A 57,671-nucleotide genomic window follows, 5' to 3' on the forward strand; every position below is an offset into this window, starting at 1 on the left:
TAACACGATTTTTATCGCCGGCGGGGCAACAGCAGGCGCAGTCGTCGGCGGTGCCCTCGGAAGTGTGTTAGGCCCTGTTGGCACAGTCATCGGCGGTACGATTGGTTCCGCTGTAGGCGGTTTGGTTGGGGAGAAAATTGCCAAATTCACATCAGGTTTCGCTGAGAAAGCAGCCATAAAGCTAAAAGAACCGATTCATGCTGTCGTTGATACAGCCAAGCAAGGCTTGGAAGCTGCCGGCAAGGTCGTAGAATCAGTGAATGACGGCATAGATGCAGCCAATAAAACAATTCATAAAGGAATGGCCAAAGCAAAGAAAACGGCGGACTCGCTTATACACGGCGCAACCCATTTCCTTAAAGGCAAACTTTCATTCGGATAGGAGAATAAATCATGAATCAGTTTACGATCAGCTTAGAAGAGCTCATATTTTGTTTTTACAGCGAAGGCTTTTTTGAACAGGGCATGTCACTGAAACAAGCCTACTTCCCTGACATTGAAGATGAGCAGCTCGGTTTTTTATTTGAAGCAGCCTGCCGTTCGCTTTTGGCGAAGGATGCTGTTGAATACCGGAATCATCAATACAGGTTAAAAGACGAGTACTGCCCGTTTATCCACGTATTAAATGACGCGGACTATACAGTAAAGCTTTCCAAGTTTGACGAACAAGGCAGTGAACGGAATGTTTCCTGCCACGTTTCTAAATTTGGCACCTACTCCCATGAACTTCTTTTTGATGAGCAAGTACATAGCATAAAAAAAATAGAATCAAGTGACGGATTGCTTACAAAAACAGCTGAGTTTTTCAATATAATAGATACCGGGGATAAAAGCGAATCTATCCTGACTTTGACATCAAATGAATTTGAAATACTTCTGGAAGGTGCTTCCGAGACTCCCTCCTATCTGAAGGAAATCCTTGAAAAGCACGACTATCAGGAGGACATTACCCGGTTTATAAATGATTTGGCATTGCGTAAAGGAAAGCTGGATACACTGATGCGCCTGTCTTACGATAAAGATAACGCGCCGGAAGTGGATGACATGGCTTTTATCCTGCCCGGCACCCGCCATACTTGGCTTGTTACGGGTATCACGCAAAATGAATTTTCTGTCATAACAGCAAGTGTAGATATAATAAAAGATATGCTTTTTGTTAAAGAGCGATAAAGGAGAAAAACAATTGAAGAACAATGAAGTCATTCAAGTGAAAAGCAGAATGTTTTTCAGAATCTGGCTGTTTCTCGCAACTGGAGGCGCTGTGATTGCAGGCGTATGGCTGGTGTCAGAAGCCATTACGTTCGAATCCAAATACGCTCTGCTTTATTTAGGAGGCGGATTGATGGCCATTGTCTATGGCTTGATCACATTTTCTTTGGTTTTACCAGCGTTCACAAGCCGAGGAAATGTTATTTTTCGCATCAAACAAGGGCCTGATGGAAAGATTTTCACAAAAAAACGCAGCGTGCCTTTTACTGAAATCAAGCGCATTTATATGGGGCGCCATCAATACAGTTTGAAAGGGATTTTCTTTGAGGATATTATCATTGAGAAGAATGACGGCAAGATCGTTCGCATTCCGACTTGGAACATCATAGCTAATCCATTATTTTTCGAAGCGGTTGAACGCTATATGCTGCCCCATATGACGGAAGAGGCGAAAAACAATTGGATCAGCCAATTTACGGAGATTCAGCGCAGTGTGTATTTGAAGGAATTTGAAGAGAATCCGAAGCTTTAACGCGTCTCTCTCCTTTATAATGAAATACAACTGCAGTTTGAGGGGTGCGCGTGATGCTGATGACCATTCTTTTATTTCTAGCGGCGGGACTTGCTGAAATTGGCGGGGGCTATTTGATTTGGCTGTGGCTGAGAGAAGCGAAGCCCGTCGGGTACGGGGTAGCCGGGGCGCTGATATTGATTGTGTACGGCATTCTCCCGACGTTTCAATCCTTCCCTTCCTTCGGCCGTGTATACGCCGCTTATGGAGGGGTGTTCATCGTACTAGCTGTCTTTTGGGGGTGGCTTGTCGATCGGAAAACTCCAGATCTGTATGACTGGATCGGCGCACTGATTTGTCTGATTGGCGTTTGTGTGATCCTATTTGCGCCGCGAGCATAACAAAAATGGCCTGCTTATGAAAGCGGGCCATTTTTGTTTAATCTTCTTTTAAGTTGTTCAGCAGCACTTCATGCTCCTGCTGCGGTTCATCCAGCGGATAAATTCTTGCTGTTCCGGTTTCTTCATTCACATGCTGAATGTAAATGGGCACTCCGTTATAAGTTACTTTCTTCATATCCGGTGATTCCACGATTTCTTTTGCTCTCTGTATATTCATCTCAACACCCTCCTTCACACATAACGTTTCCACTTCTTGAAAGAAGTATGCTTTATGATCCAGCGGTCATATTAAATTTTTTCAATCGTTTGTAGAAAGTGCTGCGCGGAATGCCGCTGATTTTTGCGGCTTGGGAGACGTTTCCTTTTGTTGTTTCAAGCGCATTGATGAGGATATCTTTTTGAATTTGCTCTCGGAGGTTCAGCGCCTTTGTTTCAGCCCGCTCTTCTTTTACGGGGTTGATCGGCAAGCCCGACGCTTCGAGCAATAAGGAAAGCGGCTCGTCACTCAGCCGTCCGTCCGGAAATCTGATGGAAAGGCGTTCAAAAACATTAAACAGCTCGCGGATATTCCCCGGCCATTTCCATTGCATCAGCACGTCCAAAAAGCCTGGCGGAAGTTCTCCCGGCCATCCATTTTTCTGTGTGTAGTACGCAAAGAGGTCCTCAATATCTTCAAGACGGTTCCGCAGAGGAGGAAGCTGAATCGGGTAGACATGAAGGCGGTAAAACAGGTCCTCTCTGATTTTTCCGTTTTCTGCGAGTTCGCGCAAATCACAATGTGTGGCAGCAATCACTCTGATATCAACTGGAATTTCCTTTGTCCCGCCAATCGGTGTAATCTTGCGTTCCTGAAGCACCCGTAAAAGCGCTACCTGCATCGAGTGGGAAATTTCTCCGATTTCATCTAGAAATAAGGTGCCATGATTCGCTTTTTGGAAGGCGCCTTTGTAGCCATTTCGTTTCGCTCCCGTAAAAGCGCCTTCTGCATAGCCGAACAGCTCGCTTTCGATTAAATCCGACGGGATCGCTCCGCAATTCACAGCTACAAACGGCCCGTGCTTACGGTCGCTGTTTTCATGAAGCGCGCGGGCCGCGACTTCCTTCCCCGTGCCAGTTTCACCCGACAGACAAACTGTCGCATCTGCCGCGGCCGCTCGTTCGAGGCTTTTGAGCATGGCTTGCGATTGCCTGCTTTGTCCAAGGACTCCATTAAATCGAAAGGCCGGTTTTTTCTTTTGTTCCGATAAATAAAAACAAGTGCCGCTGTCCCCCATAGTGACCGCTTTTTCGATCGTAAAACCCCTTTCCTTCAACTCATAAAGATGCCGGCCTTGCCAATCCGGTATTGACGTTTGTATCGGTAGGCTTGCGCCGATGATGTGCTGTTTGGCATTGCAAAGCACGATCGGCACACGGGACGATGCCCTATCGGCAAAGCGGCTGAGCAGTTCAAGCTCTTTCTCCCTGCTTTTGGCTGCCAATTCTCGTTCCGCGGCATAAGCAATCGCCGTGGCAATGCCTAGCATATTTGGGTATGTGTGCGCTGCCGGGCAAGAGATATCAATCACCCCCGCAAGACTGCCGTCCTCATAATGAATCGGTGCTGCTGAGCAATTCCAGTGATGGGAGGCGACAGAATAATGCTCTGAACCTTGAATGACAACCGGCTCGCTAATGTGAAGCGCCGTTCCGATTGCATTTGTGCCAACCGCCGTTTCCGTCCAGCACGCGCCTTCGATAAAGTTAATGCGTTTGGCTTCATGGAGCGCTCGGCGATGGCCGTCAAGCGCCAGCACCACGCCGTCCGCATCAATTAATAGCGCCATCATTTCCATTTCTTTTATTGCAGGCAGCAGTTTTTCCAGGTAAGGCATTGCGGTCGACAGAAAGAATGAATGTTTGTTTGACTGCTGATCCAGCTCCGTTTGCTGCAAAACCTTCGGGCCTTTTTCCAAATAGGGGTTAACCTCAGCCTTTCTGCAGCGATGCCAGGACTCGGCTATCCTTTTTCTTATTCGGGCTTCGTCCAGCACGCCGTCCTTCACAAAACGTCTCCAGGTTTGCAAATCGTTCGGGATCGAATTCATTCCTTGATCGTTCCTCCCTTACACGCCGTTTTCATCTATTGTAGGGGAAAAGTGAAGCGCTTTCAACAATAAAAAAGCCGGCGCATTCGCCAGCTTTTCTTGTTATGCATGCACCGCAAGCCCAATTGTGCTTAACAATGCTTCGTGCAGCGTTTCCGAGAGTGTCGGATGAGCCGCGATAAAATGCTCTGCCATATCCGCTGTCATTTCACCGTTCATGATGGCAGCCGCCTGGCCGATGAGCTCGGTCACATCCGGTCCGATCATTGAGACTCCGACGATTTCACTGAACTCCGGCTCAACCACGATTTTGACCTTTCCTTCTGCTTGGTGTTTGATGAGCGCTTTCCCGTTTGCGGAAAAAGGAAATTCACCAATCTGTACATCTCCGTAAACGTGTCTCGCCTGTTTTTCTGTCAATCCGATACAAGCAATTTCTGGGGATGTATAAATACATCGGGGCACATTTTTTTCGTTCATTTTGACGTCCCGTCCCGAAGCGTGTGAAGCTGCGATGATCCCTTCATGGAAAGCGGCATGAGCCAGCTGAATGCCACCGATCGCGTCCCCGCATGCGTAGATATGAGGCACATTGGTCTGCATCTGCTCATTTACGAGAATACCTTTTTTGGAAAAATCAATTCCCGCCTGCTCAAGCTGTAATCCATCCAGACGAGGTTTTCTTCCAATCGCCACTAGTACATAATCGGCCTTCGTCTTAAACTCACGCTGCCCGCTTTTCCATATCGCCGTTTTGGCTGCTGGATCAACACGCTCTAACCGGGAGGAGGTATGAACTTCAACTCCGTCTTCCTCAAGCTTTTCCTGAAAGTGACGGGCGATATCCTCATCCTCTGCCGGAATCAGCTGGCCGGCTGTTTCAATGATCGTCACCTTCGTTCCAAGTCTGGCGAACAATCCGGCATACTCGCAGCCGATCACACCGCCTCCGACAATCACAAGCGAAGCGGGAATGTCTGAAAGGGCGAGTGCGTCTTTGCTGTCAATCACCCATTCGCCGTCAAACGGGGCAAAGGGCAGCTCGATCGGCTCTGATCCGGTTGCAATCAATATTTGTTCCGCCTCTCTGATTTCTTTTCCGTTCTCCCCTTTGATCAAGAGCTTCTTGTCAGAAAGAAAGGAAGCCTCTCCCTTTACGACCTGTATTTGATTTTTCTTCATTAAGTACTGTACGCCTTGGACAAGCTGGCTGACAACCTGCTGTTTCCTGCTCTGCATCTTGTTCCAATCAACCGAGATTGCACCAGGCGGAAGTTCAATTCCAAAGCGCCCGGCATGTTTGATTTTATCAAGTACGTTTGCGCTTTCTAACAAAGACTTCGTCGGAATGCAGCCTTCATTCAGACAGGTTCCTCCAAGTGAGCCTTTGTCAATGAGCAGCACCTTTTTCCCCTGCTGTGCCGCTGAGACTGCAGCGGCATAGCCTGCTGGTCCCCCTCCGATAATGGCTAGTGTCATGTCGTTTTCACCTGCTTTTCCTATAAAATTAATGCTGCCGGTTCTTCCAAATATGTTTTAATCGCCTTCAGAAAGGCAGCGGCCGGAGCGCCGTCACAGACTCTGTGATCAAATGTCAGGCTGAGCGGCAGGATCGTGCTTCTGACAATTTCCTCTCCTAGATACACCGGCGTGTCATAGCTTGCTCCGATGCCGAGTATGCCTGTTTCCGGCGGATTTAATATCGGCGTGAAATGCTCCACTCCAAAAGCGCCAAGGTTTGTAATGGAGAAGGTTGAGCCTTGCAGTTCTTCGCTTCCCGCCCGTCCCTCGCGTGCTTTTTTAGCATTTTCCGAAATGGATTGAGCCAGTTCAATCAGCGATTTCTTTTCAGCATGGCGGATCACAGGGACAACCAACCCTTTTTCAAGAGCAACAGCCATTCCAAGATGAACATGAGGATGTGTGATAATGCGCTCATTTTTGTAGAAGCTGTTCAGCATAGGATGTGATTGGAGAGCGAGCACCGCAGCTCTTGAGACAAAATGAGTCATCGTTAATTTCGTGCCGTGCCGTTCCTCTGCTGTCGGCGAAAGCTGTTTTTGAAGCGCTGCCAGCTTAGTGATATCAGCCTTCATTGTAATCGTCAGCTGGGCGCTGTTTGCCAAGCTTTCCTGCATTCTGGACGCGATCACTTTTCTCATGCCTGTAACCGGCGTTTCCTGCGCCTTTTGGTCGGAAACTGGCTCAGCCTGTTCTCTTTTTTGTTCAGAAAGCGCCTTTGTGACATCATCTTTCACGATTCGTCCGCCCGGTCCCGTGCCCTTCAGATTTTTCAGGTCTAACCCTGCTTTTTCCGCTATTTTTCTGGCGACTGGAGAGATTTTCAGTCTATCTTTTTTAGTGTTTGCGGGTTTGTTTTCATGTTTAGGAGGCTGGGGATCTGCTTGCCTGCTTGCTTCAGCGGCTGGCTCTTCCGTTTCTTCCTGCACCGATTCATCGGCATCCCCGATGTAGCAGATGGCCGTACCGGGCGGAACCTCTTCCCCTTCTTTCACCTTGATATCAATGAGCGTGCCCTTTTCTGGCGCCTCAATTTCCATTTCAATTTTCTCCGACTGAATGCTGGCAATGCTTTCTCCTTTTTCAACCGGATCTCCCACTTTTTTGTTCCAAATTGATACTTCTCCTTGTTTCATGGCCATTCCCAACTTTGGCATCACTACTTTGACCGCCATATGTGTCCCCCCTTTAATTCACTGCCGGCTCGCCAAGCAATTCAAGCGTGACGCTGACGATTTTATCTGGTGTCGGCAAATATTGATCTTCAAGCACTGGCGAAAACGGCACAGGTGTGTGCGGCGCTGTAATCCGCTTAATCGGCGCATCTAGCAGATCAAAGCCTTTGTCAGCTACAATCGCTGCAATATCTGTCGCTATGCTGCATCGCGGGTTGGCTTCGTCAACGATGATCAGCCGGTTTGTTTTTTCTAACGATGTGAAAATCGCGTCCTCATCCAGAGGAGACAGACTACGGGGATCGATTACCTCGGCTTCGATGCCTTTTTCTGATAATTGTGCTGCCGCTTCGAGTGCGGTATTGACCTGCTTGCCGATCGCAAACAGCGTGATGTCGCTGCCCTCGCGTTTGATGTCCGCTTTTCCAAGCGGGATTGTATAATACTCTTCCGGCACTTCGCCTTTCATGTTGTAGGACGTTTTGTCTTCAAAGAAGAACACCGGATCGTTGTCTTCGATTGCCGCAAGCAGCAGGCCTTTGGCGTCATACGGATTCGATGGAACAACCGTCTTCAGCCCCGGAATGCTTGTGAAAAGGCCGTACAGCGCCTGGGAGTGCTGTGCCGCAGCCCGGAAACCCGCTCCGTATGTGGTACGGACGGTAATTGGCACTTGCGCTTTTCCGCCGAACATATAGCGGAATTTTGCCCCTTGGTTGATGACCTGGTCAAAGCACGTGCCGATGAAGTCGTTAAACATCAGCTCCGCAATCGGTCTCAGCCCTGTTGATGCCGCAGCCATAGCGGCGCCCATATAGCCCGCTTCAGATATAGGCGTATCCAGTACCCTGCTCCGTCCAAATTCCTGAACGAGCCCTTTGGTGACGCCTAATACGCCGCCCCATGCTTCATCGTCCTGCAAATGATCGACTGCCGCTCCTCCGGCTACATCCTCACCGATCAACAGCACATTTTCGTCCCTTCTCATCGCAAGTTTCATCGCCTCGTTGATCGCGTCTGACATGCTTATGACTCTTGCCATCTTACATTCCTCCTTTTTCATATGAGACATATACATCTGTCAGCAGCTCTGATTCTTTCGGATATGGGCTGTCTTGGCTGAAGGAGACTGCTTTTTCAATTGCTTCATTCACGCTTTGTTCAATGTCTGCCAGTTTTTTTGCATCCGTCTCGTTTAACAGATAGTTTTTAAAGCCTTGTATAGCATCCTTTTCTTCAAGGTGCTCAGCTCTTTCATCCTTTGTTTTATAGGTTTGGGCATCTCCTTCGAAATGGCCGTAGTTTCGGTAGGTCATGCATTCAATTAAAGACGGGCCTCCGCCGTTTCTTGCTCGTTCAATTGCTTCCTCCGCTGCCTGGTAAACTGCTAAAATATCTTTTCCGTCCACGGTTACTCCCGGCATGTTATAGGCAACTGCCCGATCAGCGATTGAATCACAGGCTGACGCGTACTCAAATGTCGTGGCTTCGCCGTAGCCATTGTTTTCAGCTATAAACACAACTGGAAGGTTCCATACAGCCGCTAAGTTGAGGCCTTCATGGAAGGTTCCTTGGTTATTTGCTCCGTCTCCGAAAAAGCAAACGCTTACATTTTTAGTCTGTTTATATTTAGCCGTGAGCGCTGACCCGCATGCGAGCGTAAACCCGCCCCCGACGATTCCATTTGCCCCCAACATGCCTTTATCGAGATCAGCAATGTGCATCGATCCGCCTTTGCCTTTACAAAGCCCGGTCGCTTTCCCGAAAATTTCAGCCATCATGCCGTTCAGATCACAGCCCTTGGCGATACAATGGCCATGCCCTCTGTGTGTGCTTGTAATGCTGTCGCCATCATCTAAGTGAGCGCACACGCCTACAGCTACCGCTTCTTCACCAGCATACAAATGGACGAATCCGGGAAGCACTCCCTCTGCGAACAGTTCATGCACTTTGTCCTCAAAGCCCCTGATTTCCAGCATCTTTTGGTACATCCACAGCGCTTTTTCCTCAGTTAATGACAAGCCTTCTCGTTTTAACAGTTCCATTGTGTGTGCCTCCTTCTATTTAGGGTTCACGATAATACATGCAAGAAGTGTGCCAATCTTTGGAGCCCGTAAAATCAGCCCTCTCGTCTTCACACCGGAGACAGTTTGAGACGGGTGTCTCGTTTTGTCTCATACTGATTCATTTGTATCATTTTACAGATGCAAAAAAGACCGGATATCACCCGGCCTTTGACAATGTTCGACGTATTTATTTCCTTGGAAATTTTTTTAACTTCCCAGTTCCTCTGCATCGTTTGACTGAATCGCTGCTTTGGAAAGATAATCAATTGAATATTTGACATATCCGATACCGCCGTCCCCGTCCTTCTGCATGCAGTCTATCGTGCCGTTTGAGTATGTATACCCCTTTGCATTAAGCGTTTTTCTGACCGTTTCCGCCATCTTTGCGGCATCTGTTTTTGATAACCCGCTGGCGTCTAACTGAATCGTCATGCTCATAGGCGCTTTTTCAGCCAGCTGTTTGTTCCATTTTGTATCTAATGTGAACTGTCCGTTTTCGACACTCAAAACCGCATCAGCTTTTATGACTTGCGGAACCGCTTTTTTCAGATCTGCTTCGATTGCCTTCGATGCTACTTCATTTACATGCTTTGCTACTGATTCGGTATACGCTTCTTCAATTCCATCGCACGTTACTTTAGGATGGAGAAATCCCTTGGTACACAGGGTAGCGATGAGATTGGGTGTTTGCTTGGAATACATATTCAGAGGTTTTAGCGTTATATATCCCCTTCGCGATCTTCATTTCTTTTTCAGGATAGGTTTGTTTCACATAAGAGACAAGCTTCTGCTCTGCGGCATTTTTCGAAGTCCGCTTCCGAATACCGCAATGGCAAGCAAGCCAAACACAAGTTTTTTCATGTTCACACTCTTTTCTTCATATGTACGTGCTACAGTTCATGCTTTTCTTCAACAGCCCGATTCAATGCTTGAAGCATGTAGCCAATGCCTTTGTACGATGACAGTGGCCAGCTGATATGCTGGTGCTCGCCGATGACGGCGTTTAGGACACTTCGATATTTTTTCCCGCCAAGCATGACAAGCTCTTCGATGTCGGAAAAGCCTTTTTCGCAAAATTGGCGGCGGAGCTCCTGTGATGTCATGATCTCCGCATGACCGGTGCCAAAGGTCACATCGTAATTTCCTGATACAATATCATCAGGGCGAAGAAAGCCATGCTTCGCCGACAATATCACCCACTCATCGAAAAATGCTTTCGCATACCGCTCGCACGCCTGATGAAACGGGCTCAGATAAGCGTCCACCGCCCTTACCGGCCCCGCATCAGGCTGGACATCCCAGATTTTTTTCTTGCCGCAGGGGATGATGCATAGTCGTTTCATTTTTCTCTACCCCCTATTTCTGTTTCATATAATAGTTGAAATAATAAGTTCCCCTGTTTCATTTTGAATATCCTGGGCAATTAGTTTCTCACATTATTGTGAAAGAGGCATTAGTTAAAATTCATTTTTATCTTTTCTCAAATCAGATGTAAGATCTCCTTTGATCATTGAATACATATATAAATCTTCAAATCTACCACAAGCAAATTCATAATGTCTCAGCAAGCCCTCTCTGCTAAAACCTTGTTTTTCTACCAGTTTTATCGATGGGATATTAGAGGGTTCTATAAGCGCTTCAATTCTTTCCAGCTGCAAGCAGTTATACCCATATTTGACGACAGCCTCTAATGCTTCACTTACGATGCCTTTTCTCCAGTAATCTTTGCGCAATTCATACCCAACCTCAGCTCGATAATGTTTTGCGATTCTATTAAGAAATCCACAACTTCCTATGACGATGCCAGCATCTTTAAGTGTAATGCCCCATCTGATCCCTGTACCTTTTTCATATATGGTTGAATACCATCTAATCTCTTCACAAACATCACTAGTTGTTTCAAAGGGGTCTAACCCCATCGGCTTAACAACATCTTGATCTGAAAGATATGTTAGCATATCTTTGGCATCTTCCAATTCTACTTCTCTTAACAATAATCTTTTTGTTTCAATTATAGGAAATTCTTTCATCAAACTCCCCCTTCATTGCAGCCGCACCAGCCCCTATTATTACCATGTATTTTATCTTATCCTTTTCGATAAAAAAAGATAGCAAGGAAAATTGTCCCTGCTATCTTGATTCTTACAATTTTTAATTCCGCTACTTAACAGCTTCTCGGCAGTCTTTGAATATCGATATTTCTCGTGATAAAAATTTGCAGGAAGAATCCGGTTCAATACTGCATTTACACCAGTTTAATGTCCCGCTTCGCTTTCACCTTGATTTGGAACACTTCTACTGTGGCTCCACCCCATCAAGATACCTTCTCTCAAATTCATCGAGCAATGCCCGCACTTCATCCGTTGACTTTGTGTTCATGCATTGATTTCTTAATTCACTTGCGCCTCGGAACCCGCGGAGGTAGATCTTGAAAAAGCGAGGAAGAGGCTTGTACGGACGCGCTTCTAATGCTGAATATTTATCATGAAGATCCAGATGCAGCCTTAAAAGATCAAGCAATTCCTTACTGCTATGCTCTTTCGGCTCCTTTTCAAAGGCAAATGGATTTGTAAAAATACCGCGTCCAATCATAATCCCGTCTACACCGTATTGTTCAGCGAGCTTTAAGCCCGTTTCCCGGTCAGGGATATCCCCATTGATCGTCAAAAGGGTATCCGGTGCCACCTCGTCACGAAGTTTCTTAATCTCCGGGATGAGTTCCCAATGCGCATCTACTTTGCTCATTTCTGCTCTTGTACGCAAATGAATAGAAAGATTGGCAATATCCTGTTTCAAAATGTGTGTCAGCCAGTCGCGCCATTCGTCTACATCTGTGTAGCCAAGTCTTGTCTTCACGCTTACAGGCAATCCCCCTGCTTTTGCAGCTTGTATTAATTCTGCTGCAACTTCAGGACGGCAAATAAGGCCGCTTCCCTTTCCGTTCCCCGCCACATTAGGCACAGGGCAGCCCATATTGATATCTAGACCCTTAAATCCTAGCTCCGCCATGCCAATACTCATTTGGCGAAAGTTCTCAGGCTTGTCTCCCCATATATGAGCCACCATTGGCTGTTCATCCTCCGTGAAGGTCAAACGGCCGCGTACACTATCCTTCCCATCGGGGTGGCAATAGCTCTCCGAGTTTGTAAACTCTGTAAAAAATACATCCGGCCTGCCTGCTTCACTTACTACATGCCGGAAAACTACATCCGTTACATCTTCCATTGGAGCCAGTACAAAAAAAGGCCGTGGTAATTCACGCCAGAAATTATCTATCGTCATTCCATTCAAATCCTTTCATTATGGGATACCAACCCAAACCTTTATCCCAAAATTAAAAAGCTGACCAATCTTCTTTTACACTTATAGCATGCTTAAGCACTTCTTATCAAACGAAAGTAAATTTTGAACATTTACATCTTTACTAATAACATATAAAAAGCGACTAGAAAAGCAGTTTGAGTCATAGGGTTAGGTACATAATCCAAGTTTCAGTGTATGTTCCTGCAAATTTTCTTTCAATAGCTTGATTGGGCTGCGCATGAAAAAGACCTGGAAATCGGAATTGTTTATTTTACCGAAATCCAGATCTGATTAGGAATTGTTTATTTTAGTTAGACGATTTCAATACAAGCTTCGCCACTGCTTCCACATGAGCCGTCTGCGGAAACATATCCATAGGCTGAATATATTCCACGCGATAGTCTTTCGACAGCGCCTGCAAATCCTTCGCAAGCGTGGATGGATTGCAGGAAACGTAGACAAAGCGTTTCGGTTTGACTTTTTTGATCGTGTCTAGGAACGTAGTGTCACAGCCGGTTCTTGGCGGGTCAACGATGACGACGTCCGGGCGGAAGCCTTCTTTCGTCCATTTCGGGAGCCAGTACTCGGCTGTTCCTGTTACGTACGTGGCGTTTGTCATACCGTGTTTTTTGGCATTTTTCTTGGCATCGTCAATTGATTCTTTGATGACGTCCATGCCGCGGACTTCCTTCGCTCCGTCCGCCACCCACATGCCGATGGTGCCGACGCCGCAATACGCGTCAACGACTTTTTCTTTCCCGGTCAGCTGCGCCGCTTTTTTCACTTCGTCATACAGCTTGACGGTTTGCTCCGGATTGAGCTGGAAGAAGGCGCGGGCGCTTAATTCAAAAGATACGTCGCCGAGCACTTCTTGAATCACGGTATGTCCGGCGAGGGGTTTTGATTTCTCACCGAAAATAACAGAGGTTTTCGCTCCGTTTACATTTTGAATAATGGATTTCACCTCAGGCAGGCGCTTTTGGATCGCTTTGACGATTTCTTCCTTGTGCGGAAGCGTATCTTTTGCTGTGACAAGCACGACCTGCACTTCGCCTGTTTCAAAGCCGACTCTCGTCACGATCGTGCGAACGTCGCCTTTTCGTTTTCTTTCATTATAAACAGACACATTGAAGTCCTCTAAAATACGGCGGACGATGCCTGTTGTTTTGTTGGTTGCCGGATGCTGGACGATGCAGTCTTTGATCGGCACGATATCATGAGAATCAAGGCCGTATAAGCCGGCAATGATGCTGCCGCTTTGTGAGCGTCCGATCTGGAATTGGCTTTTGTTACGGTAGTTCCATGGGTTGTCCATGCCGACCGTTTCTCTGATATCCATGTTTTCGACTTTGAACTTCGTATGGCGCTCCAGAGACTGGATGACGATGTCGCGCTTTTCCCGAAGCTGCTGGCTGTATGCAAGATGCTGAAGCTGACAGCCGCCGCACTGCTCGTAGACAGGGCAAGGCGGTGCTACCCGATGCTCCGAAGCCTTGCGAATGTTCTTGATCCGTCCCTCCGAAAACTTCGGCTGCACTTTCGTCGCTTGGACGACAACCTCTTCACCTGGAAGCGCGCCGGGCACGAATACGACTTTTTTCTTGAAATAGCCGACGCCTTCCCCGTTAATCCCGAGACGTTTAATCGTCAGCGGAAAGGTCTGTCCGACTTTCAATTCGACGGGCGCCTTTTTGTTTTGTTGGTTCACGTTGTTCTCTCCGTTTCTATATGAAGCTTTCTGCAAGTAACAGAAAGTGAAATGTTTTTTCACATCTTTCTAGTATAACACGTTTGCACGATTTCCTTCATTGTGAGACGAATTATTCTATACTTCTCCACAAATACAAAGACGCATAGCTTAAATAAGGCTCCCACTCCTTGCTCATCGCCAGCATGACGTCCTTTGCCGGCTTATCGTCCAGTTGAAAATGGCGTTTGATCGCGTTCTGGAGTCCGATATCAGCAAGCGGGAATAAATTAGGGCGTCCTAGTCCGAACATGAGGACGTTTTGCACGGTCCATGGGCCGATGCCTCTGATTTTGATCAGTTTCTTCATGATGTCTTCATCTGTCATTTGGGGCAGCTCTGACAAGTCGAGCGTGCCTTCGGCGATCATTCGCGACGTATCAATGGCGTATTCCGCTTTTCGCATGCTGAATTGCAAATCGCGCAGATCTTGATAATCCAGCGCCGCAATCGTTTCCGGCTTCGGATAGCACCACACCCCGTCCTTCTGCTCGCCGAACGTATGAACAAACCGTTCTGTCAAGGTGTACGCAAAAGATAGATTGAGCTGCTGGTGCACAATGCATTTCATGATACAGTTGTACACGCTGTAGTCCAATACAAGCGGCGTGCCTGCATGCTCTTCAAAAATCGCGGAAAGATTCGTTTTAGAGAAATGATCTAGGACATGCCGCAAATCATGTTCCCATTGAAAAATCCGCTTGATTTCCTTCATCATGTCTTCCTGCTCTGTTTCCCCGCTGACGAGAAACTCGGGCTCGTCCGCATCGCCTAAAGCCTGCACCTTCACTATACATACGTCACCGGTCTTATTTCTGATCGGCACTCTTATGTCCCGTGCTTTCAGATCAACTGCATTCAAAGGGTCTAACGCCAGCCTGTCGAGCACACGGTCAAAATGGTACGGCGGTGTGACCGATACTTTTTCTTTCCACATATGATCAGCCCTTTTTCCGTTTTTGTTCAGTATACCACGCCGCTGGAAACCGGCAGAAAACACTGTATACTTTTCTGAAAAAGGCCGCATGATATAATGGCAGGTGGAGGGTTGTTTATGATCAACATTACCGCTATCACAACACAGCATCAGCTTTTAAAAAATATACCGATCGAACGGGTTGAACAGCCGGATATTGCGTGGTACTGGGTTGATTTTTACGGCCCGGAGGAAACAGAAACCGCGTTATTGAGAGATTTTTTTCATTTTCATCCGCTTGCGATTGAAGATTGTTTTCAGCATATGCAGCGCCCGAAGCTTGACCATTACGACGGCTATCGCTTTTACGTGCTTCATGCGCTGAATCAGGAAACGCTTGAGACCGAAGAAGTCGATATCTTTCAGGGCGAAAAATTTGTCGTCACCTTTCATTTACACGAAACGCCCGGTATCGCCAAAGTCCGGGAGCGTTTATATGCTTCACCGGATCTGTTAAAAAAAGGGCCGGGGCATATTTCTTATATGATTATGGATCAGCTTGTTGATGAATATTTTCCTCTGGTGTACAAAATAGAAGACCGGCTGAATGAGATTGAAGACAGCCGCAGCCATAAAACGTACGGAACGCTGATGAGTGAGGTGTTTGAGCTCAGAACAGACCTATTGCATCTCAGGCGGACCATTATTCCGATGCGTGATTTGCTGTATCGGATTTTAAGTCTTGACCATTTGAAAGACCAGCGTGAAACAAAGGCATACTTCAGTGATATTTACGATCATTTATTAAAGCTTTCAGAAATTGTGGAATCTAACCGTGACATGACGTCCGATTTGCGTGACAGCTACGTGACACTGAATTCCAACCGCATGAATGCGATTATGATGACATTGACCATCGTGTCTACGATATTTATCCCGCTCACGTTTATCGCCGGCGTTTACGGCATGAACTTCGACAACATGCCGGAGCTTCACTGGGAATACGGATATTACGCCGTGCTTGGCCTGATGGCCGCCCTTGTGATCGGCATGCTGATATGGTTTGTACATAAAGGATGGTTCAACATCTTTAAATGAGGACAGCGTGAAGCTGTTCTTTTTATTTTGGTAAGCCGATTTCCAGCATATCCTGTTCGTTTTGTATATAATGAAAAAAATGTTCAGGGAGTGATCAGATTGAAAATCGCTGTGATCGGACTTGGCAATATGGGACAGCCCATTGCCCGAAACGTGCTACAAGCAGGCTATCGTTTGACAGTATACAATCGGACGAAAGAAAAGACGGAGGAATTTGCATCCCAAGGCGCCCAAGTGGCAGAAACGCCGCGCCAGGCGGCTGAGACCGCTGATATCGTCGTGACAATGCTTTCTGATGACAATTCTGTCAGCGCTGTGACATTCGGCAAAGATGGATTAATTGAAGGATTATCAGAGAATGGGATTCACATTTCGATGAGCACGATCAGTGTTGAGTTCTCAGAAAAGCTCGCGGCCGCCCATGCGGAAAAAGGACAATCCTTTATCGCCGCTCCTGTGCTGGGAAGACCAGATGCCGCAGCAAACGCAGCGCTTCGGATAATTGCGGCAGGACCCGCGGATGCAAAAAAAACAGCAAAGCCTCTGCTCGAAAGCTTGAGTCAGCAAGTGTTTGACGTCGGCGAAGAAAGCAAAACAGCAAACGCAGCGAAAATCAGCATCAATTTCCTGCTCGTATCCATGCTGGAGGCGTTATCTGAATCATTCCTGATGATGGAGAAATACGGATTAGAGCAAAAGCAATTTTTAGACATCGCCAACGCGCTTTTCAGCTCCCCTGTATATCAAAATTACGGAACGATCATGGCCGAGCAAAAATTTGAGCCGGCGGGCTTTAAAATGTCATTAGGCTTGAAGGACACCAATCTGGCGCTCGCCGCCGCGGAGCAGGTCTCCGTCAAGCTCCCTCTTGCCGAGCTGGCGAAGAGCCATTTTGAAAACGGTATTGAAAAAGGGCTTGGAGACCTAGATTGGGCCGCTTTAATAACATGCATAGAAAAATAGAAAGAAGCCTCTCCATTGCGGAGAGGCTTTCTTGTTTACAAAGACGGCAGCTTCATTTCTTTCTCAAACATCAAGTCATCAATGCTTTTAAAGGTATAGCCTTGTTTTTTCAGATCGGTAATCGCATCGTCCAGCGCCTCGGCATTGTCCTTAGAGACAGTGTGAAGCAGGTAAATCGCTCCCGGATGCGCCTGTTTGATCATGTGATCGTAAGCGTATTTTTTCCCTTTTTGATGATTGATTTTCCAGTCGACAAAAGCGACGGACCAGAAAACGGTTTGATAGCCCATGCGTTTCGTTTCTTTCAGCACGTATTCACTGAACACGCCGCGCGGCGGCCGTAAGTACAGATTGTCCTGCTTTCCCGTGATCTTATAAACCTCTTCGTTGACTGAATCGAGCTCGTCCTGAATTTGGTCAGCGGTTTTTGTCGTCAGATCTGGATGGTGAAAGGAGTGGTTACCGATGATATGCCCTTCATCCGACATCCGTTTGATCAGCTCGGGCTGATCTTTCACGAAATGCCCGGTGACAAAAAACGTTCCTGTCACGTGATGTTTTTTTAAGACATCAAGCACTTTTGGCGTATAGCCATTTTCATAGCCGTTATCAAACGTTAAATAAATTGTTTTTTCTTTTGTATTGCCTAAATAAAACGCGTCATATTTATCAATTAAGTTGTTCAGCTGTTTTCCCGCATCTGGCGGCTGATGGTTAACGCTTCGCTTAAAGCCCCAATTAATCGGCTCATTCGGTACCGCATCTGCCTGTTTTGCTCCTGCTGCAAGCAGGACGGCGGCGCAGCATATTGCACACATCCACTTCATGGCCAGCGCTCCTTCTGCATTTTTTCTTATTTTACAGAAAGGCGCTCCATTTTATACTGACGCTTTATGCCAATATAAAAAACCGCGGCAAGCGCGGTTTTATTCCCAGTCTTTTTTAAATCGTTCATATTTGGCTTCCAGGTCATCCAGCATGCCGATGAGCCTATCTATATCTTCTACGTCTGTTGCTTCAGGGTCTAATGAATCAATGACGTTCATAAACATGTCTAGTCTGTTCTTTAAATAATCAAGCTGCTGATCTTTATTGTTTACTGCGTTCCCCATTCTACGCCTCCATTCATTTTTTATCATGGTAGCTCATTTTTTGCTGTTTTTCAATCGCCCCGCTACTTGCGATCTTGGCAAATCAGGTCTAAAATTAACTGTTGGCAGCGTTAGTATGCCCCATTTATAAAGGAGTTAGATAGTCATGACACAAAACACGAAGCTGCGTCCGATTACACCTGAGTTCGACCCTTGGGAAGCCTATATGGATGTCGACCAGTATGGAGATATGCAGCTGACGAACGTTGAATTCACAACGACGACACTGTGCAATATGAGATGCGAGCATTGCGCTGTCGGCTATACATTGCAGCCCAAAGACCCGAATGCTCTCCCAATAGATCTTCTGTTAAAACGGCTGGAGGAAATTCCCCTCCTCAGATCCATCAGTATTACAGGCGGAGAGCCGATGCTTTCATTAAAATCCGTAAAGGAATATGTCGTGCCGTTAATGAAATACGCCCACGAACGCGGGGTGCGGACCCAAATCAATTCAAACCTGACTCTCGATATCGAGCGATACGAATGGATTATTCCGTATCTTGATGTGTTACATATTTCTCATAACTGGGGAACGGTTGAAGAGTTTGCGGAAATCGGTTTCGCTATGATGGACAGAAAACCGACCTTCGAGCAGCGCGCGCGCTATTTTGATAAAATGATCGAAAACAGCCGCAAGCTAGTGGATGCCGGAGTGATGGTATCAGCGGAAACGATGCTGAACAAACGCACACTTCCGCATATTGAGCATATTCACCGCCAAATCACAGAAGATATGAAATGTCAGCGCCATGAAGTCCATCCGATGTATCCGAGTGATTTTGCGAGCGCCCTCGAATCTCTCAGTCTGAAGGACATGAGACAGGCCATTCACCGCTTGCTGGATATTCGTGATGAAAAGACATGGATGCTGTTCGGAACACTGCCGTTTTACGCATGCAGTCCCAATGAAGAGGATCAAGAGCTGCTGCGCCGGCTTCGTACGGCGAAAAACGTGACAGTGAGAAATGACCCTGACGGCCGGTCGCGCCTGAATGTCAATATTTTTGACGGAAATATTATCGTGACGGACTTTGGCGATACACCGCCGCTCGGCAATATACAAACGGACAGCCTGCCTTCCGCCTACCAAAAGTGGAGAGAAACAAAGCTGGCCAAAGAGCTGAACTGCCACTGCCCGAATGTCCGGTGTCTCGGACCAAACGTACTCGTCAAAAACAGCTACTACCAGGATACAGATTTTTCAAAACGTCAAGCCAGGAGTTAGATGCGGATGGAAGAAACACTTACGGAGATTTTTCAGAATAAAATCGTTGATATTCTCCTTGTCGCCGTTATTTTGTGGATCGGTGTCTTTATCATTAACCGATTGGTACAGTTATTTTTCAAACGAACGGACTTTATTGAAGAAAAAAAAGAGAAGACCATCGAAAGCCTTGTCCGTTCTATCACCCAATATACGGCGACAATTGGTTTTATCTTTTATGTTATTTCTTTATTTGTGCATGATTTCGGCAAGATTTTAGCCGGGGCGGGTGTAGCCGGTATCGTCATCGGTTTTGGCGCCCAATCGCTGATTAAGGATGTGCTGGCGGGTGTGTTTTTAATTTATGAACGCCAGCTGCACAAAGGCGATTATGTGACGGTAAACAATTTATTTAACGGCACTGTCGAAGAAATTGGCCTGCGCTCGCTGCAAATCCGCGAGTGGAGCGGAAAACTGCTCACCATCAGCAATGGTGAGGTCAGACAGATAGAAAATTATAATATCGATTTTATGCGGATTACCGAATCCTTTCTCATCAGCTTTAAAGAAGATCCAGACCGTGTATACAGTGTGCTTGAGGAAGCTTGTGACATGCTGAATGAAGAGCTTCGCGATTCACTGAAGCGGGATGAATTCGGAAACCCGACAGAGCCTTTTCAAATACACGGCATTACCGCTTTGAATAAAATCAACCGCGGGGTTGAATTTACCGTGAAGGGCATGGTGCGGGATGAAGATTATTTCAGCGCCAGCCTTGCCGCCAGACGGGTTCTCGTTCGCCAGCTGTACCAAAACAATGTTCAAATGCTTGAGGAAGCGGTAAGAATCGAAAGAACCCAATAAAAAAACTGATTCCATAATGGAATCAGTTTTTTATTTATCTTGGCTGTGAGGAAAGCTGGAAGCTAAACGTGACATGGTCTTGAACCGGAATCCACGCGCCGATTCCCTGTGACGTGACATTTTTCACAACAAGTTTTCGTTTATTGCCTTTGAGCACTAAATAGACTTCTCCGTAAGTCACTTTCCCTTTTTCGTTCACAGCCGGAGCATATGCGTTTAAATAACCAAGCTTTTTCGGAGCGACTTTATAAATTTGATCTCGTTTTGTTCCCGCTCCGATGACCGTTTCAAATGCAAGCGGAAGATTTGTTTTTTCCATCGCCTTCAGCATCATCATGCTTTTGACGTCTTCCGAGTTTGGAACTTTTGCTGTCAGGCCGCCCATTACTTTATATTGCTGCTCTTGAGCGTAATGCATTTCAGCCGTTTGTTTTCCGCCGCGGTTATCCGAACGGTTAGTATTGATTTTTTTATATTCCCAGTTGGCGACCGTTTCATTCGATTCATATCCGAGCGCCCATTTCCCGAGAAATATTGTGGCCCGGTAGCCGACCGCAAGCGGTGTGCCAGAGACCGTAGACTCGTTCAGCATTTTGATGAGGTGCGGATTTTGGATCTGTACCTCTGATGAATTCAGCAGTTCCTTAGCCAGCTTGCTCGGCTGAAGCATCGGCTGATCCTGTGAAGCATTCGGATATGTGTTTTCCTTCGAGATGCTTGCTACAGAATTAGGCACCTTAAACTGCTTTTTCGCGTGGATGGGCTGAACGCCGAAAAAACTAAAGAATAACAACACAATAAGTGTGGAATGAAATAGCTTTTTCATCATATCACTCTTTCTATGGCATTTTCCCTTAGTCTTTTCTTCCCGCTTTGTTGTTATCCATCATTTTTTTAGGTTAAAGAAGGAAAAAGCCGATCGCCATAATGACATAAGCCGCTAACAGCGTAGCACCTTCAAACCAGTTAGAATCACCATCATTCGAAATGGCAATCATTAAGAGAACGGAAGATACCATCGCGACAAGCTCCGGCAGTGTAAAGACAAGCGGCATGCTTACCGGGAAAAAGATAGAGCAGATCACGAGAACCGGCGCGACAAACATGGCAATCTGCAAAGTGGAGCCGACAGCGATCTCCACCGCAATGTCCATTTTGTTTTTATAAGCCATGATAATCGCTGAAGCGTGTTCCGCCGCATTACCGACAATCGCAACGATGATGACCCCGATAAACAGCTCACTCCAGCCAAACTGTTCAGCAACCGAGTGGAATGTGTGCACCAGGTTTTCGGATATGTACGCCACGACAATTGTTGCCGCAAACAAGACGAGCGTGGCAACCTTCCCTGACCATTCCGGCTGCTCCTCTTCCTCTGGCTTGACAGCATTTTTTGGCTGATATACACCGCGGTGCGTAACAAGCTTAAAGTACAGAGCCGCCACATATAACAGAATCAAAATGATGCTGATGCCGATGCTTAAATTAAGCTTGCTTGTATCCCCCATTCCAATCGAAAACACCTCAGGAATTACGAAAGCCACAATAATGGCGAAAATCAAAAGCCCGGAATTATGACGCGCGTCATGGATATTAAACTCCTGCCGCTTGTATTTTAAACCGCCGACAAAAAACGATAAGCCGGCAACCAGCAGGAGATTTCCAAGCACGGAACCGGTTAAAGAAGCAAGCACGATGCCGGTGAGGCCTTCCTTTAATGCAAATAGCGAGATAATCAGCTCAACCGCATTCCCGAAGGTGGCGTTCAACAGACCGCCGATCCGCGGCCCGGCAATAATGGACAGCGATTCTGTCGCTCTTCCCATATAGCTTGCCAGAGCAATAATCGTTACACAATAGACTGCAAAGAGAATGGCAGAAGGCCAATGCATCAAACTGCCGATAACAGACAGCGGGACACCCGCCGCCACTAATATAAAAAAGATACGATTCATAGTGAATTGACTCCTTTTGTATGACTTGTTTTATGTTTATTCTTCACAAAAATCATCATGATTACACGAGGTCAAATGTTTACGGGCGATTTAGGCTTTTTTCAGGTTGCCGGCTTTTGGAAATCGGTGTACGATCAACATAGATCTCACAAAGGAGAACAGACACGATGTCACGAAAGCATTTTTTTATTCTGGTTTTGCTTGTTTCCATATCCGGATTTTCACAAGGCATGCTACTGCCCGTCATCTCGATTATTTTTGAAACAAATGGTGAATCAGCGGCGATCAACGGCCTGCATGCGACCGGACTGTACATCGGAGTGCTATTGGCTTCTCCGTTTATGGAGGCTCTGCTTAGAAAACTGGGCTTCAAACCGCTGATTGTCATGGGCGGAAGCATCGTCATTTTAAGCTTGTTCGGGTTCATTTGGCTTCAGTCGGTTTGGGTGTGGTTTCTGCTTCGTCTTTTCATCGGGATCGGCGACCATATGCTTCATTTTTCGACACAAACGTGGGTGACCTCCATGTCGTCAAAGCAAAACCGCGGGAGAAATCTTTCCATTTACGGACTCTCCTTTGGCCTTGGTTTTGCTGCGGGTCCGTTTATGGTTCCGCTTGTAAAGCTGAGTCCGGCACTGCCTTTTATCGTGTCAGGCTGCATCAGTTTGCTTGCGTGGCTGTTTGTTTTCTTGCTACAAAATGCATACCCGGAAACCAGCCCTCATGAAACCAAATCAGACAATAGTTTCAGACGCTTTTACCAGGCTATGCTGTTTGCATGGGTTGCGTTTATGCCTACGTTCGGGTACGGATTTCTGGAGACAGCATTAAACGGCAGCTTTCCTGTATATGCGCTGCGTCTGGGTTTATCTGTGGACGCCGTCGCTTTGATTCTTCCTGCATTTGCGATCGGGAGCATTATTTTTCAATTCCCGCTCGGCATTCTCAGCGATAAGTACGGAAGACGGAATGTGCTGCTAGTGATTTTGCTGGCGGGGGCCTTTTGTTTTCTCATCGCAGGCGTGTTCCCGTTTCCTTATGTGATCGGCTGCTGCTTCTTTATTGCGGGCATGGCAGTCGGGTCAACCTTTACACTCGGCATCAGCTTTATGACAGACCTTCTTCCGTCCCACCTGCTGCCGGCGGGGAATTTGCTTTGCGGCATTTCATTCAGTCTCGGCAGCATTTTCGGGCCGATTGCGGGCGGCTGGTATATGCAAACCTTCGAAAGCGCTAACTTGTTTTATTTGATTACCCTCATTCTGGCCGCTGTCTGGCTCGCTATTGCTTTAGGCAAACCGAAAAGCTGGCCCGCGGCTGAGACCTATTCTTCCTCTTCATAGAAAAAGCCTCCTGACATCATGTCAGGAGGCGCTTTTGTTCTAATGATAGCCGTTTTGTCCGTTGGCACTTCCGCTAGTTTTTTGACTCGATTTGCTCTTTGAGTTCTGTTTGTTATGGCTTCCGCCTTTTTTCGTATGCTTTGTCATCACGTATAGCCCCCCGGATCATTTTTGAACTATAGTTCCTTTATAGGGTGCTCTAATTGTAGGGATTTTCATCAGGAAGCTTTTTACGTTTATGTAAAAGCGCATTGATTTCTCCCCCTAAAATAATTAAAATCCCGCTTAAGTAAAACCAGATCATCAGGACGATGATCCCCCCAATGCTTCCGTATGTGGCACTATAGTTCGCAAATGTACTGACATAAAACGAAAACAAGGTGCTGACGACAATCCAGCCGATGGCCGCAAACAGTGCACCTGGCATCACAAAGCGAAGCGACAGCTTTTTGTTAGGGGCGATGATGTACAAAGCAGAAAAAACAATCAGCAGCACAAGCGGGCTGACTCCCCAGCGAATCGCAGTCCAGATGGATAAAAACAGGTCCGACGCGCCGACAAAATCCGCAGCAAGCAGTCCGATCTGCCGGCCGAATACCGGCAGAAGCAGGGCAACTAAAATGGTAAACACCATGGCAATCGTCAGAAAAATTGAGGTTAGACGAACAATGATAAAAGAGCGGTTTTCCTCCACTTCATACGCGTGGTTTAACGATCTGACGATGGAATTCATTCCATTAGACGCAGACCATAACGCCGCGATGATCCCGAATGACAGCAATCCGCCGTTTCGGTCATTTAATGTTTGGTGGGTAATGGATTCAATGAGGGACATCGCACTCCCGGGAGCGTATTGTTTCACAACCCCCAGCACGTCATCTGTAGAAATTGGAAGATACGCGGTGAGCGTCAGCATAAAAATCAAAAACGGAAACAGCGATAATAGAAAAAAATACGCCAGCTCCGCAGATTTGCTTTGCCCCTCATGAAGGGTGTATCTGCCGAACAGCTCTTTCAGAAAGTTCATGTCGTCTCACCTCGAATGTTTGATCATTTATCTTTTGAAAAGTGGTCCTTCGTTTCCTGTACCAGCTCCATCACTTTCGGCGTTGTTTTTTTCAGTTCTTTGACTTGCTGATTAACGAAGCCGACTTCATCTGACAGCGTCTGGGCCAGCTGTTTTGCTTGATCAATTTTTGTAATGACATTGTTTTTCAATAGTTCAGGATTGTTTTTGTACAGAGACATTCTATGCTTGCACGTCATCCATCTCATGCCGCAGGCCTGTCTCGTCGGCTTATGGAATAAGGATAGCGCAGCGCCTGCCGCGGCTCCGAGAATGACCCCTTTCAGCAACCAGCGTTCATTGTTCATGATGAACACTCCTTTCCCTTACAATAGTTTTTCTTCTTGAATGGATGCAAGCAGATGCTCACAGCCTGATCTGATCAATTGGTAGACCTCGTCAAAGTTCCCAGTGTAGTAAGGGTCGGGAACGTCCGCAAGATCTGAATCATCAACGTAGTCAAGCAGCCTCTTGATCTGTGCGGCTTTTTTAAACCCCGCCATGCTTCTCAGGCTTCCGATATTTTCTGCATCCATCGCAATGATGTAATCAAAATCGGTTAAATCCTGTTCGCGCACCTGGCGCGCTAGCATGCCTTCAAAGCTGATTCCTTCTCTGCGCAATATCTCCTGCGTTCCTTCATGCGGAGGATTGCCGATGTGCCAGCCGCCGATGCCGGCTGAGTCTGTTCTGATTTTCCCCTCTAATCCTTTTGTTGCTGCCAAGTCCCGAAATATCGCTTCCGCCATTGGAGACCGGCAAATGTTTCCCAAGCAAACAAATAATACGCTGATCATGTTGTGCAACCTCCCTATTCTTTGCCCATATATCTCTAAAAAGAAACCTTTACCGCTATCTTAGTAGGATGTTCAAGAACATTTCAACTGATGTCACCACTTTTTTGAAATAAATGGCCGAAATGAGAATAGGGTTTTTTTCTGATGAAATTCTGTTAGAATAAAACATACCAAATGACGCGAAAGAAAGGATGTAATCATTTGTCCAGCCAAAATACAGAAACATTAACTCAAATGATTGAAGAGATTTCACAAAAACTGAACATGCTGAATGTCGGGGTTATCAAAGCGGAAGACTTCAGCGACGAAAAAATAGAGGATCTCACCTACCTTCATAAAATGGTGATGAAAAAAGATGCATTCAGCCCGAGCGAAATGCAGGCGATCGCTCAAGAACTTGCATCACTTCGAAAATAATGGGGCTTGCCGGCATTCGGCAAGTCTTTTTTATTATTGATGAAGATGATCTTTTTGCTTTCGTTTGTTGGGGAGCCGGAAAGACGCGGCAGCAGGCATGCCCGCAAATATCTACCCGATGACAGCAAGCTGAAGAAGCATGCTGCCGGACAATTGAAAGACTCGTCATCATGCTGCAGCAAGGCGCCGGTCTTGGCGAACACAGCAAATGGTCGAATAAGATTTTGAAGGAGTACTAGAATGAAAACGAAATACGTCAAAACAGCAACCGGAATGTACATAAACTACTTCTTGCTCGGAATGGTCAATATTATTCTCGCATCCAACATGTCCTCCTTAACAAAGCAGTGGAATACCGACCCGACAGGCATCAGTTATGTAATTGCGGCTATCGGATTCGGCAAGCTGCTGACATACGGAATATCTGGCGTTTTATCAGATAAAGTAGGCAGAAAACCGCTCATTGTGGCTTCCGCCGGAATGATGGCTGTCTTTTTAGTCGGTATTCCCTTATCACCGAGTTATGAACTTGCGTTTGTGTTTGCTTTATTAGCCGGAGTCGCAAATTCAGCCATGGACGCAGGAACATATCCGGCTTTAACGGAGCTCTTTCCAACTGCCCCCAGCTCGGCGAATGTCTTGGTAAAAGCTTTTATGTCTCTCGGGGCCGCTCTTTTGCCGCTCCTGATTACAGTTTTGGCAGACCATAGCCTATTCTACGGATTTGCATTTTATTTGCCGGCAGCCGTCTATGCGCTGAACATCCTCTATTTATCAGCAGTTTCGCTGCCAAAAAAACAGAAACAACCAATCAGCTCCGGACAACAGGGATCTCCAGCTTTCTTATCAGAACCCGACATGAAGAAAGAAGGCGCTGCCCTGATTATTATTGGCTTTACTTCAACAGCTTTATTTACAGTATCTCAAATTTGGCTCCCAAGCTATGCCCAAAAGGCTGCAGGGTTAGCTGAATCAGCATCCGTACAATTGCTGAGCTACTATAGTATAGGATCTTTGGTATCGGTTTTATTATTAGCTCTTTTGCTGAACAGATGGGTAAAACCGGTGATAATTACGCTGCTGTACCCCGTTATTACATTATGTACGCTTGCGGTTATGCTGACAGTTCACGATCCAGTAGTGCTGGACATCACAGCCTTTTTCTTAGGATTTTCAACCGCTGGTGTGTTTCAAATTACCGTTACATTAATGACAGAGCTTTTCTGGAAACGCAAAGGCACCGTCACCGGAATTGTTGCGACAGCTTCAAGTCTTGCGTCGATTCTGCTGCCGATTGCTACCGGACTCATTGCAAAAGCAGGAGGCATAGCCCATATCTTTATGTTCGACTTCGGCATTGCTGTCATCGGGACAGCCTCCGCTGCCTTTTTGTATTACAGATACAATAAACTAACCGCAGGCTCCAAGCGATCATGAAAAAACGGACGTCCCCGCAGGGCGTCCGTTTTTGTTATTTTTCAAGCAGTGCCAAAGACTCGCGGTTAAATGCAGGAATGTCATCCGGCGTGCGGCTGGTGACCAATTGATTTTGGCAAACCACTACCTCTTGGTCGACGACATCAGCCCCCGCGTATTCCATATCTACACGAATAGACGTATAGCCTGTCGCTTTTCTGCCTTCCAGCGCTTTAGCAGTAATCAGCAGCTGCGGGCCGTGACAAATCGCAAATACCGGCTTTTTGTCCGTCATAAACGCTTTTGTAAACTGGACGAACCGGTCATCGGCACGAAGCTGGTCGGGTGAAAACCCTCCCGGAATTAATAGCGCGTCAAAGTCAGAAGGGTTTACGTCATCAATGGACGCATCAACTGTGACTTGCGCATTCCCCTGCTTGCCTTTTACGGTTTTCCCTTTTTCATTTTCGATAACGGTCAGCTCATGCCCCGCTTCTTTAAATGCTTTGGCTGGTTCAGTATACTCGCTGTCTTCGAAATAATCTGTCAGCACAACGGCGATTTTTTTACCCATGATTAATAACCTCCCCCTTAATATGTCTACATAAAACACTCTACCCCAGCCACAATATCATAAACATTTTACAGATCTGACACACGATAAGCACAATGACCCAATTCACATCATCCAAAGATGATACATAATACTTATTTTTCTCCCTTTTACAATAATCATAAAGAAACATCTACAAATGCTTACAAAATATTCTTACAATAGAACCTGTAACATAAATTTCGTTGAAAGGTGGAGAACTGGTGAGAATACAGAAAAGACGAAAAGACGTCAGTAACATTCTCCGTATTCTGCTGCCCCTCATTATGATACTTAGCCTAATCCTCCCAACACCGCCCGTTTACGCAGAAGAAAACACGGCTCCTCAAGTGAATCTCAGTATTTTGGCTACAACTGATATTCATGCCAATATGATGGATTACGATTACTACAGCGACAAAGAAACGACAGAATTCGGGCTTGCCAGAACGGCTCAGCTGATCCAAAAGCACCGTGAGCAAAACCCAAACACCCTGCTCGTCGATAACGGCGACTTGATTCAAGGGAATCCGCTGGGCGAATACGCGGTGAAATATGAAAAAGACGACATTATCTCCGGCGCGAAAACCCACCCGATCATCAGCGTCATGAATGCGTTGAAATACGACGCCGGCACATTGGGGAATCATGAATTTAATTACGGGCTCGACTTTCTCGACGGTACGATCAAAGGAGCCAATTTCCCGATTGTAAATGCCAATGTCAAAACAACTGGCGGCGAACACCGTTATACGCCGTATGTTATTAACGAGAAAACTGTCACAGATGAAAACGGAAACGAACAGAAGGTCAAAATAGGCTACATAGGCTTTGTCCCGCCGCAGATCATGACCTGGGACAAAAAAAATCTCGAAGGACAGGTTCAGGTACAGGATATTGTCGAATCTGCCAATGAAACGATACCGAAAATGAAGGCAGAAGGCGCGGATGTCATTATTGCCCTTGCCCACACTGGTATTGAAAAGCAGGCGCAATCGTCAGGTGCAGAAAACGTTGTTTTTGACCTGGCCACGAAAACAAAGGGCATTGATGCGATTGTCTCGGGCCATCAGCACGGACTCTTCCCTTCCGCAGAATATGCGGGTGCCGCTCAGTTCGATGTTGAAAAAGGAACAATAAACGGCATTCCGGTCGTCATGCCAAGCAGCTGGGGCAAATATTTAGGCGTCATTGACCTCAAGCTTGAAAAAACAGACGGCTCGTGGAAGGTCGCAGATTCCATGGGCAGCATCGAATCAATTGCCGGCAGTGTCACTTCCAGAAACGAAGCCGTCACAAACACCATTCAGCAAACACATCAAAACACACTGGAATATGTCAGAAAGCCTGTCGGCAAAACAGAAGCCGACATTAACAGCTTCTTTGCACAGGTCAAGGACGACCCTTCTATTCAAATTGTGACAGATGCGCAAAAATGGTACGCGGAAAACGAAATGAAGGATACCGAGTATAAGGATCTCCCGATTTTGTCAGCCGGCGCGCCGTTTAAAGCCGGCGGCAGAAACGGAGCCAATTACTATACCAACATTCCGGCCGGGAATCTTGCGATTAAAAACGTCGGTGACTTGTATCTGTACGATAATACCCTCCAGATCGTGAAACTGACCGGCAGCGAAGTGAAGGACTGGCTCGAGATGTCAGCGGGCCAATTTAATCAAATCGATCCGTCTAAAGGCGGCGACCAAGCCTTACTGAATGAGAATTTCCGCTCCTACAACTTTGATGTGATTGACGGCGTCACCTATCAGGTCGATGTCACGAAACCGGCCAAATACAACGAAAACGGAAAAGTGATCAACGGAAATTCAAGCCGGATCATCAATCTTTCCTATGAAGGCAAACCGATCAGCCCGAGCCAGGAATTTCTCGTAGTGACAAATAATTACCGCGCATCCGGCGGAGGCGGTTTCCCTCATCTGACGAGTGATAAGATAGTCCACGGCTCCGCAGTTGAAAACAGACAGGTGCTGATGGATTACATTATTGAACAGGAAACATTAAATCCAAAAGCCGATAACAACTGGTCGATTGCACCGGTTTCCGGCACGAATTTGACGTTTGAATCTTCACTTTTAGCCAAGCCTTTTGCGGACAAAGCCGATGATGTCGCTTATGTAAGACATTCTTCAAATGAAGGCTATGGCGTGTACAAGCTTCAATTTGACGACGATTCAGATACCGATCCTCCTAAAGGCGGATTATGGGATCTTACCGTCATGCATACCAATGATACGCACGCGCACCTTGATGACGCAGCCAGACGAATGACGAAAATCAACGAAGTAAGAAACGAAACAGACCACAATATCCTGCTTGACGCGGGAGATGTGTTTTCCGGCGACCTGTATTTCACGAAATGGAACGGTTTAGCCGACCTGAAACTGATGAACATGATGGGTTATGACGCCATGACCTTCGGAAACCACGAATTTGATAAAGGTCCGTCCGTGCTTTCTGATTTTCTCAGCGGGAACAGCACTACTGTCGATCCGGCAAATCGGTATCACTTTGAAGCGCCTGATTTCCCGATCGTCAGCGCGAACGTGGATGTATCAAATGAACCTAAGCTGAAATCATATGTCAAAAAGCCGCAGACCTTTACTGCGGGAGAAAAGAAAGAGCCGGGCATCCATCCGTACATTCTGTTAGACGTTGACGGTGAAAAAGTCGCCGTTTTTGGACTGACAACAGAAGACACAGCCACAACATCCAGCCCGGGCAAAAGCATTGTATTTAACGACGCATTTCAAACTGCGCAGAACACCGTGAAAACGATTCAGGAAGATGAAAAAGTAAACAAAATTATTGCTCTCACCCATATTGGGCATAACCGCGATCTTGAGCTAGCCAAAAAAGTGAAAGGCATTGACTTGATCATCGGCGGGCACACCCACACCCTCGTGGACAAAATGGAGGTCGTGGAAAACGACGAACCGACAATCGTGGCGCAGGCAAAAGAATATGGCCAATTCTTAGGGCGTGTCGATGTCGTGTTTGATGAAAACGGCGTTGTACAAACAGACAAATCAAATCTGAGCGTGCTGCCAATTGATGAACATACAGAAGAAAACGCAGAAGCAAAAAAAGAGCTTGATCAGTTCAAAAATGAATTAGAGGACGTTAAAAATGAAAAAGTCGGCTACACGGATGTGGCGCTTGACGGCCAGCGTGAGCATGTGCGAACGAAGGAAACAAACCTCGGAAACTTCATCGCGGACGGCATGCTGGCAAAAGCGAAAGCATCAGCAGGAGCCGACATTGCGATCACAAATGGCGGCGGCATCAGAGCCGGCATAGACAAAGGCGTGATTACTCTCGGCGAAGTACTGAACGTCATGCCGTTCGGCAACACACTTTACGTCGCTGATTTAACCGGAAAACAAATTAAAGAAGCTCTTGAACAAGGCTTAAGCAATGTGGAAAACGGAGGCGGCGCTTTCCCTCAGGTGGCTGGAATCGAATATACCTTTACATTAAACAACGAACCTGGACAACGTGTTGTAGACGTGAAATTCGAATCGCCTAACGGAGAAAAAGTTGATTTGAATTCAGATGATACCTACCGCGTCGCAACAAATCAGTTTGTCGGCGGCGGTGGAGACGGATACTCTGTCTTTACGGAGGCATCCCATGGTGAAGACCTTGGTTACGTAGATTATGAGATTTTCACCGAACAGCTGAAAAAACTAGGAAACAAGGTCTCTCCTAAAATCGAAGGACGCATTAAAGAAGTATTCCTGCCGACTAAGCAGAAGGATGGCAGCTGGGCACTCGATGAAGACAAATTTGCGATTTATGCTAAAAATGCCAACACGCCATTTGTCTATTATGAAATGGCTGAAGGATCTCAAGAGAAGCCTATCAATCTAAAAATGAAAAAAGATCAGGTCAAGCTATTGAAAGATAGAGATTTAGATCCATCCCTGACGGTGTTCAACTATTGGTACAGCATGAAGCTTCCGATGGCGAACATTAAAACCGCGGATACTGAGATCGGAATTAAATCTAAAGGAGAATTAAACGTCTCTTTATCAAATGTATATGACTTTACATTGAAGCAAAAAGGAAAAGAAGTGAAATCATTTAAAGAACCCGTTCAGCTTTCGCTTCGGATGTTTGATATTGAAGAAGCTCACAACCCTGCCATTTACCATGTCGACCGGAAAAAGAAAGCTTTCACAAAGACAGAAAACGGATCAGTTGACAATGATATGGTAACAGGATACACAAACCACTTCAGCGAATACACGATCTTAAATTCCGGTGAGAACAATAAACCGCCGACATTCCCGTCCGATCAGCCGACAGGCGGTGATGACGGCAGCAATGGCGGAGGGTCCGATAAACCAGGCGGAAAACAGCCGACTGACGGGAACGGAGGAAATGATACACCTCCCGGCACTGAACCGACAAACGGCTCTGGTGGAAACGGTTCGGGCGGATCAGGAACAGACGGTCCGGCTGGCGGCCTGCTTCCGGACACAGCCACATCCATGTATTCCATCCTGCTGGCCGGATTTCTGATCAGCGCACTCGGCACAGCGTTATATTTGCATCAGCGAAGAAAACAGAACAGAGCGAATCAGGCATAAAAAAAGAGCTGCTCGCTTAGCGAGCAGCTTTCTTTATTTAAACCCACTTCACAACATCTTCAACAGCAGATCTTGTTTTCGGACGAGGGTCTCGCACACGGTAGCCGAACGCCACCATGACAGAAATATCAAAGCTTCCGTTTTCCAGAAGGCCTTCTTCTTCAAGAATACGATGAATTTCATCATATTGGAAGCCTTCCACAGGGCAGGAATCAACGCCGATTTGCGCAGCGGCAGTCATCATGTTGCCAAGCGCGATATAGGTTTGTTTGGATGCCCAGTCAAACAATGTTCTGTCACTTTCAAGCAAATGCAAATCATTTTTCTGGAATTCTTCTGTTTTGCTTAAATAGCCTTCGTACACGTCTTGAGGCATTTGTTTTACTTCTTTTAAATGACGTTTGATGTAATCCGCATTATATTTGATATCCTTCGCTGTACGCGCAAGAATCAGGACGAAATGGCTTGCGGTCGGTAGCTGCTTTTGCGCGCCCCATGTGTATTCACGAAGCTTCTCGCGGAATTCCGGATTTTGGACGACGACAAATTTCCAAGGCTCTAGGCCGAGTGAACTCGGAGACAGTCTTCCTGTTTCTAAAATAAATTCAAAATCGCTGTCTGATACTTTTTTATTCGGGTCAAATTCCTTAGTGGCATGCCTGAAATTGTATGCATCTAGAATTTGTTTCTTTAGATCTGCCATGTAAAACACCTCTCCTTTATGTTACTCTCATCTCTATTGTAGCCATTATGAGAAAAAGTAAAAGTACGCACATTTTTGTTGGATAGTATCAATTTTGATACCATACAAAAAAGCGCTCTGCCGCAGGCAGGCGCTCTTTATTTTCCCCGTCGCGCAAAATCGACAAACCTGAATTTGTCCAGACGGTGTCTGCTTTCGGTATATTGAAAGAGACTTGTATCCTCTAAAAAGACATAGTTTCTCACAACCACCATATGGTCATAGCCTCGTAAATCAAGCAATTCCCTGTCCTCATCCGTACACGGCTCGGCCACAATTTCTTTCTGTGCGTAACTGATCGAAAGACCAAGCTCTCCTTCAATATATTCATAAATGGAGTTTTCACAAATTTCTTTCGTCAGGTGAGGCACATGCTTTCTGAAAAAGTAGTCCTTGTCCAAAATGACATGCTCCCCGTCAATCTTTCTTGACCTGATCACTTCCCATATGTCATCACCCGGCTGCGCCCGAAGCTGTTTTTGGATCAGATCTGACGGGGGCACCAGCCCGAATGTGTGAACGGCTGTTTTCGTTTCTTTCCCCAAAGTTTGCGCCAGTTCCTTGAAGCTGACAAGCCCTGAGACCGGAAACTGCATTTTTTCACGGTTGAGAATCACGGAGCCTTTCCCTCTGATTTTCTGGATATATCCATTTTGAGCCAGCATGTGAAGCGCCTTTCGGACCGTTTCTCTTGATGTGCCGTACTGTGCGGTCAATTCATGTTCAGACGGAAGAATCTCCTCCGCCTTCCATCGGCCGTCTTCAATTTGCTGTGCGATGTCTTTATAGATTGTGATAAATTTATTCACCTTCATTTATGACCACCCAGCTTAGTTTAGCACGGTTTTGTTAAATGATAAACAATGGACTCATACGGGCGGAGCGTCATATTCTTCAGTTCCCCTCTCTCTTCATCGTTTGTCAGAAGCACCTCTGCCTCCCACTCGTCGGGCTTAAGCGTGTCCGGCAGTGTAAAGGCTGCCTCCGTCCCGTAAAAATTATTGATGACGAGCAGTTTCTCATTTTCGCCATGTCTCATATACGCAAACACGTTTGGATCGTCCTTTGCGATCAGTTCATACGTTCCGTCTGTGACAATGTCATACGCTTTGCGAATCTGAATCAGCTTCTGGTAGTGATAAAAGACCGAATGTTTGTCCTTCAGCGCCGCCTCTGCATTGATCTCCCGGTAATTGCCGGCGACCGGTATCCATGGCGTGCCTGATGTGAATCCGGCATTCGGCGTATTATCCCACTGGACGGGTGTTCTGGAATTGTCACGGGATTTTTCCTGTAAAATGGCTAAAATCTCTTTCTCCGCCATGCCTTTTTTCTTGAAGGCGTGATACATGTTCAACGACTCAACATCCCGATAGGAGCTGATGCTGGTAAACCTCGGATTCGTCATGCCGAGCTCTTCCCCCTGATAAATATAAGGTGTGCCCTGCATCATATGAATGGCCGTCGCAAGCATTTTTGCCGATTTCACCCGATGTGGACCATCATTTCCATATCTCGATACAATGCGCGGCTGATCATGATTGCACCAAAACAAAGCGTTCCAGCCCCCTCCCGCCTGCATCTCCGTCTGCCACACGGATAAAATCTCCTTCAGCTTCAGAAAATTGAACGGAGCCAAGGCCCATTTTTCTCCGTTTGGATAATCGACCTTGAGATGATGGAAGTTAAACGTCATATCAAGCTCTTCGTTGCCCGGATTTGTATAACGGATGCAATGGTCAATCGATGTAGAAGACATCTCACCGACTGTCATGCTGTCATATTTTGCGAATACCTCCCTGTTCATCTCATGCAAAAACTCGTGAACACGCGGTCCGTCTGTATAAAAGGAACGGCCGTCACCGCCGTCTTTGGCATTCGGAAAGCGCTGGTCTTTTGAAATCAGATTGATAACATCAAGCCTGAAGCCATCAATTCCTTTTTCAAACCAAAAATGCATCATCTCGTAGACATGCTTTCTGACCTCTTCATTTTCCCAATTCAAATCAGCCTGTGTGACATCAAACAGGTGCAAATAATATTGGCCTGAGGCTTCGTCTAGCTTCCATGCCGAGCCGCCGAATTTCGATTCCCAGTTTGTCGGGGCTGTACCGTTTTCGTTCGGGTTTTTCCATATATAAAAATCACGGTATGGACTGTCTTTTGAAGAAATCGCCTCTCTAAACCATGTGTGCTCAGTTGACGTATGATTGACCACAAGATCCATGACGACTTTTAAGCCCCTTTTGTGCGCTTCAGCTAATAAGCGTTCAAAATCTTCCATTGTGCCGTACTCTTGATAAATCGTGTAGTAATCCCGAATATCATACCCGTTATCATGCTGCGGCGAGTCGTAAATCGGCGTTAGCCAAAGAACATCAACCTGAAGCGTTTGTAAGTAATCAAGCTTTTCAATAATTCCATTCAAATCGCCAATGCCGTTTCCCGTCGTATCTTTAAAGCTTTTCGGATAAATTTGATAAACCACGGCTTTTTTCCACCATGGTGTTTGTTCTGTTTTCATCTGTCTCCACCACCGTCTTTTTTAATGAAAAAGGGAAAAAGGGACCGTCAATAACACGTCCCGCTCCCCTTTGTTATTTACGTTTTAGTCGCGCATAAGCGTATGTTCCGGCAAACGGAACAATTAAGACAATCGCCATTCCGATTGCGAATGCGCCCCAGTACTGGCTCATAATCGAGAAAATGCCGGGCACGCCGCCGACACCGACGGAGCTTGCCAAAACGCCTTGAGATGAGATATACATCCCGGCCAGCCCTGAGCTGATCATCGCAATGATAAAAGGAAATCTGTAGCGAAGGTTCACCCCGAATATGGCAGGCTCTGTAATGCCCAGATAAGCGGAAATGCCTGATGTTAAGGAAAGACCTTTTTGTTTCTCATCCTTTACGATAAACATCATCGCCAGCGCCGCTGATCCTTGGGCGATATTTGACAGCGCCAGCATCGGCCATAAAAATGTGCCTCCGAGCTTAGAGCCGATCAGCTGCAGATCTACTGCCAAAAACGTATGATGCATTCCGGTAATCACCAGCGCCGAGTATAAGCCGCCGTACAGCAGCCCGCCTAGCGCGGCAAATGAGCCGAACACCGAGATAAGCCCCGAAGTTAACACATTCCCAATCGCAAATGTGACCGGACCGATAATAATAAAGGACGCAAAACCCGTCACGAGCAGGGTAATCGGCGCGACGACTAAAAGCTGTATTCCCTCGGGTGTCCGTTTCGTCAAAAACAATTCAATCTTGGCAAGCAAATATGAAGCGAGCAAAATCGGGAGCACCTGCCCTTGGTAGCCGACCTTTTGCACCTCCAGACCGAAAAGATTCCATACGGGGATCTCTCCGCTTTGTTCCGCGGCGCCATACCCCCATGCATTCAGCAAATCAGGATGCACGAGCATAACGCCGAGTACAATGCCAAGGAGCGGATTTCCGCCAAACCGCTTCACCGCCGACCAGCCGATCAGCGCCGGCAGGAACGTAAAGGCCGTGCCTGCGATTAAATTGATCATGTTGGCGAGATCCGCCCACTGCGGATACACCTGCACAATCGACTTCGTATTGAAGAAAATCCCCTGCGCCGTTAAGATATTGTTGATCCCCATTAAGAGACCTGCCGTAACAATCGCCGGCAAAATCGGAATAAAGATATCTGCAAGCGTTTTCACAGCACGCTGCAAAGGATTCATATTTTTTTCTGAGGCCTTCTTCACATCGTCCTTTGTTGATTCGCCAATCCCCGTTTCCTTGACCAGTTCCGCATATACCTTGTTGACTGTTCCCTGGCCGATTACAACCTGAAACTGTCCGTTTGTCGAAAACGATCCCTTTACAACATCGATTTGATCCAGCACCTCTTGGTCAACCTTGCTTTCATCTATTAACGCGAAGCGTAAACGTGTTACACAATGAGTTGCCGCTGCAATATTTTCGGCACCGCCGACTGCTTCAACAATTTGCCGTGCTGATCTGTTCAGTTCCCCCATGCCAACCCCTCCGTTTGATAACTTGTATATACAACTTATGTTTATATTGTATTCTTGTATATACATGTAGTCAACAACTTTTTATAGCGCTTTCATACTATTCGTAAAGTCATAGAATGGCTTAACAAAAAGGTTAATCTAAAGAGCTAGCAAATGTTTTGAGAGGTGAGCCCTATGAATAAACACGAGAATACCCTGCAAGTTCCTCCGTGAGCTCGAGGCCAACAAGGAAGGGCCGATTTCTCCTATCTCAAGGAAAACACTATTAACAGAAGGATGGGGTTTGACTTCGGAAATGGACTGTGCGGATTTGTTGTATATTTCGAAGGAATCGTAAAATCTGAATCTATTCAGGATCACGCCCTCCTTCCTTTTTGCGGCATCTGAAAGAAGAAATAGAGAAAGACGAGGAATCTCTGCCAATACGCTGTCTATTTCCAGTGTATTGGCAGAGACGAGTTTGAAACTATTATTTTGTTGACGACAAAATGCCTGATTGTAAAAATAAAAGGCGGCTAAAGGAGAAGCATTGAAGAACCGATCGCCTAGTCCGCCATCAGAGGTTCAAGAGAGGCTTTACAGAAAGCCTCAGAGTCACTAACGCTCATTAATGGGGTGATGCGATTTTGCTGCCTTTGTTCATCTATTTGTTGAATACCAAGAACACTACGACTTTTTAGCTTCTTTTGTTTGGTAAACAGGGCCCTGTTTCGTTTTTCTTCTATCTTTCAGGTAATACTGTTCAGATGTGAAAAATTCGGTATACAGCGCTTTTACCTTCTTGCTCAATAATAACAGCGCAATCACATTCGGAACGAGAATGAAAGCTAACGCTAAGTCCAGAAAGCCCCAGATGGCTTTTGCTCCGCCTGCGGCACCTATGATAATAGCCGCTAAATAGACGAATTTAATGACATGTCCCGACAGCCGTCCGAATAGAAATTCAGCTTGTTTTACGCCGTAAAATATGACAACCATAATGGTCGAGACAACAAAAAAGACGAGAGAAATCGAAACGAAGTACCCTCCGCCAGCTCCGAAATAATGCTGAAATGCAGCCGTAGTCAATGCTGCTGGGTCATTTGAGGCGTCCTTCCCTGTCCAGACACCCGATGCAAGGACGACAAATGCCGTGGTGGTGCAGATAATCAAGGTGTCAATGACAATTCCGATCACAGACCAGAAGCCTTGTCTTACGGGGTGGTCAGTCATTGCCGCCGCATGTGCAATCGGGGCTGTTCCCATCCCGGCTTCATTAGAATACAGGCCGCGGGCAAATCCCCAGCGGATGGTTTCAGCCAAAGCAGCACCTGCGAATCCTCCTGCTGCCGAAGAAGAAGTAAACGCATTCGAAAAAATAAGAGAGAAAAACACCGGCACAGATGAAAGATTCATAAGAACAATCAGAAGACCGGCTCCCGCGTATGCACCTGCCATGAGAGGCACGACAAACTCAGTTACTTTTCCGATCCGCTTCACCCCGCCAATTACAACTAAACCAATCAAAAACGCGATCCCGATTCCGGCGTATATTTTATTGAAAGAAAACGTTTCGGCAAGAGAGACTGAAACTGAATTCCCTTGAACCATTATGCTTGGAATCAGCTCTACGATCAGTGCAACAGAAAAAAACACGCCGAGCCATTTCATGCGCAGTCCTTTTGTTATGTAATACATCGGTCCCCCGACAAATTCACCCTGCTCATTTTTTTCCCTGTAATGAACAGCAAGCACACTTTCTGAAAACTTAATCGCCATAGCAAATAAGGCAACCAGCCACATCCAAAATACCGCTCCGGGTCCTCCAAACATGATAGCCGCAGGCACCCCGACAATGTTCGCCGCCCCAATCGTCGAACTGAGGGCTGATGTCAATGCCTGAAGCGGCGTAACTGTCCCCTCTCCCTTCGGCTTTTTTCCTACGCTGCCGATCGTCTGCTTCAAAATGTATAGAGGATAGCGAAATTGAAAAAACTTCAGCAAAATGGTGAAGTACAATCCCGTCCCTGTCAGTAAGATGATTAGCGGCGGCCCCCATAGCCAATCAGATATACGCTCTACCCATTCCAATAGTGGTTCCATCCCATCACCCTTTACCCGTTTATGGGTCATTTCCCCACAGCTGGAAAAACATAAACCTTTTAGAACAGACAGAACTGAGTCAAATTGAGGAAAAAAGGAAGCTGGATGGCTAAAAAACAGCCGTCTGACAAGGAAAATTAAGTGGAAGAAGGTCTGTTTCGCCCAAGGCGATCATATACTTGATTCTTATAAAACGATGACGCCGGTTTGGAAAACATGCCTTTTTTGTCGGCAAGCTTATCGAGCATCAGCTGCTTCTCTGATTTTTTTCTTAATAATTGCTCACGTTCCTTTTCGTCATAGCATTTGGAGATTAAATGGTTGAGGGTCATAAGCTCTTTTTTAAGTGCACCCTCATCCTCAGCCATCCCTGCATTTTTTAACATACGATATCCCATCCGCAGAGATTCCGGCAAGTGAGCCGCATCATCCTTTGGCAGCGGTTTTCCCATTCCCGGCAGGTTGTCAAATTCTCCGTCTTTGATGGCGCGTTTAATCTTATCTTCAGACACAATATGAGAAAAATCCATCGTCCCACCTCTATTCATGTAATGAACATATTTTATCATACAGCTGTCACAAACCATATTATTCCTTTATTGACAGAAAGAAACCTGTATTTACATTTGGCGATTTCCTAGGAAAACGTTGATTCGACGGCGTTTTTCGCCACTTTTTCCATCGGACGATTTTCACTTTTCTAATTAGCTGATTCGTGTTATATTGGATACGTTCGTTTTTTCTATCGTTTCGCTCGAACTGTGATCGGAAAAAAGGAGTGTAACAATGAAAACATTTATAAAAGAAAGAGGACTGGCCTTCTTCTTAATTGCGGTCGTCCTGTTATGGGTAAAGACGTATGTCGGTTATGTCCTGAACTTCAACTTAGGAATAGACAACACGATCCAGAAAATATTGCTTTTTGTGAATCCGCTCAGCTCAAGCTTATTCTTTCTTGGATTTGGACTTTTGTTCAAGAAAAAATTACAGCAGACAGCCATCATAGTGATTCATTTTTTAATGTCTTTTTTACTGTACGCAAACATTGTGTATTATCGATTCTTCAATGATTTTATTACGATTCCGGTCATTATGCAGGCTAAAACAAACGGCGGCCAACTCGGTGACAGCGCATTTTCGCTGATGAGACCGACTGACGCCTTTTACTTTATTGATACGATCATTCTGATTATCTTAGCGATTAAAGTGAACAAGCCTGCCGAGACGTCGTCTAACAAAAAATCATTCCGAATCGTTCTTGCGTCTTCGATTCTCGTTTTCTTAATCAACCTGGCAGTTGCGGAATCAGACCGTCCTGAATTGCTGACCAGATCATTTGACCGAAACTATCTTGTCAAATATTTAGGAACATACAATTTCACGATTTATGACGCTGTGCAGAATGTCAAATCCAACAGCCAGCGCGCACTCGCCGATTCAAGTGACGTAACGGAAGTTGAGAACTACATGAAAGCCAATTACGATGTGCCGAACAATGTGTATTTCGGCAAAGCGGAAGGCAAAAACGTCATTTACGTTTCACTTGAATCTTTGCAGTCCTTTATCATCGACTATAAGATTGACGGCAAAGAAGTTACACCGTTCTTAAATAAACTGGCGCACGATAACGAAACGTTCTACTTTGATAACTTTTTCCACCAAACAGGACAAGGTAAAACATCAGATGCAGAATTTATGATGGAAAACTCTCTGTATCCGCTGGCTCAAGGGTCCGTTTTTGTTAACAAAGCGCAGAACACGCTACAATCCGTTCCGGCGATTTTGAAGTCTAAAGATTACACATCTGCTACGTTCCACGGGAATACGCAGACGTTCTGGAACCGAAACGAAATGTACAAAGCGGAAGGCATCGATAAGTTCTTCGACTCTGCCTACTATGACATGAACGAAGAAAACACGAAAAACTACGGCATGAAAGACAAACCGTTCTTCAAAGAATCAATGCCGCTGTTAGAAAGCTTGCCGCAGCCGTTCTATACGAAGTTCATTACCCTATCGAACCACTTCCCATTCGGAATGGATGAGGGGGATACGGACTTCCCGGCTGGAGACTTTGGTGACTCTGTCGTCAACAACTACTTCCAGTCAGCCCATTATCTTGATCAGTCCATTGAACAATTTTTCAATGACCTGAAAAAAGACGGGTTATATGATAAATCGGTTATCGTGATGTACGGAGACCACTACGGCATCTCTGAAAACCACAATAACGCGATGGCCAAAGTGCTTGGCAAAGACGAAATTACCGATTATGACAACGCCCAGCTTCAGAGGGTGCCGCTCTTTATCCACGCTGCCGGCGTGAAGGGCGAAAAAGTTCATAAATATGCCGGAGACGTCGATGTGGCTCCAACCATTCTGCATTTGCTCGGAGTGGATACAAAAGACTATCTGATGTCCGGTTCTGATATTTTATCTAAAGAACACCGTGAAGTGATTCCGTTCCGTAACGGAGACTTTATATCACCGAAGTACACGAAAGTATCTGGCAAGTACTATGACACAAAAACCGGGAAACAGCTTGATGAATCTGAGATCGACAAGTCAGAAGACTCACTCGTCAAGAAGGAACTCGAAATGTCCGATAAAATCATAAACGGAGACCTGCTGCGTTTCTACAACCCGAAAGGTTTTACAAAGGTGAACCCTTCCGATTATGATTACACAAAACACGGCGAAGATTCAGAGACGTCAACAGAAGACGAAGATAAATAAGAAAAAAGCAGAGAGGCCAGCCTCTCTGCTTTTTCTATTTCACCGCAGCACGTAATTCCTCTGCCGCAAACTCGACATTCGGGCCAATAATGACTTGTACTGATTGCCCGCCCGATTTGACGACTCCTTTTGCGCCTGCTTTCTTTAATAACGCTTCATCCACTAAAGAAGTATCTTTCACTGTCAGTCTCAGCCTTGTCGCACAGTGATCGATCGTCTGCAGGTTTTCTTTTCCGCCAAGCCCCTTCAGCATGATGTTTTCATTGACAGACTGTGCTGTGTTCTCATCCAGCACCTCATCCAAGTCATCATCTTCCCGTCCCGGCGTTTTCAAGTTCAACGTCTTAATTAAGACGTAAAACACGACAAAGTATACAGCCGCATAGCATATACCTACCAGAAGCAGAAGCAGCGGCTTTTCTGCAATTCCATAGCTCAAGAGATAATCGATGGCACCGGCTGAAAAAGAAAATCCAGAGCGTATGCCGAGCAAATTAACGATGAATAACGACAGTCCGGTTAAGACTGCATGCACAGCGTATAACAGCGGAGATAAAAACATAAATGCAAACTCAATCGGCTCCGTAATTCCTGTGATAAACGCAGTCAACGCAAACCCAATCATCATTCCGGCCGTTGCTTTTCGTTTTGACGGCTTGGCAGTCACAATCATTGCCAGACATGCGGCCGGTAGACCAAACATCATAATCGGGAAGAAGCCCGTCATGTATGTGCCCGCTGTCGGGTCTTTAGCGAAAAAGCGCGCCAAATCGCCTGTTACCCCGTTATATTCGCCGAATTGGAACCAGAAAATATTATTCAGCACGTGGTGAAGACCAAGCGGAATTAACAGCCTGTTGAATAAACCGAATATGCCCGCGCCGATCCCGCCAAGCCCAAGCATCCACTCCCCAAACGCGTTAATTCCCGATTGAACAGGCGGCCATATCGCACCGAATATCCCTGCTAAAATGATTGTGAAAATAGCGGTGACAATCGGCACAAGCCGTCTGCCGCTGAAGAACCCGAGATATTCCGGCAGTTTTGTATCCTTGAAGCGGTTATAGGTGTAACCCGCTATTAAACCGGCAATAATTCCCCCAAATACCGCCATGTTGTTTGCTTCATTAATTGATTTTGTTGCCGCGTCGAGCATCAGATACGAAATCGCCCCTGATAAACCCGCGGCCCCATTGCTGTCCTTTGAAATGCCGATGGCAATCCCAATCGCAAAAATAAGCGGCAGGTGATCAAAAACAGCCGTTCCCGCTTGATAAACAAACGGTATATCGAATAAATCCTCCCTGCCAAGTGCAAGGATAATCCCGACTGCAGGCAAAACCGCAATCGGGAGCATAAATGACTTTCCAAGCTTTTGTAAAAATGAAAGCATACCCATCCCCCTCTTACCCTTTTTTAAAAATATACCATACAAGATATCTAGTGATCTATACCAATTTTCCCGGGCCTATTTCTTTTTTCTCAGGTTCGTGTGTTTCCTATTCTAGAGCCAATTGTGGTAAGCTTAAATTAGATTATTTAAAAAGAAAGCGGGAATGACAGATGATTGTAACAAACGATCAAGAATTAGAAGGCCTGAAAAAAATCGGCAGAATCGTAGCGCTGGCGCGTGAAGAAATGAAACGGAAAGCAGAGCCCGGCATGAGTACAAAAGACCTTGACCTTATCGGAAAAGCGGTGCTTGACGAGCATGGTGCCGTTTCGGCTCCGGAAAAAGAATACGACTTTCCTGGTGTTACATGCATCAGCGTAAATGATGAAGTGGCGCACGGTATTCCAAGCACATCCACTATTTTAAAAGCCGGAGATCTTGTGAACATTGATATCTCTGCTGAATTCGGCGGGTTCTACTCCGATACAGGCATCTCGTTTGTGCTCGGTGAAGGAGAAGAACGCCTTCATAAGCTATGCCAATGCGCGGAAGATGCTTTCCAAAAAGGCCTGCAGCAGGCAAAAGCCGGCAAGCGCCAAAATCAGATCGGGAGAGCCGTTTATCATGAAGCACGTTCTCAAGGATTTACCGTCATTAAAACCTTGACCGGCCACGGAATCGGCAGAAGCCTTCACGAAGCGCCGAACCACATCATGAACTATTATGATCCATTTGATAACGCACTCTTCAAAAACGGCACAGTGATTGCACTTGAACCATTCATTTCAACAAAAGCGGAAACCATCGTTGAAGCTGGAGACGGCTGGACCTTTAAGACGCCGGATAAAAGCATGGTCGCCCAAGTTGAGCACACCATCGTCATCACCAAAGACGAGCCGATTATCCTGACAAAGCTGTAAAAACACATTTCGTATGTTTAACCTCCTCCTTTTACAGGTAAATCATCACTATTCTGCAGGAGGAGGCACTGTAATGAACAGAGATCAAGAAAAAATCCAAATTGAAAATGAAATGAATGCAATGCACGGAACAATAAAAGAAGAAATTTTAAAAGACTTTGAAGAATTTAAAGACTACCTGAAAAAACAAGTGAACCGGGGCAAGAAATTAGGATTAGACGACGGCAAGCTTGTCAAAAGCGCTGCGATCCTGGGAGACTACCTCGCGAAACATGAAGAGTCGCAAAACGGCGAAGAAATGCTGCTTCAGGAACTTTGGAGCGTTGCGGATGATGATGAGAAAAAACATTTGGCACAGCTATTAGTCAAATTGGTTGAGAAACAATAAAACACCTAAGCCGGGCGTATGCCCGGCTTCTTTATATTGTCACAGCCCGGCCCATCCAGATATGCTACACTAGGATTAATGTCTGTGAAAGGAGCCATTGTCCGCATGTGGTTTATTATTTTTGGAATCGTCTTTTTCATTGAAGGCATCATCATGACCGTTTTCGGCATGAAGAAAAAAAACGGGATGCTTACATATATCGGTATTGTGTTCAGCATCATGACACTTGGCATTGTCGTGCTGAAACTCACCGGGCATTAAAATCATATTCAGCGTTTACTCCGCATATACATACAGGAAGAAAGTTCGCATCACTAGTGCGAAAGACTCAGTTTCCCCCGCATCTCTTTTCAGCATCTTTTGATAGATGTTACAATGCCAATCGTTTGGTCAATCAGATAGGGAAAGGAGTTTTCTGACATGCATTACGGCAGTAAAGGCTGGTATGTAGCAGAATTAAAAAAGCAGGGCATCACGAAATATGAAGGAAGAAAGCTTCAAAGCTATAAAACCTATTTTCTTGCCAACCTGCTTGAAACAAAGAAAAAACAATCCTGACATGGTGAAGCCGCGCACGTTTAAATGCGCGGCTTTTTTATTGAATCGAAAGCAGCCTGTCCCGTTTTTTGATAAAGGAAGATCTCCAGCTTTCAGACAATGCTTCTTCACTTAACATCCGTTCAATAGCAGTGAGATTTTTTGTGTCATGGTATGTGATATGGTTTGCGAATTGGACGGATATGCCTTTTTCGCCTCTGGACAGCAGTTCGAGCTTTGCATCCGGAGCGACCCTGCCCTCTTCCAGCACGCGAAAATAAAATCCTGTATATCCGGTTTGCTGAACTTTCAGCACCATATCCTTCACACCAAACTTTTTGGCCAATTTTATACACGGCTGACGCGGCTGGCTGACCTGAACAACGGCATCATCAAGCTGAAAGACATCCCCTACGCAAACGTGCTCCTCAGTCAGGCCCTGCACCGTTAGATTTTCACCAAACGCGGCGTCCGGGAGCGATCTGGAGAGAAACTCCGTCCAAAACGGATAGTGCTCCGCGGGATAGACACAGACAGCCTTATCAGGGCCGCCATGATTGACGAGGTCCGCCTGTCCGTCTCCTTCAAAATTCTCCCGATACAGCATAACCGCGGAAACAGCCGGCCGCTTCATGATGCCGGTCTCTATTTTCTTTCCATCGTATTCAAGCGTCTGCGGCTTTCCCAGGTTAAGAGAAAGAATGGAATAATGCGCTGATGTCATACGAACACATCCCCTTTACAGTATATAAAATGATTGATTATCATAAAAAGAAAAGGTGGTTTTTACATGCTTCAATATCGAATCGTTGCAGACGGCCGGGTTCAAGGTGTCGGTTTCCGCTACTTTGTTCAAGCGGAAGCCGATAAGCATAAACTCACCGGCTGGGTCAAAAACCGTGATGACGGGCGTGTCGAGATTTTGGCCGAAGGGCCGGAAAACGCCTTGCAATCATTTCTTGAGGCCGTGAAGAAAGGCAGCCCCTTTTCAAAAGTTACCGGCATCTCTGTCACTGAATCCAGCAGCCTTGAAGGCCATCATCGGTTTTCAATAGTCTATTCGTAAGGCTTATCCTGATAAAAGTAATTCGGCTTGACGGTTGAATTGTCATAGGACCTGTGAAAAATATGTGTGGAAGCTGGTGAAATCGGCGGAATCAGCCATGTCCAGTCACCCGTCAGCTTTCTGCCCGCTTCTTCCTCCTGCTCTTCAAACCGTTTAAACTGGCTTGCAGCCGTGTGATGATCGACGATGCTGACGCCGCGCTTTTTATATGAATGCAAAACAGCTTTATTCAATTCAACAAGCGCCTGATCCTTCCATAAATCCGCATTGTAATCGGTGGCAATACCGATAACGGATGCCACTTTTTTGAGCTTATCATACCGCTTTTCATCAGCCAGATTTCTCGCACCGATCTCCGTTCCCATATACCAGCCGTTAAACGGTGCGGCATTATAATGAACGCCGCCGATCTCAAGCCTCATATCCGCAATAATCGGCACGCCATACCATTGCAGCTTCAGGTCAGAAAACGCTTCGAATTCCGGGTGGGTCAGCGGAACTTCTATCACCAGTGACCGGGGAAGCTCATACCAGACTGGCTGTTGGTCACCCTTCATGCGGAAAATAAGCGGCAGCAAATCAAAATCTGTCCGCTCTCCGCGCCAGCCGAGCTGCTCACAGGCTGCGGTAAGAGAACGGGAAGCAGGATCGCCGATTCTTTCTCCGTTGGATTCATATCCCGCGTACCGGATCAGCTGATGATTCCAGATCTCTACCTGCTTTTCGCCCTTCTCTTCCGGAGGGAAAATCGTAATCGTCGGCCTGATTTTCCCGTTATTTGTGGCGGTTTCAATATGATGCAATAAAGCGTCCCGTACTTCTTCTTTTGTCTGGACGTCACGTCTGTCAATGACATTCAGCGAATTCCAGAACAGTCTGCCGATGCAGCGGTTGCTGTTTCTCCAAGCCATTTTCGCCCCGTGCGCCAGCTCTTCCTTTGTATGTACATAGCTTCCAGTTCGGTCAATCTCACTTTTAATGTCATCGAGACGGTCTTGCACTTCAACCTCCTTTCCGAGTTCCTGATAGCAATTGGCAATAAACGCTTTCGCTTCATTCCATAGTATTTCTTTATCTTCCAACAAACTCTCCTCCAAATCGCATTCATGCTTCTCATTGTATCGTTTTTGGGCGGGAAGACAAATGATTTTTCTGCATCTTCTTGGAAAAACAAATAAAAAAACACCCGCGTTTGCGAGTGTCAAAGGGATGATAAATGATTGGCCAATTCCATTAAATCACTGCGAAAGTTTCTGCCTGTCATTGGGATGCCGTGCCCGGTCAGCAGCGCTTCCGGTTCTAGTTCGGCAAGTCTTTGAATGGACTCTGCGGCCGTCTCGGTGTCAGGTGTGAAATAAGCCGGCGGGCCGTGAAGCTCCTGTTTTTGAATGAAGACGTCCGCCATTTTTTCCTGTTCAACTGTAATCACCGCATCACCTGCGACAAGCACATGGCCGTCCTCGCGGAATAGTGAAATATGGCCGGGTGTATGGCCAGGTGTGGCGATCCAGATCCACTCGTCCAGAAACGGAACAGTGCCGTCTTCAGGCAATGCTTGAACATGAGAGGAAATATTGATCGAGTGGCGCGGAAACAGCGGCGACAGCTTGGCGACCAGCCCGCTTTTGCTGTCTGGCCGCGCCGGCGGATAATCCTCTTTTCCGGTTACAAAAGGCATCTCCCGCGAATGAATATAAACAGGAACATCCCAATGCTCAAGGATTTCTTCAATGGCCCCGATATGATCAAAGTGCCCGTGTGTCAGAATAATGGCTTTCAAGTGATAGTCATCGCCGAATCTTTGTTTTGCTTCGTGTAGAATCATGCCGGCTGATTGAGGCATGCCGGCATCTATTAAAATAAATGAATGAGGTTCAGAAGGATACTGAATAAAATAGACATTCGCAATTTGCACGGTCAGACCATGTACACCCTTTGCGGCTTCGAACCCAGTCCCGCTTCTGACTGAAGTCAGCGGCATATAAGGATCACTCATGTAGACACCTCCGGTACGTTGTATGCCGTTAGTGTATGTCATTCCGTCCGAATTATCATGCAGAAATCGAAATGGCACCGATCAATAGAGCCGTAACCGTCATGACAATCACGGCGAGAACTGCCCATTTCAAAGCGAATTTTTGATGATCGTCAATGGAGACTCCGACAAGCCCGACAAGCAAATGTGTTGATGGCACAAGCGGGCTCAGCATATGAATCGGCTGGCCGATAATCGAAGCCCTGGCAATTTCCACTTTATCCACACCGTATGCGACAGCCGTTTCTGATAAAATCGGCAGCACTCCGTAAAAATACGCGTCATTTGGCATGAGATATGTGAAAATGCCGCTAGTTAAGGCTACGATCGCCGGGATAAATCCGCCCATTTGTTCAGGAATCATCGACACAAGCGAAATCGCCATTTCATCAACCATTTTGGTGCCTGTTAAAATTCCCGTAAAAACGCCTGCTGCAAAGATCATGGAGCCAATGGCCAGCACGTTGCTTGAATGTGCTGAAATACGCTGTCTCTGATGATCGAGGTTTGGATAATTCACAATAAGTGCAATACAGAATGCGATGACAAACAGCACCGTTAAACTGACTTTGCCTGATACTAAAAACCCTATCAATGAAAGCGTTAACAACATATTGAACCACCAAAGCTTCGGCCGCTTCCACTCATCTTCAACCGCAGCGGCTGTTTCGTTGACATCGGCTGGCTGTTTCAGCTCAATCACACCGAGCCGTTTGCGCTCCGCTTTACCCAGAACATACGAAACTGCGACCATACAAAGCATTCCGCTTGCGATCACAGGGATCATCGGCCCGGTCAGCTCAGCCGGATCAACCCCGAGCGCGCTCGCCGCCCGCGGCGTCGCGCCTCCCCACGGAATCGTATTCATAATCCCCATGCCGACTCCGGCGATTCCCGCCAATATGATCGGCCGGATGCCGAGCAGCAGATAGAGCGGGAGCATCGCGCTTGTTGTAATCATATAGGTTGTTGAACCGTCCCCATCCAAAGCAACGAGCATCGTAAGAACCGCTGTCCCGACAACGATTTTTAACGGATCGCCTTTGACCATATTTAATATTTTTGCAACCATCGGATCAAAAAGCCCAGTGTCAATCATTATTCCAAAATATAAAATCGCAAACATAATCATAACAGCCGTCGGCGCCACCTGCTGAATCCCTGAGATCATCATATCGCCAACTTCAGTGAACCCGAAACCGGCTATCAGCGCAAACACAATCGGCGTCAAAACCAATGCGGTCAGGACAGAAAGCCGTTTTGTCATGATCAGTACCATAAACACAAGCATCATAAGAAATCCTAAGATTGCTAACACATTCATTCCCCCTTTAAATGAATCCGCTTACATTTTATCCCCTATTCCCCTTTTGCCTTTTTGTCATCGTATGAGAAAAACGTTCTCAAGTAAATAATTTGGTTTTTATGTATTTTTAATTTTTTAAAACCGTTTTGTTCTTTTTGGTCATTTCTCCAACAAAAAAAGCATTCCGCATACGGCAGAATGCTTTTTGCTTAATTGCCTGTCATGATGGTTTGATAAAACGCTGATTGTTCTTCAAGAAACCGTTTCGTTTCCTTGCTGTTTAAATAAAAGCTTTCCCAGTCCTGCTCATTTATTTTCTTTTTCCATTCGGGCGAGGATGTCACCTTTTTTAATGCTTGGTCCCAGTAAGAGATCTCTTCCTCAGACATGTTTTTCGGTCCCAGCACCCCTCTCCAATGAGAGAAGACAAACGGAATGCCCTGTTCTTTCCACGTCGGCACTTTTGGAAAACCGGGCAGCCTTTTCTCTGACGTGACGGCGGCTAATGTAATCTCGCCGTTCCGCTCGTACGGCTTGGCTTCTGAAACGGTCATGGAAGCTGCTTCAATCTCATGCCTGATAAGCGCCTGAATCAATTCTTCACTGCTGTCAAACTGTAAAAACTCAATGTCAAAAGGATCAATCCCGTACATGTCAGCGGCTCTGACGAATGAGAGCTGATCGTCATTGCCAAGCCCCGGAGAAAAACCGATTTTGACTTTGCCTGGATGCATCTTGATTTCCTTCAGCACATCCTTCCCGCTTTTCATAGACGATCCCTTCGGAAGAGCGACAGTCTGCCATTCCTTAGCGAGAATCGCCAGAGGCGTAAAATCATCTGTTTTTAATTTACTTTGTCCGAGCAGATAATTGCTCAGGATTAAACTGGACATCATACTGATGGTCTGCTTACCGCTTTGGTTGACATATTTCCAGCCTTTGTCGCCTCCGCTCCCGGGCTTATACACAATATGAATACTGCCTTTCATCAGCTGTTTTTGCCTGAGCACGGATTGGATGGCGTGCGCCGTTACATCCCAGCCCCCGGAAGGCTCGGCAGGCACAACGATCTCAACCGGCCCGTCCGGCAGTCGGGGAGCGGCCGCCTGCCGGATATCACCCTGTGTGAAGACTAATAGACAAATGAATATAATCACAAGTTTTTTCATGACTATTCAGCCGCCAAATAATATTTTCTCTCCGGTCTGCCGATAATCCCGTACTCCAGCTCGGCTCGCGCTTCTTCCTTAGACACAAGATACTCGGCATAACGGCGGGCTGTTGTTCGTGACGCGCCCATTGTTTCTCCGAGTTCTTCCGCTGTCATCCCTCCGGCCGCAGTACGCAGCGCCTCTTTGATTTTTTTCAGTGTGATCGGATTGATGCCTGTCGGCAAATTCTCTGCAGTGACAGCTTCCTTAGGGGCGCCCCCGAAAATATGGTCAATCATGGACTGGCTGACCTCCGGCTGAGACAGCAGCACCTGCCTTTTTTCTTTATACTGGAGCAGCACCTGCTTGAACTTATCAGCCGTTACGGGCTTTATCAAATAGTTTGCGATTCCCGCCCGCAGCGCTTCCTGTAAGTGGCGGGTTTCCGTTGCGGCTGTAATAATCATAATATCAACGTCCGGAAACCGTCTCCGTATCTCTGGAATCAATGCTGTTCCGAGCTCGTCCGGCATATAAATATCCAATAGCAGCAAATCCGTTTTGTGTGTCTTCAAAAGCAACATTGTCTCTTTGGCATTGCCCGCTTTGCCGATAATGCTGAATCCATCTAGCTGCTGAATCAATCTCTCATGGATTTGCGCAACCCGAAAATCATCCTCCGCAATCACGATGTGAATCAAATGGATTCCCCCTTTGTCTGTTTCTCCTTCGGTATAAAAACAGTAAATACCGCTCCCCCGCTTTTTTGATTTGTCAGCTCGATCCAGCCTCCCAGCTCACGCACTGACTCTTTTACGTTGGCGAGCCCGTAGCCTCTCTTCATCCCCTTTGAAGAGTAGCCTCTTTCAAACACCGCCTCCATCTTATCGGGCGGCACTCCCGCCCCTGTATCGGATACTTCGATAACAACATCCCGTCCGATATCTGTAATAAAACATGAGACCTCCTGTACGCTTTGATCTGCTACAGCTTCGAAAGCGTTATCAATTAAATTGCCGATAATCGTAATGAGATGAGACAAGCCGACATGAGGAGGAAGAGGTCCTAGTGTGCTGTTGTCATCGATCGACAGCTTCACCTTTTTTTCCGATGCTTTGCTCATCTTTCCTAACAAAATCGCCTGCACCTGCTGCGAATGAATGTTTTGGAATAAAATATCATGCTGTTCATTTTGGATGGCGTATTCCTCTTTAATCAGTTCAATCGCTTCCTCATATTCGCCAAGCTCAAGCAGCCCTAAAATCGCGTAGAGCTTATTGGAAAATTCATGAGTCTGGGCGCGCAGGTCCTCTGAGTATTTCCGCACCTCTGTCAGCGTGTCAATCAGCTTTTTCAGTTCTGTTTTTTCTCTGAAGCTGATAACGATTCCGTACCTCTGTCCGCCTTGTATCATGACTTTTGTATTGATAATAAAGACTTGATCGTTGACACATACCTCCTGATTCGATTGCATTTCTTCCTGCTCAAGCACAGACATCAGTTCCGCTCCCGGCATCACGTCATCAATAGGCACGTTCATCACAGGCTCGGAAAGCTTAAGCATCTCAGCCGCTGATACGTTCATCATCGTCACAATGCCTTCACGGTTGGTGGCGATGATCCCTTCCTTAATCGCCCGCAGCATCGCATTCCGCTCCCGATAAAGAGATGCAATTTCGTGGGGCTCAAGGCCAAGCGTATCCTTTCTGATGCTTTTGGCAAGCGCGGCGGCACCGGCAAATCCAAGCAGCAGCACGAGTACAGCCATGAAGCTTAAGTCTCGCAGATGTCTCTTAATGCCTTGCTCTGTCTTCGTTTGCAGAAAATCAACGGACACGCTGCCGATCACTTGGCTGCGCCCCTTTTGTTCCTCGATAATCGGTGCACTCCCACGAATCACCCTTTGTCCATCCGCTTTTGTCTCTGAGACGTGAGAGCCTCCAAACAGGATTTCTCGGCTTCTCGTCAGATGCTTATTTTCGCTATTGGCCGAGGCGGTTCGGACCATTCCTTTTTCATCAAGCACATATATGGCATAAGCGCCGGTCTGTTCTTTCATTTGTTCAATGACCTCCTGCGCCTCGGCAGCTAGCCCGTCTTTCGTCATGATGAGTCCCTTTGCCGGCGGCATATAGGAAATCGTTCTCGCCGTCTGCACCGCCAGCTGCTCTGCCTGTTTTCGCCCTTCTTTTGTTTGCTGAACGGCAAACGTGACCGTCAGCACGCCAATCACAAAGATCAGCAGCACCGCAATCAACCCCATTATTTTCGTTTGCAGAGAAAAATGGAAACGCTTTTTCACCACAGCACCAGCCGTCCTTTCTACCTAGATCATACCATTTTTCTCCCGCGAATTTTCTTATTTTTCAAAATCCATTGCATTGATAATCAGAGTTTATGATTCAGATCAAGATTTTTCCTCTCCAGATTTCCAGCGGCCTGTTTTGCTGAACACTCCTTTTTTCAGGAAGGAATCATTCCATCTGAACATTTTGATATATATAAAGTATCTGAATAATTCGGTGAAGGGCGGTGGTTATGGTGAAAACGAGTATTATTATGCTGACTTATAATCAATTGGCGCTAACAAAACAATGCTTGGAGAGCATATGGACGCATACCGATGATGACTGTATAGAAGTGATTGTTGTAGATAACGGCTCTCATGACGGGACACAGGACTACCTCAAACAGATTCCTTCAATCAAAACGATTTTTAATGAAACAAACAAGGGGTTCGCGAAAGCCTGCAATCAAGGCCTTGAGGCCGCTTCTGGAGACAATGTTCTTTTTTTAAACAATGATACTGTTGTAACGAATCATTGGCTGGAGCCGATGATCAAGCTGCTTTATCATAATGATAAAATCGGCATGGTCGGGCCTGTCAGCAATTATGTCAGCGGGCCTCAGCAAATTTCAGTTGATTACACCAGTTTAGAAGGAATTGAAGATTTTTCTCAGCGCCATTGCATGCGGCACCGGGGCAAATCAAGAAGCGTTTTAAGGCTGGTCGGATTTTGCCTTCTAGTCAAAAAAGAGGTACTGGACAAAATCGGCGGCTTTGACGAGCGTTTTGGAGGCGGTTCATTTGAGGACGATGATTTGTGCCTTCGCGCTCTGCAGGCCGGATATCAGCTAAAAATCGCTCTTGATTCGTTTGTGCATCATCACGGGCATGCTACCTTTTCCGGCAATCCGGATGTAAGTATCAGCCGACTATATCAGGTCAACCGCCAGGCCTTCATAGATAAATGGAAGCAGGATGTGACGGCTTTTATTGATCCCCAGCCAGAGCTGACAGCCCTTGTGCCTTCGAAAGCCCGCTCCATCCTGCATATCGGCTGCGGCGCAGGAGCTGCGGGTGCAGAGCTGTTGAACAGGCAAACCTGTACATTGCACGGCATTGAAGAAGATACATTGCTACGTACAATAGCAAGTGCCTATTATGAACAAGTCACTTCTGCCGATACCGAAACATGCCGCCTTCCTTATCCTGAAGCTTTTTTTGATGCCATTTTGATAGGAGACCTTTTGAACTGCGCAATGTATCCCCAGCGAACGATTGAGGCTCTTGCCATTTATCTAAAGCCTTCAGGCTCATTGATTTGCAGCATCCCGAATACAGCTTATGCAGACACGCTTTTCTCATTATTATGCGGAACACCGGCACACACACATTTCATCACGCCTCAAAACGTAAACACACTATTTCCCGAACACCTTTATGACATAAAATCAACCTCCCATTTAGCCGTTCCTGAAGCGAACATACAGCTATTTTTACAAGAAGCCGAATATCTTGCCGGGCAATTTGATTTGCCTTTAGATTACTTGTCAAAATATGCTCAGATTGATTACATGTTTGTCCATGCAAGGAAGAAAAAACAGCCTGAAGCGGAGGTGGCGATTTGATTTCTATCAGTCTATGTATGATTGTGAAAAATGAGGAAGCCGTCATCGGCCGCTGCTTAGATTCTGTGCGCGGGATTGCTGATGAAATTAACATCGTGGATACCGGCTCAGTTGATCAGACGAAAGACATCGCTGCCCGTTATACAGACCGCATCTTTGATTTTGAATGGATAGACGATTTTGCGGCCGCCCGAAATTTTTCGTTTCAGCAGGCAACAGCTGACTATATTTTATGGCTTGATGCCGATGATGTGTTTACCGAGAAGGATCAAGAACTGTTCTTGGATGTAAAAAGAACGCTTGATCCGCATATTGACGCGTTATCAATGAACTATCACCTGGCGTTTGATGAAGAAGGCAACGTCACATCCAGCTTACGAAGATACCGGCTCGTAAAACGGGAAAGGGGCTTTAAGTGGATCGGCGCGGTCCATGAATATTTAGAGGTGTACGGAAATCTCCAACACAGTGACGCAGCGGTTTCTCATATGCCGCTTAGCCATGACGCTGGCCGAAATCTGCGAATTTATGAAAACATGGCCTCATCAAGGAAGGATTTTTCGCCAAGAGATTTATTTTACTATGCAAACGAGCTGTGTGATCACGGAAAAATAGAAAAAGCGATAGAATACTATCTGCGTTTTTTGAAAACCAAGCAGGGGTGGGTCGAGGATAATATCAGAGCATGCAATAAATTAGCAGATTGCTATCATTCATTGGGATTGAAGGAAAAAGAATTAAGCTGGGTGCTCCACACGCTCGTCTACGGGCCTCCCAGAGCGGAAACGTGCTGCAGATTGGGGTACTCTTTTTTAGAAAACAACGATGTCCAAAGCGCGGTCTATTGGTATGAAAAAGCAATTGAAAATAGAGGCTCAGAAAGCTTGGCTTTTCAAAACCGCGCCTGCGCCACCTGGCTGCCTCATTTACAATTAGCTGTCTGCTACGATAAGCTTGGCCAGCATCAGCTTGCCTACCAGCATAATGAATCGGCTTTACAATACCGTCCTCATGATTCAAGAATGCTTGCCAACAAAACTTACTTTGAAGAGGTCCTGCAGCAGCAGGCTGGCTCCGGAGGTGAACATCATGGAAATCAATAAAAGGTCACTTGCTGATTCTATGAAAGAATATGAGCGAAAAGATAAAGAGTATTACAAAGGCATCAACCGGCAGCTGTTTGACCTGGTAGAACCCCATGCGAAAACCATTCTTGAAGTCGGTTGTGCTGAAGGCCTGTTTGGGGCAGCTGTTAAGAAAAAAACGAAATGCTCCTATTATGGGATTGAATCATATCCGCCCGCTGCAGAAAAAGCCGCTCATCACATTGACGAAGTGATAACAGGAGACATCGAAACACTGAAGCTGCCTTTTGAAAAAAACACATTTGATCACATCATCTTCGGGGATGTATTGGAGCACTTAATAGACCCTTGGGCAGTGTTAGCTAACATGAAGCCTTACGTAAACGAAACAGGGAGCATTTTGGCGAGCATTCCGAATATCGGCCATATCTCAATTTTTGAAAGTCTGCTGTCCGGCAAATGGACGTATACACAGGCTGGGCTGCTCGATAAAACACACTTCCGTTTTTTCACCTTGCAGGAAATGAAGAAGATGTTTCATGAAACGGGTTACAAGGTCAGCCAAATTGAGCCTATTACCTTTACGACTCACTATTATGAAAAAATGATCAGCAGACTGGCACATGTCAGAGCAAACATGGGGATTCACCATGCAAATTTCGAGGAGGAAGCCAGAGCCTATCAATATGTCATAAAGGCGCAAAAAAGATGAAACAGCATCTAAATGAAAATTCCATTTGCTTCATTACTTGTGTCAATGATGATGCCCTTTATGACCTCTGCCTGAGACATATCCAATCTCTTTCAGTGCCGCCGCATATGGAGGTTGAGTTAATCGATATCCGAAAGGCTGACAGTATGGCCTCCGGCTACCAGGCGGCAATGCATCAGTCAGACGCAAAATATAAAGTATATGTCCATCAGGATACATTTATCATCAATCGTTCCTTTATTTACGATATCCTGCATGTCTTTCAGCAGAACGATGCGCTTGGCATGATAGGCGTCATAGGAGCTGAAGAAGTGCCGCAAAGCGGGATTTGGTGGGAGGCTTCTAAAAAAGCGGGAAAAGTCATTGAATACCGCAGTACGTATAGCTATTTGTCGTTTGATGAGATAGACGAGCCCGTAAAAACAGTTGAAGCATTAGACGGTTTATTGCTGGCCACTCAGTACGATCTCCCGTGGCGGAAAGAAATCTTTGACGGCTGGCATTTTTATGATACTTCGCAATGCTTTGAGTTCAGGAAAAAGGGGTATTTGGTCGGCATCCCCCATCAGAAAGAGCCATGGGTCATACATGCATGCGGCAATGAGTTTGATTCTGACCAGTATTCTAATTACCTTGAAAAATTTTTGAGGGAGTATTTTAAATCATGAGGAGGCTTTAATAGGCACATCCAATGCGCTGCTGGTCTCATTTAGCTTTTGCAATTGAAGAAGCCGAAGGTGCGAAAAGTTTGCAAGTGGTTTTTTTCGATTTCAAGCCCATATATGCTACTTAGGAAACCTTCAAAATTAAAAAAGATTGTAGAAAAAACGTGTTTTTTCTACAATCTTTGTAAGGCCTATTACCTTTTTGGGTTGCTAAATTTTTCTGCTAATAATATAAATAAACATAAGTTCTATTGCGCCCTGGTGCATAGGAATTCTAACTTTTATCAGTGTAAATTGAAGCCATTATGTAATCAATTAAGGGTTTAGTTAATTGAGATAAATAGATTTAAAAGAAGTTCCAACATGTTCTCTTCTCCTTTCATGCATTAATGAAATCCGTTTTAATGCAATTAACCAATTGAGATAGAGACAAACAAGTCTAAAAGAAGTTCCAACATGTTATCTTCTCCTTTCATGCATTAATGAAATCATGTTTTAATGCAATTAACCAAT

54 protein-coding genes and 2 pseudogenes (1 of these 56 only partly in view) are annotated in these 57,671 nt (G+C 46.1%); 22 read left to right on the forward strand and 34 right to left on the reverse strand.

Annotation, left to right across the window (positions count from 1 at the left end; all coding sequences use genetic code 11):
• The 4 genes in view from V6D42_RS15180 to V6D42_RS15195 are tightly spaced (at most 50 nt apart) and all read left to right on the forward strand, a layout consistent with a single transcriptional unit that may run on beyond the window.
• Positions 1 to 382, forward strand: partial view of a hypothetical protein gene (locus V6D42_RS15180; RefSeq protein ID WP_333513775.1) — the end only. The gene continues 821 nt to the left of window position 1, outside the view; only the last 382 of its 1,203 coding nucleotides appear in the window; its start codon lies beyond the left edge, outside the window; its stop codon occupies positions 380 to 382.
• Between the two features lie 11 nt (positions 383 to 393).
• Positions 394 to 1,170, forward strand: a complete 777-nt coding sequence (locus V6D42_RS15185; protein WP_333513776.1) for a hypothetical protein — start codon at positions 394 to 396, stop codon at positions 1,168 to 1,170.
• Between the two features lie 13 nt (positions 1,171 to 1,183).
• Positions 1,184 to 1,741: a YfjD family protein gene (locus tag V6D42_RS15190; protein ID WP_333513777.1), complete on the forward strand. Its 558-nt coding sequence runs from the start codon at positions 1,184 to 1,186 to the stop codon at positions 1,739 to 1,741.
• A gap of 50 nt (positions 1,742 to 1,791) precedes the next feature.
• Positions 1,792 to 2,121 carry a YnfA family protein gene (locus tag V6D42_RS15195; RefSeq protein ID WP_081720824.1) on the forward strand — a complete coding sequence of 110 codons (330 nt, stop codon included), beginning with the start codon at positions 1,792 to 1,794 and terminating at the stop codon, positions 2,119 to 2,121.
• A 37-nt stretch (positions 2,122 to 2,158) separates the two neighbouring features.
• On the opposite strand, the gene V6D42_RS15200 is transcribed toward V6D42_RS15195, so the two are convergent.
• The 12 genes and pseudogenes from V6D42_RS15200 to V6D42_RS15255 form a co-directional block, all read right to left on the reverse strand.
• Complete coding sequence (locus V6D42_RS15200; protein WP_010333419.1) at positions 2,159 to 2,338, reverse strand: small acid-soluble spore protein H; 180 nt, start codon at positions 2,336 to 2,338, stop codon at positions 2,159 to 2,161.
• 52 nt (positions 2,339 to 2,390) lie between these two features.
• A complete protein-coding gene (locus V6D42_RS15205; protein ID WP_333513778.1) occupies positions 2,391 to 4,208 on the reverse strand; it encodes a sigma-54-dependent Fis family transcriptional regulator in 1,818 nt (605 codons plus the stop codon).
• A gap of 102 nt (positions 4,209 to 4,310) precedes the next feature.
• The gene (gene lpdA / locus V6D42_RS15210) at positions 4,311 to 5,687 is read right to left on the reverse strand and encodes a dihydrolipoyl dehydrogenase (RefSeq protein WP_333513779.1); all 1,377 of its coding nucleotides are present in this window, start codon (positions 5,685 to 5,687) and stop codon (positions 4,311 to 4,313) included.
• A 20-nt stretch (positions 5,688 to 5,707) separates the two neighbouring features.
• Entirely contained in the window at positions 5,708 to 6,904 is a 1,197-nt protein-coding gene (locus V6D42_RS15215; protein WP_333513780.1) for a dihydrolipoamide acetyltransferase family protein, read from the reverse strand.
• Positions 6,905 to 6,917: 13 nt separating this feature from the next.
• Positions 6,918 to 7,946: an acetoin:2,6-dichlorophenolindophenol oxidoreductase subunit beta gene (gene acoB / locus V6D42_RS15220; protein WP_333513781.1), complete on the reverse strand. Its 1,029-nt coding sequence runs from the start codon at positions 7,944 to 7,946 to the stop codon at positions 6,918 to 6,920.
• A gap of 1 nt (position 7,947) precedes the next feature.
• Complete coding sequence (acoA, locus tag V6D42_RS15225) at positions 7,948 to 8,949, reverse strand: acetoin:2,6-dichlorophenolindophenol oxidoreductase subunit alpha (RefSeq protein WP_333513782.1); 1,002 nt, start codon at positions 8,947 to 8,949, stop codon at positions 7,948 to 7,950.
• A gap of 228 nt (positions 8,950 to 9,177) precedes the next feature.
• Positions 9,178 to 9,831: pseudogene (locus V6D42_RS15230) on the reverse strand (YfjL-like protein).
• A 29-nt stretch (positions 9,832 to 9,860) separates the two neighbouring features.
• Complete coding sequence (locus V6D42_RS15235) at positions 9,861 to 10,313, reverse strand: DUF6884 domain-containing protein (protein WP_333513783.1); 453 nt, start codon at positions 10,311 to 10,313, stop codon at positions 9,861 to 9,863.
• A 114-nt stretch (positions 10,314 to 10,427) separates the two neighbouring features.
• Positions 10,428 to 11,000 carry a GNAT family N-acetyltransferase gene (locus tag V6D42_RS15240; RefSeq protein ID WP_333513784.1) on the reverse strand — a complete coding sequence of 191 codons (573 nt, stop codon included), beginning with the start codon at positions 10,998 to 11,000 and terminating at the stop codon, positions 10,428 to 10,430.
• 265 nt (positions 11,001 to 11,265) lie between these two features.
• A complete protein-coding gene (locus tag V6D42_RS15245) occupies positions 11,266 to 12,252 on the reverse strand; it encodes a tRNA dihydrouridine synthase (RefSeq protein ID WP_333513786.1) in 987 nt (328 codons plus the stop codon).
• A 328-nt stretch (positions 12,253 to 12,580) separates the two neighbouring features.
• On the reverse strand, positions 12,581 to 13,981 hold the full coding sequence (rlmD, locus tag V6D42_RS15250; protein WP_333513787.1) for a 23S rRNA (uracil(1939)-C(5))-methyltransferase RlmD: 1,401 nt from the start codon (positions 13,979 to 13,981) through the stop codon (positions 12,581 to 12,583).
• Between the two features lie 112 nt (positions 13,982 to 14,093).
• A complete protein-coding gene (locus V6D42_RS15255; RefSeq protein ID WP_333513788.1) occupies positions 14,094 to 14,957 on the reverse strand; it encodes a DNA-3-methyladenine glycosylase family protein in 864 nt (287 codons plus the stop codon).
• A gap of 117 nt (positions 14,958 to 15,074) precedes the next feature.
• On the opposite strand from V6D42_RS15255, the gene corA reads away from it, so the two are divergent.
• Together corA and V6D42_RS15265 are read left to right on the forward strand one after the other, a co-directional pair.
• A complete protein-coding gene (gene corA, locus V6D42_RS15260; RefSeq protein WP_010333404.1) occupies positions 15,075 to 16,034 on the forward strand; it encodes a magnesium/cobalt transporter CorA in 960 nt (319 codons plus the stop codon).
• Positions 16,035 to 16,133: 99 nt separating this feature from the next.
• Positions 16,134 to 16,997, forward strand: coding sequence for an NAD(P)-dependent oxidoreductase (locus tag V6D42_RS15265; RefSeq protein WP_333513789.1), 864 nt, complete (start codon positions 16,134 to 16,136; stop codon positions 16,995 to 16,997).
• Between the two features lie 35 nt (positions 16,998 to 17,032).
• Here V6D42_RS15265 and pdaA read toward each other — a convergent pair whose 3' ends face one another.
• Positions 17,033 to 17,824: a delta-lactam-biosynthetic de-N-acetylase gene (gene pdaA, locus V6D42_RS15270; protein ID WP_333513790.1), complete on the reverse strand. Its 792-nt coding sequence runs from the start codon at positions 17,822 to 17,824 to the stop codon at positions 17,033 to 17,035.
• A gap of 99 nt (positions 17,825 to 17,923) precedes the next feature.
• Positions 17,924 to 18,109, reverse strand: a complete 186-nt coding sequence (locus V6D42_RS15275) for an SE1561 family protein (protein ID WP_010333401.1) — start codon at positions 18,107 to 18,109, stop codon at positions 17,924 to 17,926.
• A 145-nt stretch (positions 18,110 to 18,254) separates the two neighbouring features.
• Between V6D42_RS15275 and yfkAB the strand changes: the two genes are divergently transcribed.
• On the forward strand, positions 18,255 to 19,376 hold the full coding sequence (yfkAB, locus tag V6D42_RS15280; RefSeq protein WP_333513791.1) for a radical SAM/CxCxxxxC motif protein YfkAB: 1,122 nt from the start codon (positions 18,255 to 18,257) through the stop codon (positions 19,374 to 19,376).
• Positions 19,377 to 20,219, forward strand: a complete 843-nt coding sequence (gene mscC / locus V6D42_RS15285) for a mechanosensitive ion channel protein MscC (protein WP_333513792.1) — start codon at positions 19,377 to 19,379, stop codon at positions 20,217 to 20,219.
• A 34-nt stretch (positions 20,220 to 20,253) separates the two neighbouring features.
• Here the strand turns inward: mscC and V6D42_RS15290 are convergent, their stop codons facing one another.
• Both V6D42_RS15290 and cax read right to left on the reverse strand, forming a co-directional pair.
• Positions 20,254 to 21,048, reverse strand: coding sequence for a YfkD famly protein (locus V6D42_RS15290; RefSeq protein ID WP_326226352.1), 795 nt, complete (start codon positions 21,046 to 21,048; stop codon positions 20,254 to 20,256).
• A gap of 70 nt (positions 21,049 to 21,118) precedes the next feature.
• Entirely contained in the window at positions 21,119 to 22,174 is a 1,056-nt protein-coding gene (gene cax / locus V6D42_RS15295; RefSeq protein WP_333513793.1) for a calcium/proton exchanger, read from the reverse strand.
• Positions 22,175 to 22,341: 167 nt separating this feature from the next.
• Here cax and V6D42_RS15300 point away from each other — a divergent pair, with 167 nt between their 5' ends.
• Positions 22,342 to 23,517, forward strand: a complete 1,176-nt coding sequence (locus tag V6D42_RS15300) for an MFS transporter (RefSeq protein WP_333513794.1) — start codon at positions 22,342 to 22,344, stop codon at positions 23,515 to 23,517.
• A 199-nt stretch (positions 23,518 to 23,716) separates the two neighbouring features.
• On the opposite strand, the gene V6D42_RS15305 is transcribed toward V6D42_RS15300, so the two are convergent.
• The 3 genes from V6D42_RS15305 to V6D42_RS15315 are packed head-to-tail and all read right to left on the reverse strand — an operon-like array spanning position 23,717 to position 25,380.
• Positions 23,717 to 24,544, reverse strand: a complete 828-nt coding sequence (locus V6D42_RS15305) for a YihY family inner membrane protein (RefSeq protein WP_010333394.1) — start codon at positions 24,542 to 24,544, stop codon at positions 23,717 to 23,719.
• A gap of 23 nt (positions 24,545 to 24,567) precedes the next feature.
• On the reverse strand, positions 24,568 to 24,891 hold the full coding sequence (locus tag V6D42_RS15310) for a hypothetical protein (RefSeq protein ID WP_326220100.1): 324 nt from the start codon (positions 24,889 to 24,891) through the stop codon (positions 24,568 to 24,570).
• A gap of 18 nt (positions 24,892 to 24,909) precedes the next feature.
• Positions 24,910 to 25,380, reverse strand: a complete 471-nt coding sequence (locus V6D42_RS15315; protein ID WP_010333392.1) for a low molecular weight protein-tyrosine-phosphatase — start codon at positions 25,378 to 25,380, stop codon at positions 24,910 to 24,912.
• Between the two features lie 201 nt (positions 25,381 to 25,581).
• On the opposite strand from V6D42_RS15315, the gene V6D42_RS15320 reads away from it, so the two are divergent.
• Both V6D42_RS15320 and V6D42_RS15325 read left to right on the forward strand, forming a co-directional pair.
• Positions 25,582 to 25,797, forward strand: a complete 216-nt coding sequence (locus V6D42_RS15320) for a DUF1128 domain-containing protein (protein ID WP_326200948.1) — start codon at positions 25,582 to 25,584, stop codon at positions 25,795 to 25,797.
• A 240-nt stretch (positions 25,798 to 26,037) separates the two neighbouring features.
• Positions 26,038 to 27,234: an MFS transporter gene (locus V6D42_RS15325; RefSeq protein WP_333513795.1), complete on the forward strand. Its 1,197-nt coding sequence runs from the start codon at positions 26,038 to 26,040 to the stop codon at positions 27,232 to 27,234.
• A gap of 34 nt (positions 27,235 to 27,268) precedes the next feature.
• On the opposite strand, the gene yfkM is transcribed toward V6D42_RS15325, so the two are convergent.
• Positions 27,269 to 27,787: a general stress protein 18 gene (yfkM, locus tag V6D42_RS15330; RefSeq protein WP_105991360.1), complete on the reverse strand. Its 519-nt coding sequence runs from the start codon at positions 27,785 to 27,787 to the stop codon at positions 27,269 to 27,271.
• A 242-nt stretch (positions 27,788 to 28,029) separates the two neighbouring features.
• On the opposite strand from yfkM, the gene V6D42_RS15335 reads away from it, so the two are divergent.
• Positions 28,030 to 32,418: a multifunctional 2',3'-cyclic-nucleotide 2'-phosphodiesterase/3'-nucleotidase/5'-nucleotidase gene (locus V6D42_RS15335; protein ID WP_333513796.1), complete on the forward strand. Its 4,389-nt coding sequence runs from the start codon at positions 28,030 to 28,032 to the stop codon at positions 32,416 to 32,418.
• A 37-nt stretch (positions 32,419 to 32,455) separates the two neighbouring features.
• Here V6D42_RS15335 and V6D42_RS15340 read toward each other — a convergent pair whose 3' ends face one another.
• The 6 genes from V6D42_RS15340 to V6D42_RS15365 all read right to left on the reverse strand — a co-directional run bounded on the left by V6D42_RS15340 (position 32,456) and on the right by V6D42_RS15365 (position 39,782).
• Entirely contained in the window at positions 32,456 to 33,121 is a 666-nt protein-coding gene (locus V6D42_RS15340; protein ID WP_010333387.1) for an NAD(P)H-dependent oxidoreductase, read from the reverse strand.
• A gap of 137 nt (positions 33,122 to 33,258) precedes the next feature.
• The gene (treR, locus tag V6D42_RS15345; protein ID WP_010333386.1) at positions 33,259 to 33,975 is read right to left on the reverse strand and encodes a trehalose operon repressor; all 717 of its coding nucleotides are present in this window, start codon (positions 33,973 to 33,975) and stop codon (positions 33,259 to 33,261) included.
• A 20-nt stretch (positions 33,976 to 33,995) separates the two neighbouring features.
• Complete coding sequence (gene treC / locus V6D42_RS15350; protein WP_333513797.1) at positions 33,996 to 35,684, reverse strand: alpha,alpha-phosphotrehalase; 1,689 nt, start codon at positions 35,682 to 35,684, stop codon at positions 33,996 to 33,998.
• Between the two features lie 73 nt (positions 35,685 to 35,757).
• A complete protein-coding gene (gene treP / locus V6D42_RS15355) occupies positions 35,758 to 37,170 on the reverse strand; it encodes a PTS system trehalose-specific EIIBC component (protein ID WP_268472471.1) in 1,413 nt (470 codons plus the stop codon).
• A gap of 666 nt (positions 37,171 to 37,836) precedes the next feature.
• Positions 37,837 to 39,252 carry an alanine/glycine:cation symporter family protein gene (locus V6D42_RS15360; RefSeq protein ID WP_333513798.1) on the reverse strand — a complete coding sequence of 472 codons (1,416 nt, stop codon included), beginning with the start codon at positions 39,250 to 39,252 and terminating at the stop codon, positions 37,837 to 37,839.
• A gap of 137 nt (positions 39,253 to 39,389) precedes the next feature.
• Positions 39,390 to 39,782, reverse strand: coding sequence for a J-domain-containing protein (locus tag V6D42_RS15365; RefSeq protein WP_333513799.1), 393 nt, complete (start codon positions 39,780 to 39,782; stop codon positions 39,390 to 39,392).
• 256 nt (positions 39,783 to 40,038) lie between these two features.
• Between V6D42_RS15365 and ltaS the strand changes: the two genes are divergently transcribed.
• Complete coding sequence (gene ltaS / locus V6D42_RS15370; RefSeq protein WP_333513800.1) at positions 40,039 to 41,988, forward strand: lipoteichoic acid synthase; 1,950 nt, start codon at positions 40,039 to 40,041, stop codon at positions 41,986 to 41,988.
• A gap of 34 nt (positions 41,989 to 42,022) precedes the next feature.
• On the opposite strand, the gene nagE is transcribed toward ltaS, so the two are convergent.
• Positions 42,023 to 43,381, reverse strand: a complete 1,359-nt coding sequence (gene nagE, locus V6D42_RS15375; protein ID WP_333513801.1) for an N-acetylglucosamine-specific PTS transporter subunit IIBC — start codon at positions 43,379 to 43,381, stop codon at positions 42,023 to 42,025.
• Positions 43,382 to 43,551: 170 nt separating this feature from the next.
• On the opposite strand from nagE, the gene map reads away from it, so the two are divergent.
• From map to V6D42_RS15395, 4 genes are all read left to right on the forward strand, one after another.
• The gene (map, locus tag V6D42_RS15380) at positions 43,552 to 44,301 is read left to right on the forward strand and encodes a type I methionyl aminopeptidase (RefSeq protein ID WP_010333379.1); all 750 of its coding nucleotides are present in this window, start codon (positions 43,552 to 43,554) and stop codon (positions 44,299 to 44,301) included.
• A 73-nt stretch (positions 44,302 to 44,374) separates the two neighbouring features.
• Positions 44,375 to 44,689 carry a DUF3243 domain-containing protein gene (locus V6D42_RS15385; protein WP_333513802.1) on the forward strand — a complete coding sequence of 105 codons (315 nt, stop codon included), beginning with the start codon at positions 44,375 to 44,377 and terminating at the stop codon, positions 44,687 to 44,689.
• A 105-nt stretch (positions 44,690 to 44,794) separates the two neighbouring features.
• Positions 44,795 to 44,950, forward strand: coding sequence for a hypothetical protein (locus V6D42_RS15390; RefSeq protein ID WP_185848173.1), 156 nt, complete (start codon positions 44,795 to 44,797; stop codon positions 44,948 to 44,950).
• 159 nt (positions 44,951 to 45,109) lie between these two features.
• Entirely contained in the window at positions 45,110 to 45,247 is a 138-nt protein-coding gene (locus V6D42_RS15395) for a YflJ family protein (protein ID WP_010333376.1), read from the forward strand.
• A gap of 37 nt (positions 45,248 to 45,284) precedes the next feature.
• On the opposite strand, the gene V6D42_RS15400 is transcribed toward V6D42_RS15395, so the two are convergent.
• Positions 45,285 to 45,950 (reverse strand): MOSC domain-containing protein, encoded by a 666-nt coding sequence (locus V6D42_RS15400; RefSeq protein ID WP_333513803.1) that lies wholly within the window; start codon positions 45,948 to 45,950, stop codon positions 45,285 to 45,287.
• 66 nt (positions 45,951 to 46,016) lie between these two features.
• On the opposite strand from V6D42_RS15400, the gene V6D42_RS15405 reads away from it, so the two are divergent.
• On the forward strand, positions 46,017 to 46,292 hold the full coding sequence (locus V6D42_RS15405) for an acylphosphatase (RefSeq protein ID WP_010333374.1): 276 nt from the start codon (positions 46,017 to 46,019) through the stop codon (positions 46,290 to 46,292).
• Here V6D42_RS15405 and nosA read toward each other — a convergent pair.
• The 6 genes and pseudogenes from nosA to V6D42_RS15435 all read right to left on the reverse strand — a co-directional run bounded on the left by nosA (position 46,283) and on the right by V6D42_RS15435 (position 53,089).
• Complete coding sequence (gene nosA, locus V6D42_RS15410; RefSeq protein ID WP_333513804.1) at positions 46,283 to 47,374, reverse strand: nitric oxide synthase; 1,092 nt, start codon at positions 47,372 to 47,374, stop codon at positions 46,283 to 46,285. The two genes, V6D42_RS15405 and nosA, sit on opposite strands and share 10 nt — an antisense overlap.
• Positions 47,375 to 47,493: 119 nt before the next feature.
• A complete protein-coding gene (locus V6D42_RS15415) occupies positions 47,494 to 48,288 on the reverse strand; it encodes an MBL fold metallo-hydrolase (RefSeq protein WP_333513805.1) in 795 nt (264 codons plus the stop codon).
• Between the two features lie 55 nt (positions 48,289 to 48,343).
• Entirely contained in the window at positions 48,344 to 49,645 is a 1,302-nt protein-coding gene (gene citM / locus V6D42_RS15420) for a citrate transporter CitM (RefSeq protein WP_333513806.1), read from the reverse strand.
• A 197-nt stretch (positions 49,646 to 49,842) separates the two neighbouring features.
• On the reverse strand, positions 49,843 to 50,802 hold the full coding sequence (locus tag V6D42_RS15425; protein WP_333513807.1) for a tripartite tricarboxylate transporter substrate binding protein: 960 nt from the start codon (positions 50,800 to 50,802) through the stop codon (positions 49,843 to 49,845).
• 2 nt (positions 50,803 to 50,804) lie between these two features.
• Positions 50,805 to 51,485, reverse strand: a complete 681-nt coding sequence (locus V6D42_RS15430; RefSeq protein WP_010333368.1) for a response regulator — start codon at positions 51,483 to 51,485, stop codon at positions 50,805 to 50,807.
• A pseudogene (locus V6D42_RS15435) lies at positions 51,457 to 53,089 on the reverse strand (ATP-binding protein). The gene V6D42_RS15430 and the pseudogene V6D42_RS15435 overlap by 29 nt, the downstream one beginning before the upstream one ends.
• 233 nt (positions 53,090 to 53,322) lie before the next feature.
• Here V6D42_RS15435 and V6D42_RS15440 point away from each other — a divergent pair.
• From V6D42_RS15440 to V6D42_RS15455, 4 genes are read left to right on the forward strand one after another with little or no spacing between them, the layout of a single operon-like run.
• Complete coding sequence (locus V6D42_RS15440; RefSeq protein ID WP_333513808.1) at positions 53,323 to 54,696, forward strand: glycosyltransferase; 1,374 nt, start codon at positions 53,323 to 53,325, stop codon at positions 54,694 to 54,696.
• A complete protein-coding gene (locus V6D42_RS15445) occupies positions 54,693 to 55,799 on the forward strand; it encodes a tetratricopeptide repeat-containing glycosyltransferase family 2 protein (protein ID WP_333513809.1) in 1,107 nt (368 codons plus the stop codon). Before V6D42_RS15440 ends, V6D42_RS15445 begins: the two co-directional genes overlap by 4 nt.
• Positions 55,786 to 56,493 (forward strand): class I SAM-dependent methyltransferase, encoded by a 708-nt coding sequence (locus tag V6D42_RS15450; protein ID WP_333513810.1) that lies wholly within the window; start codon positions 55,786 to 55,788, stop codon positions 56,491 to 56,493. The genes V6D42_RS15445 and V6D42_RS15450 overlap by 14 nt, the downstream gene beginning before the upstream one ends.
• Positions 56,490 to 57,161, forward strand: a complete 672-nt coding sequence (locus V6D42_RS15455; protein WP_333513811.1) for a glycosyltransferase family protein — start codon at positions 56,490 to 56,492, stop codon at positions 57,159 to 57,161. The genes V6D42_RS15450 and V6D42_RS15455 overlap by 4 nt, the downstream gene beginning before the upstream one ends.
• The last annotated feature ends 510 nt before the right edge of the window (positions 57,162 to 57,671 follow it).

It is taken from the genome of Bacillus sp. 0909A (assembly GCF_036765115.1).
Lineage (GTDB): Bacteria > Bacillota > Bacilli > Bacillales > Bacillaceae > Bacillus > Bacillus mojavensis.

What these genes read in the sequence shown, in the direction of transcription:
- treC (WP_333513797.1), bottom strand. Translation starts at nt 35,684, where the DNA reads ATGAAAACAGAACAAACACCATGGTGGAAAAAAGCCGTGGTTTATCAA.
- V6D42_RS15425 (WP_333513807.1), bottom strand. Translation starts at nt 50,802, where the DNA reads ATGAAAAAACTTGTGATTATATTCATTTGTCTATTAGTCTTCACACAG.
- V6D42_RS15255 (WP_333513788.1), bottom strand. Translation starts at nt 14,957, where the DNA reads ATGTGGAAAGAAAAAGTATCGGTCACACCGCCGTACCATTTTGACCGT.
- V6D42_RS15415 (WP_333513805.1), bottom strand. Translation starts at nt 48,288, where the DNA reads ATGAGTGATCCTTATATGCCGCTGACTTCAGTCAGAAGCGGGACTGGG.
- V6D42_RS15450 (WP_333513810.1), top strand. Translation starts at nt 55,786, where the DNA reads ATGGAAATCAATAAAAGGTCACTTGCTGATTCTATGAAAGAATATGAG.
- V6D42_RS15205 (WP_333513778.1), bottom strand. Translation starts at nt 4,208, where the DNA reads ATGAATTCGATCCCGAACGATTTGCAAACCTGGAGACGTTTTGTGAAG.
- V6D42_RS15315 (WP_010333392.1), bottom strand. Translation starts at nt 25,380, where the DNA reads ATGATCAGCGTATTATTTGTTTGCTTGGGAAACATTTGCCGGTCTCCA.
- V6D42_RS15305 (WP_010333394.1), bottom strand. Translation starts at nt 24,544, where the DNA reads ATGAACTTTCTGAAAGAGCTGTTCGGCAGATACACCCTTCATGAGGGG.
- V6D42_RS15385 (WP_333513802.1), top strand. Translation starts at nt 44,375, where the DNA reads ATGAACAGAGATCAAGAAAAAATCCAAATTGAAAATGAAATGAATGCA.
- yfkM (WP_105991360.1), bottom strand. Translation starts at nt 27,787, where the DNA reads ATGGGTAAAAAAATCGCCGTTGTGCTGACAGATTATTTCGAAGACAGC.
- V6D42_RS15455 (WP_333513811.1), top strand. Translation starts at nt 56,490, where the DNA reads ATGAAACAGCATCTAAATGAAAATTCCATTTGCTTCATTACTTGTGTC.
- V6D42_RS15200 (WP_010333419.1), bottom strand. Translation starts at nt 2,338, where the DNA reads ATGAATATACAGAGAGCAAAAGAAATCGTGGAATCACCGGATATGAAG.
- V6D42_RS15365 (WP_333513799.1), bottom strand. Translation starts at nt 39,782, where the DNA reads ATGGATTTTTCTCATATTGTGTCTGAAGATAAGATTAAACGCGCCATC.
- V6D42_RS15360 (WP_333513798.1), bottom strand. Translation starts at nt 39,252, where the DNA reads ATGGAACCACTATTGGAATGGGTAGAGCGTATATCTGATTGGCTATGG.
- acoA (WP_333513782.1), bottom strand. Translation starts at nt 8,949, where the DNA reads ATGGAACTGTTAAAACGAGAAGGCTTGTCATTAACTGAGGAAAAAGCG.
- cax (WP_333513793.1), bottom strand. Translation starts at nt 22,174, where the DNA reads ATGAATCGTATCTTTTTTATATTAGTGGCGGCGGGTGTCCCGCTGTCT.
- V6D42_RS15400 (WP_333513803.1), bottom strand. Translation starts at nt 45,950, where the DNA reads ATGACATCAGCGCATTATTCCATTCTTTCTCTTAACCTGGGAAAGCCG.
- V6D42_RS15185 (WP_333513776.1), top strand. Translation starts at nt 394, where the DNA reads ATGAATCAGTTTACGATCAGCTTAGAAGAGCTCATATTTTGTTTTTAC.
- ltaS (WP_333513800.1), top strand. Translation starts at nt 40,039, where the DNA reads ATGAAAACATTTATAAAAGAAAGAGGACTGGCCTTCTTCTTAATTGCG.
- V6D42_RS15275 (WP_010333401.1), bottom strand. Translation starts at nt 18,109, where the DNA reads ATGGGGAACGCAGTAAACAATAAAGATCAGCAGCTTGATTATTTAAAG.
- V6D42_RS15340 (WP_010333387.1), bottom strand. Translation starts at nt 33,121, where the DNA reads ATGGCAGATCTAAAGAAACAAATTCTAGATGCATACAATTTCAGGCAT.
- treP (WP_268472471.1), bottom strand. Translation starts at nt 37,170, where the DNA reads ATGGGGGAACTGAACAGATCAGCACGGCAAATTGTTGAAGCAGTCGGC.
- V6D42_RS15405 (WP_010333374.1), top strand. Translation starts at nt 46,017, where the DNA reads ATGCTTCAATATCGAATCGTTGCAGACGGCCGGGTTCAAGGTGTCGGT.
- V6D42_RS15235 (WP_333513783.1), bottom strand. Translation starts at nt 10,313, where the DNA reads ATGAAACGACTATGCATCATCCCCTGCGGCAAGAAAAAAATCTGGGAT.
- V6D42_RS15300 (WP_333513794.1), top strand. Translation starts at nt 22,342, where the DNA reads ATGTCACGAAAGCATTTTTTTATTCTGGTTTTGCTTGTTTCCATATCC.
- V6D42_RS15325 (WP_333513795.1), top strand. Translation starts at nt 26,038, where the DNA reads ATGAAAACGAAATACGTCAAAACAGCAACCGGAATGTACATAAACTAC.
- V6D42_RS15215 (WP_333513780.1), bottom strand. Translation starts at nt 6,904, where the DNA reads ATGGCGGTCAAAGTAGTGATGCCAAAGTTGGGAATGGCCATGAAACAA.
- map (WP_010333379.1), top strand. Translation starts at nt 43,552, where the DNA reads ATGATTGTAACAAACGATCAAGAATTAGAAGGCCTGAAAAAAATCGGC.
- pdaA (WP_333513790.1), bottom strand. Translation starts at nt 17,824, where the DNA reads ATGAAGTGGATGTGTGCAATATGCTGCGCCGCCGTCCTGCTTGCAGCA.
- V6D42_RS15290 (WP_326226352.1), bottom strand. Translation starts at nt 21,048, where the DNA reads ATGATGAAAAAGCTATTTCATTCCACACTTATTGTGTTGTTATTCTTT.
- V6D42_RS15240 (WP_333513784.1), bottom strand. Translation starts at nt 11,000, where the DNA reads ATGAAAGAATTTCCTATAATTGAAACAAAAAGATTATTGTTAAGAGAA.
- mscC (WP_333513792.1), top strand. Translation starts at nt 19,377, where the DNA reads ATGCGGATGGAAGAAACACTTACGGAGATTTTTCAGAATAAAATCGTT.
- nagE (WP_333513801.1), bottom strand. Translation starts at nt 43,381, where the DNA reads ATGCTTTCATTTTTACAAAAGCTTGGAAAGTCATTTATGCTCCCGATT.
- V6D42_RS15390 (WP_185848173.1), top strand. Translation starts at nt 44,795, where the DNA reads ATGTGGTTTATTATTTTTGGAATCGTCTTTTTCATTGAAGGCATCATC.
- lpdA (WP_333513779.1), bottom strand. Translation starts at nt 5,687, where the DNA reads ATGACACTAGCCATTATCGGAGGGGGACCAGCAGGCTATGCCGCTGCA.
- acoB (WP_333513781.1), bottom strand. Translation starts at nt 7,946, where the DNA reads ATGGCAAGAGTCATAAGCATGTCAGACGCGATCAACGAGGCGATGAAA.
- V6D42_RS15310 (WP_326220100.1), bottom strand. Translation starts at nt 24,891, where the DNA reads ATGAACAATGAACGCTGGTTGCTGAAAGGGGTCATTCTCGGAGCCGCG.
- treR (WP_010333386.1), bottom strand. Translation starts at nt 33,975, where the DNA reads ATGAAGGTGAATAAATTTATCACAATCTATAAAGACATCGCACAGCAA.
- V6D42_RS15245 (WP_333513786.1), bottom strand. Translation starts at nt 12,252, where the DNA reads ATGACGATAGATAATTTCTGGCGTGAATTACCACGGCCTTTTTTTGTA.
- yfkAB (WP_333513791.1), top strand. Translation starts at nt 18,255, where the DNA reads ATGACACAAAACACGAAGCTGCGTCCGATTACACCTGAGTTCGACCCT.
- V6D42_RS15440 (WP_333513808.1), top strand. Translation starts at nt 53,323, where the DNA reads ATGGTGAAAACGAGTATTATTATGCTGACTTATAATCAATTGGCGCTA.
- corA (WP_010333404.1), top strand. Translation starts at nt 15,075, where the DNA reads ATGATCAACATTACCGCTATCACAACACAGCATCAGCTTTTAAAAAAT.
- V6D42_RS15395 (WP_010333376.1), top strand. Translation starts at nt 45,110, where the DNA reads ATGCATTACGGCAGTAAAGGCTGGTATGTAGCAGAATTAAAAAAGCAG.